Annotated in this window: 57 protein-coding genes (1 of these 57 running past the window's edge); 21 read left to right on the top strand and 36 right to left on the bottom strand. The window is 50.9% G+C overall.

All coding sequences use genetic code 11. The annotated features are described in order from the left end of the window. From atpF to mioC, 9 genes are all read right to left on the bottom strand, one after another. Positions 1 to 319 carry the 5' portion of a F0F1 ATP synthase subunit B gene (atpF, locus tag ACF8D4_RS18535; RefSeq protein WP_028780952.1) on the bottom strand. The gene continues 152 nt to the left of window position 1, outside the view, so the window shows 319 of its 471 coding nt (coding positions 1–319); its start codon is at positions 317 to 319; its stop codon lies off the left edge, out of view. A 37-nt stretch (positions 320 to 356) separates the two neighbouring features. After that, the gene (atpE, locus tag ACF8D4_RS18530; protein WP_025011729.1) at positions 357 to 608 is read right to left on the bottom strand and encodes a F0F1 ATP synthase subunit C; all 252 of its coding nucleotides are present in this window, start codon (positions 606 to 608) and stop codon (positions 357 to 359) included. Between the two features lie 65 nt (positions 609 to 673). Beyond that, positions 674 to 1,468 carry a F0F1 ATP synthase subunit A gene (gene atpB / locus ACF8D4_RS18525; protein ID WP_025011728.1) on the bottom strand — a complete coding sequence of 265 codons (795 nt, stop codon included), beginning with the start codon at positions 1,466 to 1,468 and terminating at the stop codon, positions 674 to 676. A 12-nt stretch (positions 1,469 to 1,480) separates the two neighbouring features. Then, positions 1,481 to 1,864 (bottom strand): ATP synthase subunit I, encoded by a 384-nt coding sequence (locus ACF8D4_RS18520; protein WP_028780951.1) that lies wholly within the window; start codon positions 1,862 to 1,864, stop codon positions 1,481 to 1,483. 225 nt (positions 1,865 to 2,089) lie between these two features. Beyond that, positions 2,090 to 2,971 carry a ParB/RepB/Spo0J family partition protein gene (locus ACF8D4_RS18515; protein WP_025889677.1) on the bottom strand — a complete coding sequence of 294 codons (882 nt, stop codon included), beginning with the start codon at positions 2,969 to 2,971 and terminating at the stop codon, positions 2,090 to 2,092. 10 nt (positions 2,972 to 2,981) lie between these two features. Continuing rightward, the gene (locus tag ACF8D4_RS18510; RefSeq protein ID WP_208137696.1) at positions 2,982 to 3,770 is read right to left on the bottom strand and encodes a ParA family protein; all 789 of its coding nucleotides are present in this window, start codon (positions 3,768 to 3,770) and stop codon (positions 2,982 to 2,984) included. Positions 3,771 to 3,856: 86 nt separating this feature from the next. Then, on the bottom strand, positions 3,857 to 4,480 hold the full coding sequence (gene rsmG, locus ACF8D4_RS18505) for a 16S rRNA (guanine(527)-N(7))-methyltransferase RsmG (RefSeq protein WP_025889675.1): 624 nt from the start codon (positions 4,478 to 4,480) through the stop codon (positions 3,857 to 3,859). A 100-nt stretch (positions 4,481 to 4,580) separates the two neighbouring features. Beyond that, a complete protein-coding gene (gene mnmG / locus ACF8D4_RS18500) occupies positions 4,581 to 6,470 on the bottom strand; it encodes a tRNA uridine-5-carboxymethylaminomethyl(34) synthesis enzyme MnmG (protein WP_144135745.1) in 1,890 nt (629 codons plus the stop codon). 450 nt (positions 6,471 to 6,920) lie between these two features. Continuing rightward, a complete protein-coding gene (gene mioC / locus ACF8D4_RS18495) occupies positions 6,921 to 7,361 on the bottom strand; it encodes an FMN-binding protein MioC (protein WP_028780948.1) in 441 nt (146 codons plus the stop codon). A 148-nt stretch (positions 7,362 to 7,509) separates the two neighbouring features. Here mioC and ACF8D4_RS18490 point away from each other — a divergent pair, with 148 nt between their 5' ends. After that, positions 7,510 to 8,361 (top strand): endonuclease/exonuclease/phosphatase family protein, encoded by an 852-nt coding sequence (locus ACF8D4_RS18490; RefSeq protein ID WP_208137697.1) that lies wholly within the window; start codon positions 7,510 to 7,512, stop codon positions 8,359 to 8,361. Here the strand turns inward: ACF8D4_RS18490 and ACF8D4_RS18485 are convergent. From ACF8D4_RS18485 to rpmH, 10 genes are all read right to left on the bottom strand, one after another. Then, complete coding sequence (locus ACF8D4_RS18485) at positions 8,358 to 8,642, bottom strand: hypothetical protein (RefSeq protein ID WP_175472242.1); 285 nt, start codon at positions 8,640 to 8,642, stop codon at positions 8,358 to 8,360. The two genes, ACF8D4_RS18490 and ACF8D4_RS18485, sit on opposite strands and share 4 nt — an antisense overlap. After that, positions 8,536 to 8,823, bottom strand: a complete 288-nt coding sequence (locus ACF8D4_RS18480; protein ID WP_175472244.1) for an ATP-binding cassette domain-containing protein — start codon at positions 8,821 to 8,823, stop codon at positions 8,536 to 8,538. The genes ACF8D4_RS18485 and ACF8D4_RS18480 overlap by 107 nt, the downstream gene beginning before the upstream one ends. 33 nt (positions 8,824 to 8,856) lie before the next feature. Further along, positions 8,857 to 9,600, bottom strand: coding sequence for a zeta toxin family protein (locus tag ACF8D4_RS18475; protein ID WP_208142321.1), 744 nt, complete (start codon positions 9,598 to 9,600; stop codon positions 8,857 to 8,859). Between the two features lie 81 nt (positions 9,601 to 9,681). After that, positions 9,682 to 10,182 carry a hypothetical protein gene (locus ACF8D4_RS18470; protein ID WP_392468914.1) on the bottom strand — a complete coding sequence of 167 codons (501 nt, stop codon included), beginning with the start codon at positions 10,180 to 10,182 and terminating at the stop codon, positions 9,682 to 9,684. A gap of 487 nt (positions 10,183 to 10,669) precedes the next feature. Then, positions 10,670 to 10,735: a hypothetical protein gene (locus ACF8D4_RS18465; RefSeq protein WP_367889502.1), complete on the bottom strand. Its 66-nt coding sequence runs from the start codon at positions 10,733 to 10,735 to the stop codon at positions 10,670 to 10,672. Between the two features lie 326 nt (positions 10,736 to 11,061). After that, on the bottom strand, positions 11,062 to 12,423 hold the full coding sequence (gene mnmE / locus ACF8D4_RS18460) for a tRNA uridine-5-carboxymethylaminomethyl(34) synthesis GTPase MnmE (RefSeq protein WP_392466144.1): 1,362 nt from the start codon (positions 12,421 to 12,423) through the stop codon (positions 11,062 to 11,064). A gap of 80 nt (positions 12,424 to 12,503) precedes the next feature. Continuing rightward, positions 12,504 to 14,129, bottom strand: a complete 1,626-nt coding sequence (gene yidC, locus ACF8D4_RS18455) for a membrane protein insertase YidC (RefSeq protein WP_071237020.1) — start codon at positions 14,127 to 14,129, stop codon at positions 12,504 to 12,506. Positions 14,130 to 14,132: 3 nt separating this feature from the next. Further along, positions 14,133 to 14,387, bottom strand: coding sequence for a membrane protein insertion efficiency factor YidD (gene yidD / locus ACF8D4_RS18450; protein ID WP_081737191.1), 255 nt, complete (start codon positions 14,385 to 14,387; stop codon positions 14,133 to 14,135). Beyond that, positions 14,354 to 14,710, bottom strand: a complete 357-nt coding sequence (rnpA, locus tag ACF8D4_RS18445) for a ribonuclease P protein component (RefSeq protein WP_025889662.1) — start codon at positions 14,708 to 14,710, stop codon at positions 14,354 to 14,356. The genes yidD and rnpA overlap by 34 nt, the downstream gene beginning before the upstream one ends. Positions 14,711 to 14,728: 18 nt before the next feature. Then, on the bottom strand, positions 14,729 to 14,866 hold the full coding sequence (gene rpmH, locus ACF8D4_RS18440) for a 50S ribosomal protein L34 (protein WP_011758135.1): 138 nt from the start codon (positions 14,864 to 14,866) through the stop codon (positions 14,729 to 14,731). 440 nt (positions 14,867 to 15,306) lie between these two features. On the opposite strand from rpmH, the gene dnaA reads away from it, so the two are divergent. From dnaA to ACF8D4_RS18415, 5 genes are all read left to right on the top strand, one after another. Then, positions 15,307 to 16,695, top strand: coding sequence for a chromosomal replication initiator protein DnaA (gene dnaA, locus ACF8D4_RS18435; RefSeq protein WP_025011718.1), 1,389 nt, complete (start codon positions 15,307 to 15,309; stop codon positions 16,693 to 16,695). Between the two features lie 15 nt (positions 16,696 to 16,710). Next, on the top strand, positions 16,711 to 17,811 hold the full coding sequence (dnaN, locus tag ACF8D4_RS18430; protein WP_107111426.1) for a DNA polymerase III subunit beta: 1,101 nt from the start codon (positions 16,711 to 16,713) through the stop codon (positions 17,809 to 17,811). A 19-nt stretch (positions 17,812 to 17,830) separates the two neighbouring features. Next, positions 17,831 to 18,913 carry a DNA replication/repair protein RecF gene (gene recF, locus ACF8D4_RS18425; RefSeq protein WP_062793861.1) on the top strand — a complete coding sequence of 361 codons (1,083 nt, stop codon included), beginning with the start codon at positions 17,831 to 17,833 and terminating at the stop codon, positions 18,911 to 18,913. A 16-nt stretch (positions 18,914 to 18,929) separates the two neighbouring features. After that, on the top strand, positions 18,930 to 21,347 hold the full coding sequence (gyrB, locus tag ACF8D4_RS18420) for a DNA topoisomerase (ATP-hydrolyzing) subunit B (protein WP_025011716.1): 2,418 nt from the start codon (positions 18,930 to 18,932) through the stop codon (positions 21,345 to 21,347). A gap of 130 nt (positions 21,348 to 21,477) precedes the next feature. Then, complete coding sequence (locus ACF8D4_RS18415; RefSeq protein WP_372584257.1) at positions 21,478 to 22,524, top strand: HDOD domain-containing protein; 1,047 nt, start codon at positions 21,478 to 21,480, stop codon at positions 22,522 to 22,524. 54 nt (positions 22,525 to 22,578) lie between these two features. On the opposite strand, the gene glyS is transcribed toward ACF8D4_RS18415, so the two are convergent. Together glyS and glyQ are read right to left on the bottom strand one after the other, a co-directional pair. Then, positions 22,579 to 24,648 carry a glycine--tRNA ligase subunit beta gene (gene glyS, locus ACF8D4_RS18410; protein WP_392466138.1) on the bottom strand — a complete coding sequence of 690 codons (2,070 nt, stop codon included), beginning with the start codon at positions 24,646 to 24,648 and terminating at the stop codon, positions 22,579 to 22,581. Positions 24,649 to 24,658: 10 nt separating this feature from the next. Continuing rightward, complete coding sequence (gene glyQ, locus ACF8D4_RS18405; protein WP_028780936.1) at positions 24,659 to 25,564, bottom strand: glycine--tRNA ligase subunit alpha; 906 nt, start codon at positions 25,562 to 25,564, stop codon at positions 24,659 to 24,661. Between the two features lie 109 nt (positions 25,565 to 25,673). Here glyQ and ACF8D4_RS18400 point away from each other — a divergent pair, with 109 nt between their 5' ends. Then, entirely contained in the window at positions 25,674 to 26,237 is a 564-nt protein-coding gene (locus tag ACF8D4_RS18400; protein ID WP_025011835.1) for a DNA-3-methyladenine glycosylase I, read from the top strand. A gap of 402 nt (positions 26,238 to 26,639) precedes the next feature. Here ACF8D4_RS18400 and ACF8D4_RS18395 read toward each other — a convergent pair whose 3' ends face one another. The 6 genes from ACF8D4_RS18395 to fadB form a co-directional block, all read right to left on the bottom strand. Next, positions 26,640 to 29,816: an amidohydrolase family protein gene (locus tag ACF8D4_RS18395; RefSeq protein ID WP_392466135.1), complete on the bottom strand. Its 3,177-nt coding sequence runs from the start codon at positions 29,814 to 29,816 to the stop codon at positions 26,640 to 26,642. A 100-nt stretch (positions 29,817 to 29,916) separates the two neighbouring features. Next, positions 29,917 to 30,387, bottom strand: a complete 471-nt coding sequence (locus ACF8D4_RS18390; protein WP_342200258.1) for an MOSC domain-containing protein — start codon at positions 30,385 to 30,387, stop codon at positions 29,917 to 29,919. Between the two features lie 23 nt (positions 30,388 to 30,410). Further along, positions 30,411 to 30,656, bottom strand: coding sequence for a sulfurtransferase TusA (tusA, locus tag ACF8D4_RS18385; protein WP_392466133.1), 246 nt, complete (start codon positions 30,654 to 30,656; stop codon positions 30,411 to 30,413). Positions 30,657 to 30,778: 122 nt separating this feature from the next. Continuing rightward, positions 30,779 to 31,906 carry a diguanylate cyclase domain-containing protein gene (locus ACF8D4_RS18380; protein ID WP_025011831.1) on the bottom strand — a complete coding sequence of 376 codons (1,128 nt, stop codon included), beginning with the start codon at positions 31,904 to 31,906 and terminating at the stop codon, positions 30,779 to 30,781. Between the two features lie 197 nt (positions 31,907 to 32,103). Next, positions 32,104 to 33,267, bottom strand: a complete 1,164-nt coding sequence (gene fadA, locus ACF8D4_RS18375; protein WP_044735608.1) for an acetyl-CoA C-acyltransferase FadA — start codon at positions 33,265 to 33,267, stop codon at positions 32,104 to 32,106. Between the two features lie 21 nt (positions 33,268 to 33,288). Continuing rightward, entirely contained in the window at positions 33,289 to 35,439 is a 2,151-nt protein-coding gene (fadB, locus tag ACF8D4_RS18370; RefSeq protein ID WP_392466131.1) for a fatty acid oxidation complex subunit alpha FadB, read from the bottom strand. 236 nt (positions 35,440 to 35,675) lie between these two features. Between fadB and pepQ the strand changes: the two genes are divergently transcribed. The 4 genes from pepQ to hemG (ACF8D4_RS18350) all read left to right on the top strand — a co-directional run bounded on the left by pepQ (position 35,676) and on the right by hemG (ACF8D4_RS18350) (position 39,654). Beyond that, positions 35,676 to 36,998: a Xaa-Pro dipeptidase gene (gene pepQ / locus ACF8D4_RS18365; protein ID WP_208184312.1), complete on the top strand. Its 1,323-nt coding sequence runs from the start codon at positions 35,676 to 35,678 to the stop codon at positions 36,996 to 36,998. Beyond that, a complete protein-coding gene (locus tag ACF8D4_RS18360; protein ID WP_144191694.1) occupies positions 36,991 to 37,605 on the top strand; it encodes a YigZ family protein in 615 nt (204 codons plus the stop codon). The genes pepQ and ACF8D4_RS18360 overlap by 8 nt, the downstream gene beginning before the upstream one ends. A 64-nt stretch (positions 37,606 to 37,669) precedes the next feature. After that, the gene (locus tag ACF8D4_RS18355) at positions 37,670 to 39,127 is read left to right on the top strand and encodes a TrkH family potassium uptake protein (RefSeq protein WP_025011829.1); all 1,458 of its coding nucleotides are present in this window, start codon (positions 37,670 to 37,672) and stop codon (positions 39,125 to 39,127) included. Beyond that, on the top strand, positions 39,127 to 39,654 hold the full coding sequence (gene hemG / locus ACF8D4_RS18350; RefSeq protein ID WP_028780927.1) for a menaquinone-dependent protoporphyrinogen IX dehydrogenase: 528 nt from the start codon (positions 39,127 to 39,129) through the stop codon (positions 39,652 to 39,654). Before ACF8D4_RS18355 ends, hemG (ACF8D4_RS18350) begins: the two co-directional genes overlap by 1 nt. A 3-nt stretch (positions 39,655 to 39,657) precedes the next feature. Here hemG (ACF8D4_RS18350) and ACF8D4_RS18345 read toward each other — a convergent pair whose 3' ends face one another. Continuing rightward, positions 39,658 to 39,963, bottom strand: coding sequence for a metalloregulator ArsR/SmtB family transcription factor (locus ACF8D4_RS18345; protein WP_025011827.1), 306 nt, complete (start codon positions 39,961 to 39,963; stop codon positions 39,658 to 39,660). A 228-nt stretch (positions 39,964 to 40,191) separates the two neighbouring features. Here ACF8D4_RS18345 and hemG (ACF8D4_RS18340) point away from each other — a divergent pair, with 228 nt between their 5' ends. After that, complete coding sequence (gene hemG / locus ACF8D4_RS18340) at positions 40,192 to 40,731, top strand: menaquinone-dependent protoporphyrinogen IX dehydrogenase (RefSeq protein WP_054745270.1); 540 nt, start codon at positions 40,192 to 40,194, stop codon at positions 40,729 to 40,731. Positions 40,732 to 40,879: 148 nt separating this feature from the next. Further along, positions 40,880 to 41,413: a spermidine N1-acetyltransferase gene (gene speG, locus ACF8D4_RS18335; RefSeq protein ID WP_392466127.1), complete on the top strand. Its 534-nt coding sequence runs from the start codon at positions 40,880 to 40,882 to the stop codon at positions 41,411 to 41,413. 6 nt (positions 41,414 to 41,419) lie between these two features. On the opposite strand, the gene ACF8D4_RS18330 is transcribed toward speG, so the two are convergent. From ACF8D4_RS18330 to def, 5 genes are read right to left on the bottom strand one after another with little or no spacing between them, the layout of a single operon-like run. Beyond that, complete coding sequence (locus ACF8D4_RS18330; protein WP_144221429.1) at positions 41,420 to 42,862, bottom strand: TrkH family potassium uptake protein; 1,443 nt, start codon at positions 42,860 to 42,862, stop codon at positions 41,420 to 41,422. Positions 42,863 to 42,872: 10 nt separating this feature from the next. Continuing rightward, a complete protein-coding gene (gene trkA, locus ACF8D4_RS18325) occupies positions 42,873 to 44,282 on the bottom strand; it encodes a Trk system potassium transporter TrkA (protein WP_025011823.1) in 1,410 nt (469 codons plus the stop codon). Positions 44,283 to 44,291: 9 nt separating this feature from the next. After that, a complete protein-coding gene (gene rsmB / locus ACF8D4_RS18320) occupies positions 44,292 to 45,590 on the bottom strand; it encodes a 16S rRNA (cytosine(967)-C(5))-methyltransferase RsmB (protein ID WP_345871357.1) in 1,299 nt (432 codons plus the stop codon). Continuing rightward, positions 45,587 to 46,540, bottom strand: coding sequence for a methionyl-tRNA formyltransferase (gene fmt, locus ACF8D4_RS18315; protein WP_144133293.1), 954 nt, complete (start codon positions 46,538 to 46,540; stop codon positions 45,587 to 45,589). The genes rsmB and fmt overlap by 4 nt, the downstream gene beginning before the upstream one ends. Positions 46,541 to 46,567: 27 nt before the next feature. Continuing rightward, positions 46,568 to 47,077, bottom strand: a complete 510-nt coding sequence (gene def, locus ACF8D4_RS18310) for a peptide deformylase (RefSeq protein WP_025011820.1) — start codon at positions 47,075 to 47,077, stop codon at positions 46,568 to 46,570. A 126-nt stretch (positions 47,078 to 47,203) separates the two neighbouring features. On the opposite strand from def, the gene ACF8D4_RS18305 reads away from it, so the two are divergent. The 3 genes from ACF8D4_RS18305 to ACF8D4_RS18295 all read left to right on the top strand — a co-directional run bounded on the left by ACF8D4_RS18305 (position 47,204) and on the right by ACF8D4_RS18295 (position 49,883). After that, positions 47,204 to 48,304 carry a LysM peptidoglycan-binding domain-containing protein gene (locus ACF8D4_RS18305; RefSeq protein ID WP_025889800.1) on the top strand — a complete coding sequence of 367 codons (1,101 nt, stop codon included), beginning with the start codon at positions 47,204 to 47,206 and terminating at the stop codon, positions 48,302 to 48,304. An 83-nt stretch (positions 48,305 to 48,387) separates the two neighbouring features. Continuing rightward, positions 48,388 to 49,404, top strand: coding sequence for a DNA-processing protein DprA (dprA, locus tag ACF8D4_RS18300; protein WP_025889801.1), 1,017 nt, complete (start codon positions 48,388 to 48,390; stop codon positions 49,402 to 49,404). Between the two features lie 2 nt (positions 49,405 to 49,406). Continuing rightward, the gene (locus tag ACF8D4_RS18295; protein WP_025889803.1) at positions 49,407 to 49,883 is read left to right on the top strand and encodes a DUF494 family protein; all 477 of its coding nucleotides are present in this window, start codon (positions 49,407 to 49,409) and stop codon (positions 49,881 to 49,883) included. 205 nt (positions 49,884 to 50,088) lie between these two features. Here the strand turns inward: ACF8D4_RS18295 and ACF8D4_RS18290 are convergent, their stop codons facing one another. Further along, the gene (locus ACF8D4_RS18290; protein WP_392466121.1) at positions 50,089 to 51,846 is read right to left on the bottom strand and encodes a collagenase; all 1,758 of its coding nucleotides are present in this window, start codon (positions 51,844 to 51,846) and stop codon (positions 50,089 to 50,091) included. A gap of 162 nt (positions 51,847 to 52,008) precedes the next feature. Between ACF8D4_RS18290 and ACF8D4_RS18285 the strand changes: the two genes are divergently transcribed. From ACF8D4_RS18285 to hemF, 3 genes are all read left to right on the top strand, one after another. Continuing rightward, on the top strand, positions 52,009 to 52,572 hold the full coding sequence (locus ACF8D4_RS18285; protein WP_025011817.1) for a type I DNA topoisomerase: 564 nt from the start codon (positions 52,009 to 52,011) through the stop codon (positions 52,570 to 52,572). Positions 52,573 to 52,654: 82 nt separating this feature from the next. Continuing rightward, positions 52,655 to 53,218: an L-threonylcarbamoyladenylate synthase gene (locus tag ACF8D4_RS18280; protein WP_335918832.1), complete on the top strand. Its 564-nt coding sequence runs from the start codon at positions 52,655 to 52,657 to the stop codon at positions 53,216 to 53,218. 25 nt (positions 53,219 to 53,243) lie between these two features. Then, the gene (hemF, locus tag ACF8D4_RS18275; protein WP_392466118.1) at positions 53,244 to 54,158 is read left to right on the top strand and encodes an oxygen-dependent coproporphyrinogen oxidase; all 915 of its coding nucleotides are present in this window, start codon (positions 53,244 to 53,246) and stop codon (positions 54,156 to 54,158) included. Positions 54,159 to 54,191: 33 nt separating this feature from the next. On the opposite strand, the gene ACF8D4_RS18270 is transcribed toward hemF, so the two are convergent. Next, positions 54,192 to 54,623, bottom strand: coding sequence for a group II truncated hemoglobin (locus tag ACF8D4_RS18270; RefSeq protein WP_025011814.1), 432 nt, complete (start codon positions 54,621 to 54,623; stop codon positions 54,192 to 54,194). Between the two features lie 125 nt (positions 54,624 to 54,748). Between ACF8D4_RS18270 and aroE the strand changes: the two genes are divergently transcribed. Further along, on the top strand, positions 54,749 to 55,570 hold the full coding sequence (aroE, locus tag ACF8D4_RS18265; RefSeq protein WP_044735619.1) for a shikimate dehydrogenase: 822 nt from the start codon (positions 54,749 to 54,751) through the stop codon (positions 55,568 to 55,570). Then, entirely contained in the window at positions 55,567 to 55,830 is a 264-nt protein-coding gene (locus ACF8D4_RS18260) for a DUF1488 domain-containing protein (RefSeq protein WP_028780916.1), read from the top strand. Before aroE ends, ACF8D4_RS18260 begins: the two co-directional genes overlap by 4 nt. Here ACF8D4_RS18260 and ACF8D4_RS18255 read toward each other — a convergent pair. Beyond that, positions 55,827 to 56,378, bottom strand: coding sequence for a gamma carbonic anhydrase family protein (locus tag ACF8D4_RS18255; RefSeq protein ID WP_096142795.1), 552 nt, complete (start codon positions 56,376 to 56,378; stop codon positions 55,827 to 55,829). The two genes, ACF8D4_RS18260 and ACF8D4_RS18255, sit on opposite strands and share 4 nt — an antisense overlap. Positions 56,379 to 56,816: the final 438 nt, after the last annotated feature.

Raw genomic sequence — 56,816 nt, 5'->3', positions numbered from 1 at the left:
CTTTACCCTGAGCAATGATTTTCGCACGCTCAGCGTCTGCTTCAGCTTTGGCTTCGTCAATAATCTGAGCCTTGCGCTTGTTGGCAGACTCAATGATTTCGTTGGCTGTAGCCTTGGCGTCTTTCAGTTGGTCAGTCGCTTTCGCTTGAGCCAACTCCAGGTCTTTTGCTGCACGGTCAGCGTCAGCAAGACCATCAGCAATCCTTTTCTGGCGCGCTTCGATGGCATTCATCAAAGGGGGCCATACAAACTTCATGCAGAACCACACGAAGATAATAAAGGCGACCGTCTGACCGATTAGGGTAGCGTTGATATTCACAACAGCCTCCTATTTAGAGTTAAGACAGAAGCGTTTATTACAGCATTGCACCCAGTGGGTTAGTAAACAGCATGTAAAGTGCAATACCTACACCGATCATGGTTACGGCGTCGAGCAGACCCGCTACGATGAACATCTTAACTTGCAGCATAGGAGCCATTTCTGGTTGACGCGCAGCGCCTTCCAGGAACTTACCACCCAAAAGGCCGAAACCGATAGCGGTACCCAGTGCACCCAAACCAATGAGCAGAGCAACAGCAATTGCAGTAAAGCCCAGAATCGTTTCCATCTGTATCTCCAGTATCTAAATCTATGTTAGTTGATGATTTAGTTAAAAAATTTCTTCAGCAGTCCTTAATGATCTTCATGAGCCATGCTTAGGTAAACGATAGTCAGCATCATGAAAATAAACGCTTGCAGCGTGATAACCAGAATATGGAAGATCAGCCAGCCCAGTTGCAGAGTCACACCCAGAGCGGCAATCGCCAAGTTGGCACCATACATCAGCGCAATAAGGATGAAGATCAACTCACCTGCATACAAGTTACCAAAAAGACGTAGCCCCAATGAAATGGGCTTAGCTATCAAGGTAACTATTTCGAGCAGGAAGTTGACGGGTATCATTGCCCAATGGTTGAAGGGCTGTAGCGTCAGTTCTTTCGCAAAACCTGACACACCTTTGACCTTGATGCTGTAGTAAATAATCAGCACAAACACGCCCAACGCGAGGCTGAAAGTGATGTTAAGGTCAGTAGTCGGTACTATTTTCAGATAAGGCACACCAGCCAGAGAGGCCGCATGTGGTACCCAGTCAACGGGCACCATATCCATGAGATTCATCATGAATACCCACATGAAAATAGTCAGAGCAAGAGGTGCTATCAAGGCATTGCGACCATGGAATGTATCTTTAACGCTGTTGTCGACAAACTCGACGATCATTTCGATAAAGCATTGAAGCTTACCGGGAACGCCAGAAGTTGCCTTTTTGCCAACGCTGCGGAACAACCACAGAAACAGCACGCCAAGACCAACCGAAAAGAGCAATGAATCAACGTGCCATGTCCAGAAACCTTCACCAACGGTAAGGTTGGTAAGGTGATGCTGGATATAGCCCTGCGGTGTTAATGCTTCACCAGATGCAGCCATGATTCATCCCACTTAACTTTGCTTGAAGTACAAAGGAGCTGCCCAATGCACTACCAACGCCAGTACATAGCAAACAAAAAGGGGCATAAATGCGACCTTTAAATTGATAAATACCAGCGAAAACAATGCTATTGTTAACAGCAACTTTACCGCTTCCCCCCAGTAAAAGCCTTTGAGAACTTTACCGGCAGCGCTTGCTCCCATATGGGAAAAAGCCAGGGTCGCGAATACAAAATTAGGGAGCACAGCTATGGCAGTTCCTGCCAAAGCAGAATAGCCAAACTGGGCTCCCCACACGGCGAAAAAGATAATTGAAGCACCCCCAGCTATCGCCGCCTGCATCATCACCAACTTATAGGCTGACCAACGGCCACGACGCGCTAAAACCTTACTCAATCATTCTTCTCCGCATTACTACTTTTTGTTTCGATGACCGGACTACAAATATCCGTATGGAGTCGAGGTACAAAAAGCTTGCGAAAGTATACCTTTTCAAGTCTTCTTTGCAACTTTGAGATAAGTAAAAACCTCACCTTTTAACGTGATACAGACCCAAATTCGTATAAATGCAATATTAACAAACGTCACAAATTTACACTAAAAAGCGTTAACCACGTTTTTTTAATGGATTTTGGCAAGAATACCGTCTAATTCAGCCAGATTTTGATAGTTAATTACAATTTTTCCCTTTCCCTTACTACCGTGGGAAATGGAAACTTTTGCGCCTAACCTCTCAATTAACTGACTCTCCAGACGGGCAACATCGGTATCTTTTACAGGCTTTTCGGCCTCTTTGGCAGGATTTAAGACCTTATTTACCAATCGTTCGGTTTCACGAACGGTCAATTCCTTCGCCACCACCAATCGGGCAACAGAAGTTTGCTCTTCACCTTGCAAGGCCAGCAAGGCTCGGGCATGACCCATTTCGATATCACCATACTCCAACAACCGCTTTACCGGTTCATTCAGACCATTGAGCCGCAGCAGGTTCGAAACGGTAGCCCGGGATTTTCCCACAGCATCAGCTATTTGTTGGTGAGTGAGATCAAATTCTTCGATCAAGCGGTTAAGCGCAATGGCTTCTTCCATGGCATTGAGGTCTTCCCGCTGAATATTTTCAATCAGGGCAATAGCCACGGCAGCCTCATCGGCAACCTGTTTGACTATGCAGGGCACCTTGTCCAGCTTGGCAATTTGCGCCGCGCGCCAGCGACGTTCACCGGCGATGATTTCGTATTTGTCATCGCTGATCTTACGCACCACAATGGGCTGAATGACTCCCTGAGCCTTGATGGATTCGGCCAGCTCTTCCAGAGCCTCGGGCGACATGTCTTTACGGGGTTGATACTTGCCGGGCTGCAGCAGATCCACATCCAGGGTAAGCAGAGTTTCGCCGGCATCAACCTTGGATTGCTCGGCATCATCTCGCTTCTTGCTCGCCGCATGGCTGGTACTCAAAAGTGCGTCCAGGCCCTTGCCCAGACCCCGTTTTTTCGGTGTCATGCTCATTCCTTTATGCCTGTTTCGCTTGCGGGTTCTGTTCGGAGCGGCGAATAATTTCGCCGGCTAAAGCCAAATAAGCCTTGGCGCCGGCGCTGCTCTTGTCATAGTACATCGCCGGTGCGCCAAAACTCGGCGCCTCGGCCAAGCGAATATTTCTTGGGATAACAGTGCGGTAAACCTTGTCACCGAAATGCTGTTTCAGCTGATCGGAAACATCGTTGGCCAGACGGTTTCGGGGATCGTACATGGTTCTCAGTATCCCCTCGATCCCGAGTTTGGGATTGACCATGGCCGCCAGCTTGGAAATAGTATCCATCAGGGCGGTCAAGCCTTCCAGGGCATAGTACTCACACTGCATGGGAACCAGTACTGAGTCGGCCGCCGACATGGCGTTTACTGTCAACATATTCAGCGAAGGAGGGCAGTCGATAAAGATGAAGTCGTACTCATCCTGTACTTTTGCCAAGGCATTGCGCAAGCGAATCTCTCTGGCAAAGAACTCCATCAATTTGATTTCGGCGGCAGTCACATCACCGTTGGCGGCAACGAGATCGTATTTCCCGGCTGTGTTACGCACAACGACTTCGTCAAAACTCTTTTCTTCCACCAGCAACTCGTAGGCGGTGTTTTCAACTTCGTACTTGTCGACACCACTCCCCATGGTGGCATTGCCCTGGGGATCCAGATCGATCAATAGCACCCGCCGCTTGGTTGCCGCCAAAGAGGCTGCCAAATTAACACAAGTTGTTGTTTTTCCAACGCCACCTTTCTGGTTGGCTACGGCAATAATTCTCGCCACACTGTCACCTTGTCTGTCAATTTTGTTATTGATGCCCGGTTCCGTTTGCATCAAGTTGCTTGATACGCCAGCCAATTGCAAGGCATTCAAACCTGGGGAGCTATGATCAGCAGATGTCTCTGTTCATCCAATTTAGGAACCTTGAGTTCGATGGATTCCCTGATGCTGTATCCCTCAGGGATCCCGGTCAACTCATCAGGGTTCAACTGCCCTTTAAGGGCATAGAATACCCCATTTTGCGCCGGCAAATGCTGACACCAGCTTAACATGTCTGCCACTGAGGCAAAGGCGCGACTGAGCACCCCATCAAACCCTTGTGGATCCTGAAAGGCTTCCACCCGGCTCTCAACCGACTGTATATTTTTTAATTTGAGTTCAATCTGAACCTGTTTTTGAAAACGGATCCGCTTGCCCAGGCTATCGAGCAGCACAAATTCTTTATCCGGATTCAAAATCGCCAGCGGAATACCTGGTAACCCAGGGCCAGTACCCACATCAATAAAACGCTGCCCCTTGAGATGAGGGGAGACGACCAGGCTATCCATGATATGCCGGATAAGCATCTGCTCAGGATCGCGCACCGAGGTCAGGTTATAGGCCTTGTTCCATTTGTTGAGCATGGCAACAAAACCGAGCAGTTGTTGCTGCTGTTCATCCGATACATTGAGGCCAGTCTCTGCCAGATATGTTTTTAACTGTGCTGCAAGCACGGGTATTCTCCCCAGAAAAATACTGCGGGGCTATTATGCGGCCCCAAAACGGCCAAGGGAAGCATCCACTGCTTCCCCGGCTCTGGAATAGTTCACGGTATCAGGCCGAGCGGCGCAGTAATCCCCGTTTTTTCAGATGCACCAGCAAAATGGAGATGGCTGCCGGAGTTACCCCCGAGATCCTGGAAGCCTGGCCTATGGTTTCCGGTTTATGGGCATTGAGTTTGGCGATCACTTCATTGGACAAGCCCGGCACTTCGTTGTAATCGAGCTCCAGCGGCAGGCCGGTATTTTCGTTGCGCTGCGCTTTGGCGATCTCTTCCTGCTGGCGCTGAATATAACCGGCATATTTAACCTGGATCTGCACCTGTTCAGCGGCTTGACGATCCTCAAGACCCGGTCCAAAGCCTTCGATCCCCATAAGCTTGTCATAATCCAACTCAGGACGACGCAACAGCTCTTCAAACGAGGCTTCGCGAGATATTGGCGTATTGAGATGCGGATTCAGCGCTTCAACCAGAGGTGAATTCACATGGATCCATTGACTGCGCAGGCGTTGCAGCTCAGATTCAATCGCCTCAACCTTGGCAGAGAACTTGGCCCAGCGTTGATCGTCAACCAAGCCCAACTCACGACCTTTCTCGGTCAGGCGCAGATCAGCATTGTCTTCACGCAGCAGCAAGCGGTATTCGGCGCGACTGGTGAACATGCGATAGGGCTCTTTGGTGCCCAGAGTCGAGAGGTCGTCCACCAACACACCGAGATAAGCCTGATCACGTCTAGGTGCCCAGGCGTCTTTGCCTTGTACCTGCAAAGCTGCATTCATGCCCGCCAGCAAACCTTGAGCTCCGGCTTCTTCATAACCTGTGGTCCCGTTGATCTGACCGGCAAAGAACAGCCCATCTATAGTTTTGGTTTCCAGCGAATTTTTCAGATCTCGGGGATCAAAATAATCATATTCGATGGCATAGCCTGGACGCATGATCTCGGCATTTTCCATCCCCTTGATCGAGCGAACCAAGGCAATTTGTACATCGAATGGCAAACTGGTGGAGATACCATTGGGGTATAACTCATTGGTATTGAGCCCCTCGGGTTCAATAAAGATCTGGTGAGAACTCTTGTCGGCAAAGCGATGGATCTTGTCTTCAATCGATGGACAGTATCTCGGACCTATACCTTCGATAACCCCTGAATACATGGGACTTCGATCCAAGCCACCACGAATGATTTCATGGGTTTTCTCATTGGTATGAGTGATATAGCAAGAAATTTGCTGTGGATGCTGACTCACATCTCCGATAAAAGACATCACAGGAAGAGGATTATCCCCCTGCTGTTCAGTCATCTGCTGGAAGTTGACGCTGCGGGCATCGATACGCGGTGGTGTACCTGTCTTAAGACGGCCAACCCGAATAGGCAACTCCCTGAGTCTGTGGGCCAGGGCGATCGCCGGAGGATCACCGGCACGACCACCACTGTAGTTTTCCAGACCTATGTGGATCTTGCCACCGAGGAAAGTGCCGGCAGTCAACACCACTGCAGGTGCTTCAAAAGCCAGCCCCATCTGGGTGACAACCCCTATGACTCTGTTGTTTTCAACAACCAGATCGTCAACAGCCTGTTGAAAGATCCTTAAGTTAGGTTGGTTTTGTAATATCTGTTGGATCTTTTGCCGATACAAGGCTCGATCCGCTTGGGCTCTGGTAGCTCTTACCGCTGGACCCTTACTTGAATTCAGGGTTCTGAATTGGATCCCGGCATAGTCAGTTGCTGTTGCCATGGCGCCACCCAAGGCATCTATCTCTTTAACCAAGTGCCCTTTACCTATACCCCCTATAGCCGGGTTACAGGACATCTGACCCAAAGTGTCAATATTGTGGGTCAGGAGTAGGGTATTGACACCCATTCTGGCAGCAGCCAATGCGGCTTCAGTTCCGGCATGACCACCACCTACAACAATTACATCAAACCGTTCATGAAAACGCATAGATTTACCTTTGGCTGGGTAAGGGATGAAAAAGGAATATCAGCCGATCATTTTAGCATCTGTAATGATGCAGGTGAATGCTCTATTTTGTGCTCTTGGATCGCAGGGGATCAGGCTTATAGATCTTAAGATCTTTATATAGATCTTCTTATTGTGTTTACTATTAGGATCGCACTTTGCTGTGGGTAAGGCTTATTGTTTATTTAAAACAACAGCTTAAATTGAAATGATCCTGTGATCTGTTGGCGATCTATCTCCATTAAAGCTGGGGATAGATCGCGATCTTATCCACAAGGCGGATCTGGGCCGTATCGAGGATCTGATTCATACAAAGATTGATCAGATCAAAATAAAGTATTATCCACAGAGTTATGTTTTTTAGACTTAATCTGTGGGTAAGTTAGATCTAAATTGTGAGTACTTGATGCTTTATTCAGGTTGAAAAGCATTTTATAACTCGGGCAGCCAGTCGTCGAGCCATGCCAATGCTGGATCTTCCGGTACGGGATCGTACTGAACATCGATCTGGATCTTATCCACATAGGGCTTGGCTCCCTTGGCGCTCAGTTGCTGTAGCAGCTTTTCCGGGCCTTGGCAGAAAGTGTCGTAACTCGAGTCGCCGATCGCACATAAAGCATACCGACAGTCCTGCAGGTTTTGGTTTGACTGGAGTAATTCCTGATAGAAGGGCTGCAAATTGTCCGGAAGATCGCCGGCCCCGTGGGTGGAGGAAACGATCAACCAAAGGGCTTTGGGATCCAGTTGCCCCAACTGTGGGGTTAAGTACAGGCTTGTCTGGTGGCCGTTTTGTTCAAGCTTATTGATGAGTTCTTCGGCGACATATTCGGCTCCTCCCAAGGTGGTTCCAACTAATACTTCGACTTTCGCCATGATAATCCTCTCTGTATGTAGCGCCTGGCGCCTTGATTTAATCGGCCCATATTAATCCAATTTGCGGTGACAGACAGCCTTGGGTAACCTGAGTTTGGGCACTATTGCATTGATCCTGTTGTAGGCTCTTTCTGCGCTTGAGGCTGATATGAAACTGAAGTGGTTGCTGATCTTCCCGTTGCTTTCTTTGCTGGTGATACTAGGGGGATGGCATTGGTTGTTTACCGTACCGGCAGATGTTCAACTGCAATCTGATGGGGTTGATTCCAATACCGGCGCGGCCTGTATCCAAACGCCAACGGCAAAGGCGCTGGATAAGAATGGTGAGTTTGGCGTGTTGATCTGGAATATTCAGAAGCAGCAAAACGGCCTGTGGCGTTCTCGTCTCGATGATTTTACAACAGGCAGGCAGTTGGTGCTGCTGCAGGAAGCCAGTCTGGATCCCGGCATGTACCTTTATTTGAGTGCTGCGCAGTGGTTTTGGCGTTTCGCCAACGCTTTCAGTGTATTGGATACCCCGGCCGGAGTGATGAATCTGTCACGCAGCGCTCCCTTGAGCAGTTGTGGCTACCGCACTCTTGAGCCCTGGTTGCGTTTGCCCAAGACGGCCTTGGTCGCTGAATATCCTTTGTCTGATGGTACATTATTGACTGTGGTAAATGTCCATGGAATTAACTTCAGTGTCGGTATCGAGGAATATCGGCAGCAACTTAAGTCTTTGACTGAAGCCCTGGCTGAGGAAAGAGTAGTGGGGCCTATTATTCTGGCGGGTGATTTCAATACCTGGAGTGAGGAACGCAGTATGTTGCTGGCCGCCTTCGCTTCCTCTTTGGGATTGAATGAGGCTCATTTTGGCGAGGATAACAGGGTAAGAGTTCTGGGGTATCCTTTGGATCATCTCTTTTATCGAGGATTGAAACCCAAAGAGCTGTATGTGCCGGAAACAGATGTGTCGGATCACAATCCTATGGTCGCCAGCTTTGTGATTGCCGAGCGCTAGGCCCTAAGTAACTCATGTTTCCCTGACATCTGTTCCTCCAAAAAAGGGCCTGTGACCGAAGTAGCGGAAGTCAGCATTCCTAACGGAGGGCCCTGATAGATTATCTTTCCGCCATGTTTTCCGGCTCCCGGGCCCATTTCTATTACGTGGTCGGCATTGGCTATCATCTCAAGATTATGCTCGACGATTATCACTGTTTTTCCTTGATCTGCGAGTAAGGTAAACAGCTCGAGCAGGCGCTCGACATCGGCCATATGCAGACCTGGGTTCATCAAAGACATAAATGCCTCCGCTTCGTTCCAGTTCTGCTGCCAGTTTGAGTCTCTGCCTTTCACCTCCGGATAAAGTGGACAGCCGCTGACCTATCTGTATGTAGCCGAGTCCTACCTGAATCAGGCGTGTCAGTGCATTTACTATTTTCGTCTGGTGCTTGAATACCTGCAGAACCTCTTGCGGGCGCATGTTCATTATCTGAACGATAGATTTTCCAGCGACTCAAATGGTGCCGGCTTCCCCGCTGTATCCCGAACCTTGGCAGGTTTCACACATAGACTCAATAGTTTCAAGAAACGCAAGATCTGTGCGTACAACACCTCGTCCTTTACATGCAGGGCAAGCCCCGGCTGCATTGTTACTGAATAGACCGACAGCTTTGCCACTCTGCCTGGCGAAATGGCGACGTATATCATCCAGGATACCGAGATAGCTGGCAGGGGTTGAACGGGAGGATGCGCGAAGATCATCTTGATCAATCACCACCACGTCTGCATAAAGGCGGGGCAATATCCTATTGGCTAACATCGATTTCCCCGAGCCTGCGACACCGGCAACCACGGTTACGACCCCGAGGGGAATATCGACCGACAGATCATGAACATTGAACATAGACTGATGCTCAAGCTTGAGCCAACCTGAGTTTTTACGCTGTGATACTCTTGGAGAACTTTTTCGGCGCAAGCCTTGGCCTGTCATGGTATCTGCTTGTTTGAGCCCTATAAAAGGGCCTTGATAAACTACCTGACCACCCGCTTCTCCGGCCCCAGGGCCCATATCGATAACATGATCGGCAATGGCAATTACATCTGGGTCATGTTCAACTATGAGGACACTATTTCCCTTATTCCGCAGGCGAGTGAGTAAATTGGCGAGTTGACGGACATCGCGGGCATGCAGCCCGACGCTGGGTTCATCAAAGATATATGCAATATCGCTGAGACTACTGCCAAGGTGGCGGATCATCTTGATCCGTGAGACTCACCACCTGACAGACCTGATGTCTCTATTCAAATTAAATTTGTTGTTTGGGTGTGGGTACGTCTGCTACTGATATTCTGCCTTCCACAAAGTCAGAGGTTCGGCAGAGCACCATTGCCAGAATTTCTTCTCCACCAAGTCACTTGCCGCGGCAGCATCCCGCCCCTCAAACAAGCGCCAGTTTTCCTCTGCAGATTTCAGGGCATACTGTCTCAAGTGACCGGTGACCCTCTCGAAATCGGATGGCTCGAGAAGAAATATGCTGCCATCCCTGTAAGACTCCCAAGGTACCTGATCTTTAGGTTGTCGTTGATGATTCTGGAAGAACGCCTCGCTGTAGATGCTGGCCGAACCACCCGCAGACACACAGTCGCCCCAACGTTGGCAGCGAAAGAAAAACTCGTCCTCTGCCTCGGCAGTGCCTGTTAGCTCTCTATAGGGGCAAGCTGTTTCCCAAGGCTTATTGATATTGGCCTCGGCCACACCTTGGCGCGCAAACTCTATCTCATGGGGCTTGGGGAACCTGTCCATCAGTAATTGCGCTGGTTCGCCACTCTCGTCTGCCATCAAAATGGAGGTAGTTCCCAAAAGGAACACACCGAGCGCGACGCGGGTGAAAGTTGACTTTGAAAACGATGGCATCAAGCGAAATGACATTCTACAACCCTCTGAAGGACTAAGTTATTTATCCAGAAACAGGAATAGGCCGTTTATAACTATGGCCTTTATCCTTACTTGTGCTGGTTACTTACGAGTACTGCCCTTTGAAGCAGTCTCGTTGTAAGCGTTCAAGCCACCAGCCTTGGCAGTGCTCCGCCTCAGGGTTTGTTGATTTGGCTGTAATGGCAATTAGAGCAACAATTTCGATATACCAAGTCGTACCGTGACCGTGAAATTTTCGTGGTATATAGCTTCAACCCCTTGAAGCAATTGATAGTCATTTAGCGGTTATTATTAGAGCAATCCTTCGATGACTCAATTGCCCTTGGGAATAAAAATTACTCAGGCATACACCCTGAAGGATTAATTCATTAGTATGATGACATCATATTAATCAATTCTTTAAGGTTATTTTTCGATAAATATGTAGGAGATGCATTTTCACTGTGTTCGGTGAAATTTTCAGTTTGGCGATTTAGGTGAAAGTAATCAATGAAGCTAGCTGAACGCTTGGTTCGATTCTCAAATCTATGCTTCTGAGATTGCCACTCAACCAGTCGTTTTCGGCGAGAAGCATATGTTCTTTATTGTGTTGGCGCTGGGTAGGTTTTTGGGGGGCGTCGTGATTTTTTATATTTAGACTCCACTTGGGCCCCAATCAGTGCGAGTAGCATGTCATGGAGCCCAAATGGGGACTAGATTTGGCAACAAACGGAAAATGACGAACTAATAAAATCAGTGGGTTATCTGCTATCGTTTGCTGTTGTTTTCCGTTATTTGCCCACTTTATTTCCCAATACAGAAACTGGAAAAAATTCTTCCCAGTAAATCATCAGAGGTAAATTGGCCTGTGATCTCGGCCAGAGCCTGTTGAGTCATGCGCAGTTCTTCGGCCAGCAGCTCACCTGCCTGATAGACTTCCAGCTGTACTTTGCCCTGCTGCAGATGTTCACCGGCGACTTCCAGGGCTTCCAGGTGACGGCGACGGGCGATAAAACCGCCTTCCAGGTTACTTTGATAGCCCATCAGGTTCTTGAGGTGCTGTTTCAGCGCATCGACCCCGAGTCCGGTTTTGGCTGAGATCCTAAAGACGTCATAGCCTTTCTCTTCGCAGGGGCTCAGTGACTCACCGGTCAAATCCGCCTTATTACGTACCACAGTGACGCCGAGGTTTTCCGGCAGGCGATCAATAAAGTCCGGCCAGATTTCATGGGGATCAATCGCTTGGGTTTCTGTGCCATCTACCATAAACAGCACTCTGTCGGCGGTGGCGATTTCGGCCCAGGCTCTTTCTATCCCTATCTGTTCCACTGTGTCAGTGGTGTCGCGCAGGCCAGCTGTGTCTATGACATGCAGTGGCATGCCATCCAAGTGGATATGCTCCCGCAATACATCCCTTGTGGTGCCGGCTATTTCGGTGACAATCGCCGACTCTTTTCCCGCCAGGGCGTTGAGCAGACTGGACTTACCGGCGTTGGGGCGGCCGGCTATCACTACTTTCATCCCTTCGCGGATGATAGCGCCCTGTTTGGCACTGGCCTGTACCAAGTCCAGTTTATCTATGATGCGATAAAGGGCATTGGCAATCTTACCGTCGGAGAGGAAATCCACCTCTTCATCGGGAAAGTCGATGGCGGCCTCGACATAAAGACGCAGATTGGTAACCTGTTCCACCAACTCATGCACTTCGCGGGAAAACTCGCCTTGGAGTGATTGCAGTGCGCTCTTGGCGGCCTGTTCACTGGTGGCATCGATAAGATCGGCAATCGCTTCTGCCTGGGTCAGATCCAGCTTGTCATTCATAAAGGCCTGTTCGCTGAACTCCCCAGGGCGTGCCAAGCGGATCCCCTCGACTTCGAGGACTCGCTTAATCAGCATGTCCATGACGATTTGGCCTCCATGGCCCTGAAGTTCCAGTACGTCTTCACCGGTAAAGGAATTCGGGCCTTTGAAGAACAGGGCGATCCCCTGATCCAGCACTTCTCCATGACTTCCCTTGAAATCACAGTAATCGGCATATCTTGGCTTGGGCTGGTGGCCCAGCAATGCCTGTGCAACGGCTTGGGCCTTGGGCCCCGAGACTCTGACTATGCCTACACCACCGCGGCCTGGAGCGGTGGCCTGTGCCACGATAGTATCTGTTGTCACTGCATTAACCCTTGAAAACGTATTTATAAAAGCAAAAGGCGACCCTTAGGCCGCCTTTGATCATTTGACCCAAAATCGGCTTATTTTAAGCCTTTTTTCTCCAGGCCGGCATAGATAATCTTCTGCTGGATAATGGCAACTATGTTACCCACCAACCAGTAGAGTACCAGACCGGATGGGAACCAGAGGAAGAACACAGTAAAGATTACCGGCATCCATTGCATCATCTTCTGCTGCATAGGATCCATGGTCGGTGCCATTGGCTGCATTTTTTGCATCAGGAACATGGAAACACCCATCAGCAGCGGCAGAATGTAGTAAGGATCCTGTACCGACAGATCGTCAATCCACAGCATGAACGGCGCATGACGCAGTTCAACACCTTCCATCAGTACCCAGTAAAGGGCAATAAAGATAGGCATTTGCAGCAAGATAGGCAGACAGCCACCCATAGGGTTCACTTTTTCCTTCTTGTACAACTCCATCATAGCCTGGCCCATCTTCTGGCGATCATCACCGAATTTGTCCTTCAGCTCCTGCAGTTTTGGTTGCAGGTTACGCATCTTGGCCATGGAGGTGTATTGCGCCTTGGTCAGCGGGAACAGAATACCGCGCACCGTCAGGGTGATCAGTATGATGGCCAAGCCCCAGTTACCCACTATTGACTGGAAGAACATCAGCAGCTTGTAGATAGGTACAGCCAGCCACCAGAGGAAGCCATAATCTACAACCAGGTTAAGGGTATCAGACAGCTCGGACAGGGCGGCTTGATCCTTTGGACCTACGTAGAAGTCGGCGCTCAGGGTCATTTCAGTGCCCGGGGCTACTGTCTTTGGCTCACCCAGGTAGCCAATGTTGGCGGTTCCTGAGCTCTCTCTGGTGAATATGGTGTTGGTTTCATTCTTTGGTGGAACCCAGGCTGACACAAAGTAGTGTTGCAGCATGGCGGCCCAGCCACCTTTGGTTTCCTTCTCCAGATCCTTTTCCTGGATATCGTCAAACTTGTACTTCTCGTAGCGGATATCGGCAGTTGAGAAGGCGGCACCACGATAGGTAGGCATCATCATGCTGCTGTCTGAAGGTTTGATGGTCTGTTTAATCTGACCGTACATCTGAACCTGCAGCGGCTCAGAAGTGGTGTTGTCAATTTTGTATTCAACTCCCACGGCAAACTGGCCTTTGTGGAAGGTGTAGATCTTGGTGTACTTGGCGCCGTTTGCTGCGGTGTAACTCAAAGGAACCGACAGTGTATCCTGGCCATCGGCAAGGGTGAATTCCTTGGCACTGGCAGAATAGGTGGCACGGCTATTGACACTGTCAGTACCGCCGGTGCCCATCAGGCCACTCTGGGCTATGTAAACAAAACCGGGTTTCTGTTCCAACAGGACAAACGGTTCATCTTTGTTCAGTTCCAGTTTGTGAGAAACCAGAGCAGCATGCACTATGTCACCACCGACAGGGTTGATCAGTACATCCAGTTGATCTGTGGTGACCCTGATAAGATCTTTGGACGCCACGGCCGTTTCTCCTGGCATGCCTGATTTGGCAACCGGAACGTCAGCGCTGTGAGTTGTCTCTTGAACGGAAGTGGCAACTGTATTTTCAGTTACAGCGGGTTTGGGTGCTTTATCGGTTTGCCACTGTTGCCACAGCAAGAAGCTGACAAACAGCAGGCCGATAAGCAGTAAATTGCGTTGAGATTCCATAGCCTATTTATTACACCTGTCATTTTTAGGGGGGACGGGATCACTGCCGCCCGGATGTAAAGGGTGACATTTTAATATGCGTTTGATTGCAAACCAACTCCCTTTAATCGTTCCGTGCACTCGCACAGCTTCTATGGCGTAGTGAGAGCAGGTTGGATTAAAGCGACAGCGAGGCCCCAGCAGTGGGCTGATAAGGAGTTGATAGGCTCTGATAGCCTTGATTATCAGCCATTGAAACGGCGACTGAGTTTGCGCCATAACTTTTCTACCAGCTTTCTGAGCTGTTCATTATCCATATCCAGCACACCGCCGCGAACCAGCACCACTATGTCCAGTGGAGGTAAATCATGTTGATTAAGGCGGAAGCTATCTCGGATCACCCGCTTGATGCGATTGCGTTGATTGGCTCTCTTTACATGGCGTTTGGCCACAGTAAGTCCAAGACGCGGATGTTGCATCTCATTGGGTACAGCAAGCAGGGTTATTTCAGCTGAGGAGGCTTTAATGGGGTTGGTAAATACAGTTTTGAATTGCGCGGGAGTTAGCAAGCGTAACTCCCGCGTAAAGGTGTAACGAGTCACCTAGTTGTCTACTCGCAATTAAGCAGACAGACGAGCGCGACCTTTGGCACGGCGACGAGCCAGTACCTTACGGCCGTTCGCTGTAGCCATACGAGCGCGGAAGCCGTGAGAACGCTTGCGCTTCAGGTTGCTAGGTTGAAAAGTACGTTTACTCATGATGGCAATCCGTCTTTGTTAGTGAATTTACCTTATCTCTCGTACGAGGTAAGGGCAAAAAAGAGGCCGAATTGTAATCACTTTAGTCAGAGCAGTCAACACGCGCAGCCCTTCTCAAGGTAATTTATCTCGGCATTTTCGCGATCTGTAGAGCAGAGTTCACCACAGGATGTGGATAACTCTGTGTACGGACACTACATCTTGTGGATCCATTGATCTCTTGGCAGATCGGCGGTCGCTGATTATAGATCAGGGTGGATCGCTTTATAAAGCGGGATTTTAACCGTTTCACCAAATAGTGGATCTTGGTGGATCGATCCGGATCCGGTGGATCTGATGATTGGGATCCGGCTGGGGATAATTACACTTAAAGGATAGCGATTATTCAGATCTCACTATAGAATACCCTCCTTTCGAGGCGATCTTTTGGGGATAAGTAAGTGGCGGTTTCACTTTGGCAACAATGTATCGGACGACTGCAAGATGAGCTTTCTGCTCAACAATTCAGTATGTGGATCAGACCGTTACAGGCCGAAATGGATGGGGATACCCTGGTGATCTATGCACCAAACCGGTTCGTGCTTGATTGGGTTCGGGATAAATATCTCAACATTATCAATCAGTTTTTTACTGAGCATTTGGGCAATGATGCGCCAAAACTCAGGTTTGATATCGGTAGTCGTCCGTCGGCCAAGCCCCAGGTTCAGACCCCAACTGCGACCAAGGCCTCTGTCAGTGCTCCCAAGAGTGCGGCCGGTAAAGGTGCAACCTTTAATACTGCCGCTGAACCAGCCGTAAACCACAGCTATCGCAGCAATATTAACCCCACTTACCAATTCGACAACTTTGTTGAAGGTAAGTCCAACCAACTGGGTAAGGCGGCCGCATTGCAGGTGGCTGAAAACCCGGGTGGTGCCTATAACCCTCTGTTTCTATATGGCGGTACCGGTTTGGGTAAGACTCACCTACTGCACGCCGTAGGCAACGGCATTATCAAGAATAATCCTAACGCCAAAGTGGTTTATATGCACTCAGAGCGTTTTGTGCAGGACATGGTCAAGGCGTTGCAAAACAATGCCATCGAAGACTTCAAGCGTTACTATCGCAGTGTTGATGCCCTGTTTATCGATGACATTCAGTTTTTTGCCAATAAAGACAGATCCCAGGAAGAGTTTTTCCACACCTTTAATGCCTTGCTTGAAGGCAATCACCAGATCATTTTGACATCGGATCGGTATCCGAAAGAGATCGACGGTGTGGAAGATCGGCTCAAGTCGCGCTTTGGCTGGGGTCTTACCGTGGCCATCGAGCCGCCTGAGCTGGAAACCCGGGTCGCCATTTTGATGCGCAAGGCGCAGGAGAGTGGGATCAACTTGCCGGATGAAGTGGCCTTCTTCATCGCCAAGCGTTTACGCTCCAACGTGCGTGAACTGGAAGGGGCATTGAACCGGGTTATCGCCAATGCCAACTTTACCGGTCGGCCAATAACCATTGATTTTGTGCGCGAAGCCTTGCGTGACCTCTTGGCTCTGCAGGAAAAATTAGTCACTATAGACAACATTCAGAAAACAGTGGCTGAATACTACAAGATCAAGATGGCCGATATGCTGTCCAAGCGCCGTTCCCGCAGTGTGGCGAGACCGAGGCAGATGGCCATGGCGTTATCTAAAGAATTAACCAATCAGAGCTTACCTGAGATAGGTGATGCTTTTGGTGGTCGTGACCATACAACTGTGTTGCATGCCTGCCGCAAGATTGCACAGCTGCGGGAAGAGAGTCACGACATTAAGGAAGATTATGCCAACTTGATTAGAACCTTATCTTCTTAATCAGGGAACAGGACCATGAAATTTTCGATCGATAGGGATGCCCTATTAAAGCCGCTCCAGTTGGTCAGTGGCGCGGTGGAAAGACGCCATAACTTGCCCATTCTGGCAAACCTCCTGGTGGAAGTAAGTAATCACTCACTCAAGATGACGGGTACAGATCTTGAGGTGGAATTGGTCGGCAGTGCCGAGGTCAGTGGCGAAGTGCAGGAAGGTCGCACCACAGTGCCGGCCAAGAAACTGCTCGATATTGTCAAGTCACTGCCTGAGCAGAGCGAAATCAAGATCGAGCAGCAGGAAAACAAGTGGCTGCTTCGCAGCGGTCGCAGCCGTTTCTCGTTGGCGACGCTACCGGCGGAAGAATACCCCAATGTCGAGAGTTTCCAGCCCGCCATCGAATTTAACCTCAAGCAGGGCACACTCAAGTCACTGATAGATGCTACTCAGTTTTCCATGGCCAACCAGGATGTGCGTTACTATCTCAACGGTTTGCTGCTGGAAACCGAGGGTAATGTACTGCGCGCCATTGCAACAGACGGCCACCGCTTGGCTCTGAGTCACAGAGAAATAGCAGCCTCTTTGCCGGAAAATCAGGTGATCGTGCCTCGTAAAGGGGTGATGGAGCTGGCTCGCTTGCTGGACAGTGAAGAGCAGGATATCCATATTGCCATTGGTGATAACGCCATTCGTGCTACCACAGCCAGCGCCGTGTTCACCAGTAAGCTGGTGGATGGTCGCTTCCCGGATTATCGCCGGGTATTGCCCAAAGGCGGCGACAAGATAGTGCTGGCCAGTCGCAATCAGCTTAAGCAAGCACTATTGCGGGCTTCTATCCTGTCCAATGAGAAATTCCGTGGTGTCAGGGTGCAGCTGGAAAATGCGCTGCTCAAGATCACCGCCAATAACCCGGAGCAGGAAGAAGCCGAAGAGATAATCGATGTGGATTACGCCGGTCAGCCGCTCGAAATCGGCTTCAACGTCTCTTATCTGCTGGATGTGCTCAATGGTCTCAAGGCCGATGAAGTGAGGATCACCCTCAGTGACGGTAACTCCAGTGCCTTGATTGAAAACCACGTCGAGGAAGACTCCATGTACGTGGTGATGCCGATGCGCCTCTAGGGGCGACTTTGGGCCATAAATGAGTCTAACTCGTCTCAATATCCAAGCTTTTCGTAATATCGATTCAGCCCAACTGCTCCCCGGCACTGGGCTGAATCTTATTTACGGCCAAAATGGCAGTGGCAAAACCAGTGTCCTGGAGGCGATTTACTTTCTGGGGATGGGCCGCTCGTTTCGCAGTCATCTGTCTCAGAGGGTGATCAATAACCAACAGGATCAGTTGACCCTGTTTGCCAATTTGAGCCTGCCCTCCGGTGATAGTAAGTTGGGGCTACGGCGGTTTCGCAGCGGCGAAACCGAGGTCAGAATGGATGGCGAGAAGATAAAGCGCCTGTCTGTGCTGGCCGACACCTTGCCTATTCAGGTAATCACCCCAGAGAGCTTTTCGCTATTGTTTGAAGGCCCCAAGGCCAGGCGCCAGTTTATCGATTGGGGCGCGTTTCATTGCGATCCCCAGTTTTATCAGGCCTGGGTCAATGTAAGGCGGATCCTCAAGCAACGTAATCAATTACTTAAGGATGGTGCAGCCTACCAGCAAATCGCATACTGGGACCGGGATTTTATCCGTTATACCGAGTTGGTCACCGAGATACGAAAGGCATATGTAGACTCGTTAAATGAGCTACTTAAGGGTATAATCGGGGAGTTTTTACCACAGGTTGATATCAAGGTTTCCTTTACCCGTGGTTGGGATAGTAAAACTGAGTTTTCGACCCTGTTACAGGCGTCTTATTCCCGGGATCTATCCATGGGGCACACCGTCAGTGGCCCCCATAAAGCCGACTTGAGACTCAGAGTGGGTAATCTACCCGCTCAGGATGCTTTGTCCCGTGGTCAGCTGAAGTTGTTGGTGTGTGCACTGCGAATAGCACAAGGAAAGTTGCTTAAACAACAAATAGATAAGAATAGTATCTATCTGGTCGACGATCTGCCGTCAGAGTTGGATGCGAAACACAGGAAGTTATTGCTGCGGCAGTTGAGCGAAACCGGGGCGCAAGTGTTTGTCACTGCGATTGACCCGGCAGCAATATCAGATTCATTAAGCACGCCCCCAAGCCGGATTTTTCAGGTGGAACAGGGGCGGGTAACGGTCATTGAATAACCGATGAGAGAATAATATGTCAGAGAACAGTTACGATTCTTCGAGTATCAAGGTCCTTAAGGGCCTTGATGCGGTACGTAAAAGACCTGGGATGTATATTGGTGATACCGACGATGGCACGGGTCTGCATCACATGGTATTCGAAGTCGTCGATAACTCTATCGATGAAGCTTTGGCGGGCCACTGCAGTGACATAGTGATCACCATCCATGTTGATGGCTCTGTATCTGTCAAAGATGATGGTCGTGGTATTCCGGTTGCCATTCACCCTGAAGAAGGGGTATCGGCTGCCCAGGTTATTATGACAGTGCTGCACGCCGGCGGTAAGTTCGACGACAACTCCTATAAAGTTTCCGGTGGTTTGCACGGTGTGGGTGTGTCAGTGGTTAACGCCCTGTCGGAAAAGCTGCAGTTGACCATTCGCCGCGATGGCAAGGTTTATGAGCAGTTCTACAAGCATGGTGAGCCGCAAGAGCCTATCAAGGAAATCGGTGAAGCAACCAAGACAGGTACTGAAATTCGTTTCTGGCCCAGCCATGAAACCTTTACTGATACCGAGTTTCATTATGAGCTGTTGGCCAAACGTATTCGCGAGCTTTCATTCCTGAACTCAGGCGTGGGTATCCGTCTTATTGACGAGCGCGACAACAAAGATGAGTTTTTCCACTATGAGGGCGGTATCAAGGCCTTCGTAGAGTACCTGAACCGTAACAAGACTCCGGTGAATAAGGATGTATTCCACTTCTCCCAAGAGCGGGATGATGGCATCACTGTTGAAGTGGCCATGCAGTGGAACGACGGTTTCCAGGAAAGCATTTTCTGTTTTACCAACAACATTCCCCAGCGTGATGGTGGTACTCACCTGGCAGGTTTCCGGGCGGCATTGACCCGTAACCTGAACAACTACATGGAGAATGAGGGTTTCAACAAGAAGGGCAAGACCAACGCCACAGGTGATGATGCCCGTGAAGGCCTGACCGCAGTGGTTTCTGTGAAGGTTCCTGACCCCAAGTTCAGCTCCCAAACCAAAGACAAGCTGGTTTCCAGTGAGGTCAAAGGCGCCGTGGAACAGACCATGGGTGAGAAGCTGAATGACTATCTGCTGGAAAACCCAGCCGATGCCAAGATGATTGTTGGCAAGATTATTGACGCTGCCCGCGCCCGTGAAGCGGCCCGTAAGGCCCGCGAGATGACCCGTCGTAAAGGTGCTCTGGATTTGGGTGGTTTGCCGGGTAAATTGGCTGACTGTCAGGAAAAAGACCCAGGTCTTTCTGAAATCTACATAGTGGAGGGTGATTCGGCCGGCGGTAGTGCCAAACAGGGCCGAAACAGAAAGAACCAGGCTATTTTGCCACTCAAGGGTAAAATTCTTAACGTAGAGAAGGCTCGCTTCGACAAGATGCTGTCTTCTCAGGAAGTGGCGACTCTTATCACTGCCCTTGGCTGCGGTATCGGCCGTGATGAATATGATCCGGAAAAAACCCGTTACCACTACATCATCATCATGACGGATGCTGACGTCGACGGCTCGCACATTCGTACGCTGCTGTTGACCTTCTTCTTCCGTCAGATGCCTGAGCTGATCGAGCGTGGCTTTGTTTATATTGCCCAGCCTCCTTTGTTCAAAGTGAAGAAAGGCAAGCAGGAGCAGTATCTGAAAGATGAGCCGGCATTGACTGAATACTTGACCACTCAGGCTTTGGATGGCGGCTGCATCTATCCGTCCAAGGATGCACCGGCCATGTCTGGTGAAGGCTTGGAGCGTCTGGTTAATCAGTATCGCGAAGTGGAAGCCATCATTGAGCGCTTGGAAAAGCGTTACCCAACCAATGTGACCAACCGCATGCTGTATCGTCCACGGGTGACCGCCGAAATGCTGGCCGATGAGGCCGCTATGACCACTTGGTGCAAAGGCCTGCTGCAGGATCTTGAAGATGAAGAGAATGGCGGCGTTATCTACAAGATGGAAACTGTGCTGGACCCAGAGCGTAAGGTGTATCTGCCGCAGCTCATTGTGCGCAAACACGGTATAGATACCCATTATCTGTTTGGTTATGACTTCTTCCATTCCAGCGATTATGAGCGTATCGCCAAGCTGGGTGAGCAGATCTGTGATCTGATTGAAGACGGCGGCTATGTTAAACGCGGTGAGCGGGTCAAAGAGGTCAGCAGTTTTGTTGAAGCACTTGACTGGCTGATTGCTGAGTCCAAGCGCGGTCTCTATATCCAGCGCTATAAAGGACTGGGTGAAATGAACCCAGAGCAGCTATGGGAAACCACCATGGATCCCGAGAGCCGCCGCATGTTGCAGGTCACTATTGAAGATGCGATAGCGGCCGATCAGCTGTTTACCACTCTGATGGGCGATCAGGTTGAGCCAAGACGCGACTTTATCGAAGCCAACGCCCTCAACGTGGCTAACCTCGACGTTTAATCAAACAGCTTGTTATCTTTAAAAGGAAGGCCTCAGGCCTTCCTTTTTTATTGGGTGTTTACCGCGTTAACTTTAGGAAATAGCGATTATACTGAACCATCTGGGGTGGAATAATTGCGCAGGAAATCAAGTGATAGGAATCTTCAGGAAACTGTTTAATGTCAGGGAAAACGTTGAAGTAGAGCGACCAAAAAGCTTCAACGAAGCCCCGCCCAATATCCAGCATGAGCAGCAAGCATTGAGCCGCTCGCGGGAGACTGAGGCTGACGAACTGGTGGCTGCCGTCGATGCTACTGCACTGTTTTACAGTTTACTGTTCTCCGTCAGCAGCCAGAATAGCGGTGGCGTTGCCAATAAACTCGAAAAGCGAGTCATGAGCGACATTGAGCAGGCACTGGCCTCACCGCAGCAGATTGCCGATTCTGTACTGCAGATCCCTGGTCGTATACTGGAGCTGGACAACAAACTCAGCGATCCAGAATTTGATAGTCAGGATATAGTGGTACTGATTCAGCAAGATCCCGTATTGAGTGCCGAGGTGATCCGCATCTGTAACTCGGCGGCTTTTCGCCGCAGCGAGCGGCAGATAACCAGTCTCCAGCAGGCTCTGGTTCAACTGGGCAGCAACAGACTAAGACGGATAGTGACTACCTGCATGATGAAAGAGATGATAGATATCAAACCCATCTACTTTCGCCGTTTTGGGGCCCATTTGTGGCGCCATTCACTACAGGTGGCTTTCCTGGCCGGAGAACTGGAAACCGAAGAACCGGATACAGCTTTTATGGTGGGGCTGCTGCACGATGTTGGCAAGATAGCCATCTTCAAGCTGTTGCTCGATGCTTTCAATCAGGCCGACCCTGGCGAGCAGCCCAAGTCCTGGCTGTTCCGTCAGGTGATGACGGCGCGCTCCTTGTCATTGAGTAGCCTGCTGGTGAGTTGCTGGCAGTTACCCAAGGCATTTGAGATTGTACTGCAACCTCTGGCCAATGTCGGTGCCAAGCCGGAAAATCGTTTAAGCCAGCTGATTTGGCAAGCCAATCTGATCAGTGAATGCTCTATGCTGGTGGAAGAGGATAAGTTGCCCCCGGAATTGCTGGATGCCTTGTTGAAGGAAGCCAATGTCAGCCGGGAAATGTTTGAACAGTGGCATCAGAAACTGCTTGAAATAAAATGAAAAAACGCGCCTTTCGGCGCGTTTTTTAGCTGTTTGGCATCACTGCAACTGCCATCACTGCAACAGTGATATATCGGCCACTCGCAGGAACTGATTCCGCAGCTGGTTCAGCAGTGCCAGACGATTGCGGCGCAGCGCCTCATCGTCGGCCATTACCATCACATCTTCAAAGAAGGTATCTACCGGCTCTTTCAGCGTCGATAGCAGGGTCAATCCTTGTTGATATTCCCCTTTGGCAAACAAGGGCTCAAGTTGTGGCTGAAGTGAGCTCAGAACTTGATTCAGGGCCTTCTCGGCATCTTCCTGCAGCAGGGCAGTATCGACTTCGCTTGGTAATTCACCTTCAACCTTGGCGAGAATATTGGAAACCCGCTTGTTGGCTGCGGCCAGAGAGGCGGCTTGCTCCAGGCTGCGGAAATGGCTGACGGCCTGGATACGGCTGTCAAAGTCGGCCGGACGAGTCGGCCGACGGGCCAGAACCGCCAGAATCACATCGGTACTGATGCCTTTATCCTGATACCAGGCGCGGAAACGGCCCATCAGGAATTCCAGCACCTCTTCGGCGCAGTGCTGATTGCTGAGGTTGCTGCCGTGAGCCTTGATGGCACAGCCAATCAGTTCGACCAGATCCAGTGGCAGTTTGTTCTCAACAATGATCCTCAGTACACCTATGGCCGCGCGGCGCAGGGCAAAGGGGTCGGCAGCGCCTTTAGGAGCCTGGCCGATACCGAATATCCCGGTCAGGGTATCCAGCTTCTCTGCCAGTGCAACGGCGCAGGATACCGGCGCTGTAGGCACAGTATCACCGGAGAACTTGGGCTTGTACTGTTCTTCCAATGCCAGTGCAACGGCTTCGGTTTCCCCTTCGAGGCGCGCGTAATGCATACCCATGGTGCCTTGGGTGTCGGTAAATTCCATAACCATATTGGTCATCAAATCGGCCTTGGACAACAGACCGGCCCGCTTGGCATCGGCTTGGTTGGCATCGATTTTGGCCGCAATGGCTGCGGCCACACAGGAGATGCGCTCCACTCTGTCTTTAAGGGTGCCCAATTGCTTCTGGAATACCACGGTTTCCAGGCTGGCAATGCGTGACTCGAGTGATTGCTTTTTATCTGTGTTAAAGAAGAATTCGGCATCGGCCAGGCGAGGGCGGACAACTTTCTCATTTCCGGCAATGATTTGCGCCGGATCTTTGGACTCAATATTGGTCACAAAGATGAAGTTGGGCATCAGCTTATTGTTGCCATCAAATACCGGGAAGTATTTCTGATCGCCTTTCATTGTGTAGACCAGAGCCTCGGCGGGCACCTGCAAAAACTTCTCTTCGAAAGCCGCTGTCAGTACCACAGGCCATTCAACCAAGGAGGCGACTTCTTCAAGCAGTTCGTCGGCGATATCGGCACGGCCACCCAACTCGGCAGCGGCTTTTTCGGCGTCTGTCTTGATGATATCCATTCTGGCCTGATAGTCGGCAATCACCTTGCCGCGCTCTTTCAAGCTGCTGAGGTAGTTGTCGGCATGATCCAGCTCGAAGCTGGCTTCGCCCATAAAGCGGTGACCACGAATGGTACGTGCGGAGGTGATACCCAACAGCTCACCGGCAACCAGCTTGTCACCCAACAACATGGTAACTGTATGCACGGGGCGAATAAATTGAGTCTTGTTGCTGCCCCAGCGCATAGGCTTGGGGATAGGCAGCTTATCCAGGGCGCGCTGGGCCATGGCCGGGATCAGGCTTTCAGTGGTCACACCTTCAACCTTGGCGCGGTGCAGCAGCCATTCCCCCTTGTCTGTCACCAGACGCTCGGCTTCGGCAACGCTGATACCATTGCCGCGGGCCCAGCCTTCGGCGGCCTTGGTTGGCTTGCCGTCGGCATCAAAGGCCGAGCTGACCGCTGGGCCTCTTTTCTCAACCACTTTATCCTGTTGTGCCAGGGCCAGTTGCTCTATGTAGAGCGCCAAACGGCGCGGAGCGGCATACCAGTGTGCCTTGCTATAGCTGAGTTCGGCCTTGTCCAGCTCTTCGCAGAAGTTGTTTACAAAAGACTCTGCCAGAGTGCGCAAAGCTTTTGGTGGCAGCTCTTCGGTACCTATCTCTATGAGTAAGTTGTCAAAATTCATTAGTTCTACCTCATTTGCACATTGGGAAGCCCAGGGCTTCACGCGCCTGGTAATAAGCTTCGGCTACCGCCTTGGCCATGGTGCGCACCCGCAGGATGTAGCGCTGACGCTCGGTCACAGAGATGGCGTGACGGGCATCGAGCAGATTGAAGGCGTGTGAGGCCTTCATCACTTGCTCATAAGCGGGCAGAGGCAGAGGTTTTTCCAGTGAAAGCAGGTGCTGACAGGTTTTTTCGCACTGATCGAACAGACCGAACAGGAAGTCGACATCGGCATGTTCAAAGTTGTAGGTCGACTGCTCCACTTCGTTTTGGTGGAACACGTCACCATAGGTGATCCTTCCCATTGGGCCGTCAGTCCAAACCAGATCATAGACGCTGTCTACGCCTTGAATATACATGGCAAGACGTTCTAGACCATAGGTGATTTCGCCGGTTACCGGGCTACATTCGAGGCCACCAACCTGTTGGAAATAGGTGAACTGGCTGACTTCCATACCGTTGAGCCAAACTTCCCAGCCCAGGCCCCAAGCACCCAGGGTAGGTGATTCCCAGTTGTCTTCAACGAAACGGATATCATGGATACTTGGGTCTACACCCAGGGCTTGCAGTGAGCCTAGGTACAACTCCTGAATATTATCCGGTGAAGGTTTCAATACGACCTGAAACTGATAGTAGTGCTGAAGACGGTTGGGGTTTTCACCATAGCGGCCATCGGTAGGGCGGCGCGATGGTTGGACATACGCGCTGCTCATCGGCTCTGGGCCCAATGAACGCAAAAAGGTTTGTGGATGGAAGGTGCCGGCACCGACCTCCATGTCCAGGGGTTGAACTATGGCGCAACCTTGCTGCGCCCAGTATTCTTGCAGGGTTAAGATAAAACCCTGGAATGTCTTCACGTCGTGTTTCGTCGTCATATCTACTGCTGTCAGCTATTAATAGAAAATGGTTTCGATTATACCTTGTCGATATAGGCTTATGTAGGTTATTTTTTATCGGATTTAACGATTTAAGGGATTTTGAGTAATGGATATAGTTCGTTGTGGCTGGGTGACTGATGATCCTCTCTATCAGGAATATCACGACAAGGTATGGGGAAGGCCGGTTTACGATGCCAAAGAACTGTTTGCCAAGCTCTGTCTCGATGGTCAGCAGGCTGGTTTGTCGTGGCTGACCATTCTCAAAAAGCAGGCCAACTATGAACGCGCCTTTGCCGGGTTTGATCCCCAAGTCATTGCCGGGTTCGACCAAGCCAAGATAGAGGAATTGCTACAAGACCCAGGGATAGTGCGCAATCGAGCTAAGGTGAATTCCATAGTTCGAAACGCCAAGGCATATCTGGCATTTGTGGAACAAGGTAATGATTTTTCAGAATTTCTTTGGGGTTTTGTCGGCGGGGTACCCAAAGTGAATCGCTTTGAAACCCTGACTCAGGTTCCGGCTCAAACACCAGAGTCGGAGGCTATGTCCAAGGCGCTGAAAAAACTGGGGTTTAACTTCTGTGGCCCGACAATTTGCTATGCCTTTATGCAGGCTGTAGGCATGGTCAACGATCATCTGTTGGATTGCTGTTGTTATCCCCATGATTAAATTTTCCCGGCGTCGCCGTTTTTTGCTGCTACTGTTCAGTTCTGGTCCGGGGCCAGGGCCCTTTGCGACGATAATCTATCTGCCATTGTGCATGTTATTCTGGATGTTTATCGCATTTGCCTTGGGTCGATTATTGACGCTTAGTGATGGCGTTAGTGTGTTTATTGGAGCGCTATTTACATTGCCAACTCTGGCGCTGGTGAACTTGTGGGCCGTTCGGGTGGGTGATACTTTACTGCGACTCAGCTTTGGCAAACAAGCCATCATGCCTACACTCATCCGTTTCCTGTTGCCGGCGCTTGTGAGCTACCTACTGTTATCTTTGGCACTGCTACTGCTTATAAAATAAAAGGATGTTCCACGTGGAACATCCTTCCGTATTTACGTCGGGCGTAATCTTTTTTAAATCTCTTCAAAGAAGAAGGGCTGGCGCTGCTTCTTATCACCATTGAGTTGATTCATGGTTTCGGCATCATAGAGTTTGCCATTGACCATAGTATGAGTGACCCTGTCTGTGACCCTAATATCCTCTAGCGGGTTACCGTCGATAACAATAAGGTCGGCTAATTTGCCCGGCGTTATCGAACCAAGTTGATGGTCCATAGCGAAGGTCTTGGCGGGATAAAGCGTTGCCGTCTTCAGCACTTCCATATTGCTCATACCGCCCTGGGCAAACATCCACATCTCCCAATGAGCAGCCAAGCCTTCGCGCTGACCATGGGCACCAATGTTGGGATGAATCCCCAATTGATTCACCTCATTGGCGACTCTGGCCACATTGAAGTGGTTGTAATGTTCATCCGGTGCGGTAGGCCTTCTCATGGAGCGAGCCCGCAACAGATCGGCTGGAACATATTTTGACAATCGTGGATGAGCCCAGACATCAGTCTTGTCGTACCAATAGTTTTCACCCGAAATGCCACCATAGGCCACTACCAGGGTGGGGGTGTAACCCACTTGGGTTTGGCTCCAGAACTGCTTAATGTCGTCGTAGATTGCTGCAGCCGGCAGGGAGTGTTCCACTGTGGTGTGGCCATCGGCAATCATGGTGAGATTATGCTGCAGCAGGCTTCCTCCCTCTGGAACCACCATCATCTCCAGTTCTCTGGCCGCAGCTATGACTTGTTGACGCTGATTGCGTCTGGGTTGGTTATAGCTCTTGACGCTGAAAGCGCCGACTTTTTTAAGTCGTTCGAGGTGGAATTTGGCATCATCCAATGAGTCTATGTGGCTGGTGTAGCCAGGTAAGTTGGCACCATAGAGTATGGTGCCGGTAGAGAAGATCCGCGGACCAACAATCTTTCCGGCTTTTTGTTGCTCGCTAGCAGCAAAAATTTCTGTAGTGTCATTGGAGGGATCATGGATGCTGGTAACCCCCAAGGCCAAGCCGGCATATAGCTGCCAGTTCTGCTGGGGGATGATTTCGTTTTCTCCTTGAGCGCCATGGGCATGGGCGTCAAACAGACCCGGCATTAGTGTCTTACCTGAGATATCCACTAGCATGGCATCATCCGGAATAGCCATGCCGGCTTCACCCACGGCTTGGATATGGTTATCTTTCACCAACACCACACCCTTATCTATGACCCTATCATTGTCCATTGTGATGATCTTACCGCCGACGAAAGCGATTGTTCCACGTGGAACATCCATCTCTGTCTGAAAACCAATCTCAGTAACTTGGACCTTGTCCTTAGCATTCTTCTCTCGATAGTCGTTATCCAGGCTCACTTGATAGAGTTCTGGGCCAAGGGTCCAATAGAGTTGATCGCTGTTGGCGCCCCAACTGATACTCTCTCCGGCGCGGGTACTGAGCTGTGTCACCGGTAAATTAGTCGCCTTAGGCCCGATATCAACGGTTTCACCATGCTTGGCGAATGGGGTGACCCAAACCCGGAAACGTTCGGCAAACGCGAGCTGTTTACCATCGGGAGATACCCTGAATTCGGTGGCGTGTTTGCTGGTGTAGTGTACCCGCTTATCGAAACCACTAAGTGATATCGAGGCTAGCTGCGGCGTTTCACCACTCTCTATAAAGTAAACTCTGTCATTGTCGGCACCAAACTGTGGTTGGAAGCCTTGAGCAGAGAGTTTCTTTAGTTCTTTACCATTGCTGTCAACCAAGTAGAGCCCGGGATCCTGACTCCAGGTTTTTGGGGTAATATAGCCGCCGGCAATTTTACGAAACACCACCTGTTTGCCATCGGGAGAGAAGGTTGGCTCGATATATTTCCCCGGCTCTTGGGTAAGTGTTGTGGTTTTTCCTCCTCGGGCACTGATGGTTCTAACGCTGCCTTGTTGCTGATCATTCCATGTGGTAAACACCACTCGCTTACCGTCACGGGACCATTGAGGGAATAACTCTTCCAACTGTTCATCCAAACGGGTCAGGCGTTTCGGTTTGCCGTCCGGCAGCTGTTTTATCCAGATTTTTCCCAGAGCTTCGTAGATGACTTTGGTTCCATCTGGCGACACCTGAGCCATGCGCAGCATTTTGACATCCAGTTGTTGCTGATCTATATCCTGCTTAAAGCGCACCGCCGGTTGCACTGCAAGCTCTGTGGTGACATTGAATGGGATCTCTGCCGTTTGCTTGGAAGCCAATTCGAGTTTGTGGATTTTGCCTTTTGCCCAGAAATAGATCTCTGCACTATCTGGACTCCAGGCCATAGTGGGATAGACACCGTGTATCGCCCAGGTTTCCTGCATGTCTCTGTCAAGGTTGCCATAGAGCTTTTGCTCTTTACCGGAAGCCAGATCCAACAGGTATAAGGTTGACTGAAAACCGTCGCGTTTGATATAGGCCAACTGTTTACCATCCGGGCTCGGAGTAGGCCTGATAGCACCACCTGTGCCTTCGATAAGCACTTCGATATCCCCGGTTTGGGTATCGTAGCGCTTTATCTTGTATATGCCTTTGACCGAGTCTTTGGAGTAGTGAAAGGTCTTGCCTGGGGTGGCATCTTGGCTGAAGTAGATATATCGGCCGTCAGGGGAATAGGCGGGTTCACCCAAATCTTTCTGATCATTTGGCCGCTCGGTGAGTTTAACTCCTTCGCCACCGGCAATATGATAAAGCCAGACTTCCCCGGCTCCTAGACTGCGACTGGCTGTGAAGTGCTTTCGCGCCACCAGATACTGGGAGTCTGGGCTCCAGGCCGGGCTGTTGAGCAGGCGGAATGTTTCATTGGTTACCGGACGCGGATTACTGCCGTCAGCATTCATTACCCAGATGTTGTCGCCGCCATCCTGATCCGACGTAAAGGCAATGTATTTGCCATCTGGGCTATAGACGGGTTGCATCTGCCAGGCTATGCCTTGTGCCAGAGGTTTGGCTTCGCCGCCCTGAGCGGGAATTCTGTAGATGTCACCCAGCAGATCAAAAACCAGATATTTGCCATCCGGGCTCAGGCTCAGATTCATCCAGGTACCTTCAGATACCTGAATTTTGGCTTGTTCAAGAGGAGCATTCAGAGGGGCATTGACATCCCACTTGGGGGCTTGATCGTCACTGAATGCCGAAGCTGAAAAGAGCAATGAAACAGCTGTGTACAGAGGGGTTAGTTTAGGTCTCAACATGACAGCGGCCTTATTTTAGTTATCGGTTACCGACTGTCTGTTATCTCACAAATTTGTTAACAGTAAAACCTCAATACTGTATCAATTGGTTTTCCATGTTTTATAAGTCTAAGTTGCGATTTGGCCAGCTATCGAGTAACTGAACCGGGTCCTGAGGTTTGATTTTTCCCGGATTGATCACTTTGGCGGTACAGCCACCACGCCAACCAGGCGTTAATGCTGCTTCCAACCCCGGGTGTGCTCGCTCCATTTTGCCGCAAGGGTCTGTTTCTCCGGTAAGTTCAAGAACCAGTTGTTCACCAATCTTCAGGTATTTACCCACCAACTCAGGTGCAAACTCAAGACCATCCAGCAGCAAGTTGGCTCTGCGGCTCGTCCAGGGAAGCTCTGTCTGCAATTGAGCACAGGCTTGTTGCCACTGCTGTTGGGACAACAGCGTCACCTGACGCTTTCCCGGTTTACCGAATACGTCGCCCTCTACACCCTGGGCCAAACTGACTTCGGCATGAGGCAATAAATCCATCGGGGCGTTTCTTTGCTTTTTATGAGCGATAGCGAGCAGGGTAATCATAGGTTCCTTCCTGATGGAGTTAATTAGAGACCCTTCTTAATCAAATATTGATAAGGCAGGTTATCCGTTTGACTGGCCACCAAGGTGTGGTCCATAAACTGGCAAAAGCTGGGAATATCTCTGGTGGTAGCCGGATCATCGGCGATGATGAGTAGCGTTTCTCCTTCGGCCATATGACGGACTTTTTTACGAATCATCATGACAGGTTCCGGACACCTCAAACCTAAAGCATCCAGTTGATGTTGGGCACTGGCGAAGACCTGACTCATATAACCTCTTACAACGAGAACAACAGAAGTGGCTAATATTACTCCAAGGCAGCGGTCAAACCAAGTTGGCAGCTATTTTTTGTGCTCTACCGCATTGTTCCACGTGGAACATAGTTCTGTGCTTAATCCAACTCTGAGCTCTTAACTGTATCTTCGGTCTCCGGATCTCCGCCGGTTTCTGCTGTCGTATTCTGCTTACGGGAACGTTTATAGGCATACATGCGCTCGTCGGCCAGATGGATTAATGCCATGGGCTCCATATATTCATAGGGACCGGTTTCGGCAATACCGACACTAAGAGAAACCTCTTTGAGTGATTGTTGTAGATACTGCCTGAGTCGGTCGATAAATACTTCTCTGGCCTGATCTTCGCGGCAGTTGGGCAGTATGATACAGAACTCATCTCCGCCATAACGGAAGCAGCAGTCCTCCAATCTGGCTGTATTTTTTATCGCATTGGCGACAGTGCAGAGAACTTCATCCCCTAGTCTATGGCCTTGGGTGTCATTGAAGTTTTTGAAGTCATCTATATCCATATAGATGGCGGAGACCGGCTCGGCTCTCCTTTGTGCCGCTCGGAGGATTCTAGTGGCTATTTCTTGCAGATGGCGGACGTTTAGTAGCCCCGTTAGGGGATCGGTTCGCGAAAGCTCCTCCAACTGTTGTGTTCTCTGCTTTACCTTGGTCTCCATGCTGAGAGCGTATTGCTCCGCCTTGTACTTGGCATTCTCTATTTCGGAAACCAAGCTGCGAATGTAGGTATCGAATACCAGGGTCACATCAAACAACATTAACTTGTCCAGGGCGACTCTCGCTTCCTGAAACTCTTGCTCCTTAGTCATGGATGTAGCCAATACTTCGTAGAGCAGCGACTTTAGAGTATGAACCGCCGACAAGTAGAGTTTGGGCTCCACACCGATACGTTTATGTACCAAACCGATACGCAGACGGTTGTTAACATACTCAAGGTCATAAACACCACTAAATAAATCAATAACATACCTTCTTTGTGCCGTACGCAACCGAGCGAGAGTGTCTGAGTCGCCAATTAGAAGGGCTATTTCGGAAACACTGGTCTGTAATTGATAAAAACTGTCTACGACCCTGTCTATGTTGTGTTCGATAATGGGTTTGCAGGAAAGCAGAGCCTTGATGTCCTGACTGCCGAGATTAAAAAGGGATTTGCGGAAGTCAATTTCCAGCTCAGTGATCCGCATCTGCTCGAACAGTGTCTGTTCAGTCTGGAGCATGATGTTCTCTTCACCGTTATTAGTTACTGAAAGTAAAGATGAAGAATGGACTAAGAGCAAACTATCACGAGGGGAATCTTGAGTATTTGACGGCAATAAAAAACCGCCGCTTGGCTTTAACTGACCAGGCAGCGGTTTTCGTTTGAGTTCGCTTGAAAGGGGCTGCTTTATACGCCCTCAGCCTTGGCGATATTTACTCAGACACGCTCAAACACAGTGGCAATACCTTGGCCGAGACCAATACACATGGTTGCCAGACCCAAAGTCGCGTCTTTACTCTCCATCAGATTGATCAAAGTGGTAGAGATTCGGGCTCCCGAGCAACCCAGAGGGTGACCCAAAGCGATGGCTCCACCGTTGAGGTTAACCTTCTCATCGACCAACTCCATAAGACCTAGGTCTTTCACACAAGGCAGAGATTGCGCGGCAAAGGCTTCATTCAGCTCAACCAGATCGATATCCGCTATGCTGAGGCCTGCGCGAGTCAACGCCTTTTGTGTGGCTGGAACCGGGCCATAGCCCATGATTGATGGGTCACAACCGGCAACCGCCATCGACTTGATACGAGCTCTGATAGGCAGTCCCAGCGCCTTGGCTTTCTCTTCTTCCATCACCAGCATGGCCGATGCGCCATCGGACAGGGCCGAAGAGGTACCAGCGGTAACAGTGCCGTTGGCCGGGTCAAACACGGGACGCAGGCCCGCCAGTGATTCCATACTGGTTTCAGGGCGGATCACTTCGTCATAATCAATTTTGATCAAGGCACCATTGGCATCATGGCCTTCGATAGCCTGGATCTCTCTGGCAAAACGGCCTTCAACTGTGGCTGCATGCGCACGTTTGTGCGAGCGCACGGCAAACTCATCCTGCATTTCACGGCTGATACCGTGCATGCGACCGAGCATTTCCGCCGTCAGTCCCATCATACCGGCTGCTTTGGCAACCCGGGTTGCCAGGCCAGGGTGGAAGTCGACCCCATGACTCATGGGAACATGACCCATATGTTCAACACCACCAATGATGAAGGTGTCACCCATGCCAGTCATGATGGCCCTTGCAGCCTGGTGAATGGCTTCCATGGAGGAGCCACAGAGACGGTTTACGGTAACTGCGCCAACCTGCTTGGGGATACCCGCGAGCAGAGAGGCATTACGGGCGATATTGAAACCTTGCTCCAGAGTCTGCTGCACACAGCCCCAGATAACGTCTTCTATGGTGCCGGGATCCAACTGGGGATTACGTACCAGCAGGGCTTTCATCAACTCGGCAGAGAGTGTCTCTGCACGAACATTTCTAAATACACCGGCCTTGGAACGGCCCATGGGTGTACGAATGCAATCTACGATAACTGCTTGTTTCATGGTTAAAATCCTTTCCGCAAATTAGGCCTGATAGTAAGAACCGTTGTTGGCTGCCAGTTCACGCATGCCATCGGTCACCTGGTAGAGTCCCCCCAAGTGGGCGTATTTGTCAGCCAGGGCGACAAAGTTGGCAACGCCCATGGTATCCAGATAACGGAACACACCGCCTCTGAATGGTGGGAAGCCAAGACCATATACCAGACCCATGTCGGCTTCGGCCGGGGTGGCTACTATGCCTTCTTCCAGGCAGCGTACGGTTTCAATAATCATGGGGATCATGGTGCGGGCGATGATTTCATCGCTGCTGAACTCTTTGAGTTCACCGAATTCGGTCTGCAGTAATTCGTAGCTGACAGGATCCTTGTCTTTCTTCGGCTTACCACGCTTATCCACAGAATACTGGTAGAAACCTTTACCGTTCTTCTGCCCCAGGCGCTCATGGCCAAACATGATATCTATGGCGTCTTTACCTGTTTTGCCCATACGGTCCGGGAAGCCTTCGGCCATGACGGCCTGGGCGTGATGGCCGGTATCCAAACCGACTACATCCAGCAGATAAGCCGGGCCCATAGGCCAACCAAACTGTTTCTCCATCACCTTGTCGACGGCGATAAAGTCTGCACCATCGGCCAGCAGGCCGTTAAAACCGGCGAAATAGGGGAAGAGTACCCGGTTAACGAAGAAGCCGGGGCAGTCGTTGACCACTATCGGCGTCTTACCCATCTTGCTGGCATAGGCCACTACAGAGGAGATGGTTTCTTCCGAGCTATGTTCGCCACGGATCACTTCCACCAGTGGCATCTTGTGCACGGGGTTGAAGAAGTGCATACCGCAGAAGCGGGAAGGGTCTTTCAGACTCTTGGCAAGCAGGTTAATCGAGATGGTTGAGGTGTTGGACGCTATGATGGCATCGGCAGCCAGCTGCTGCTCGACTTCGGCCAGCACAGTCGCCTTAACCTTGGGATGTTCTACTACCGCTTCTACTACTATGTTGGCGTCTTTGACGGCGCTGTAGTCGAGCGATGGGGTGATGTTGTTGAGCACTTTGGCCATCTTGGCCGGGGTGGAGCGACCACGCTCTACCTGGGCCGTCAGTAGCTTGGCCGCTTCGTTAAGGCCGAGATCCAGCGCCTTCTGCGCTATGTCCTTCATCACAATCGGCGTACCCTTGCTGGCACTTTGGTAGGCGATACCGCCGCCCATAATGCCTGCGCCCAATACTGCAGCTTGTTCAATGTTTTTGGCTTGTTTGGCGGCCTTCTTGGCTTTGCCTTTGACCAGTTGGTCATTGAGGAAGATGCCGATCAGCGCCTTGGCCACATCAGTTTTGGCCAGTTGAATAAAGGCTTGATGCTCTACCAATAAGGCTTCTTCGCGCCCCAGACCGGCTGCCTTTTCCACAACGTTAACCGCCGCCATTGGTGCCGGATAGTGCTTGCCGGCAACGGAAAACACCATGCCCTTGGCTGTGGTGAACGACATCATGGCTTCCTGCTTGGGCAGTGTCAGTGGCGACTGTTTACGTTGACGGCGGCTCTGCCAGTCAAGTTTGCCAGCCAGCGCGTCCTGTAGCATCTGTAGTGCTGCGGCCTGGAGCTGCTCTGGAGCCACTACTGCGTCTACAGCGCCGACTTTGAGAGCGGCTTCCGGGCGTTGGTCTTTGCCTGTAGTGATCCACTCCAGTGCATTGTCTGCACCTATCACTCTGGGTAGGCGCACTGTGCCACCGAATCCCGGGATGATCCCCAGCTTGGTTTCCGGCAGGCCGATTCGGGCACTGGTGTCGGCAATGCGGAAGTCTGTGGCCAAAATGGTTTCGCAACCACCGCCCAGGGCAAAACCATTGATAGCAGAAGCAGTTGGGAAAGGCATGTCTTCCAGCTTGTTGAATATCGCATTGGCTTGCTGCAACCATGATACGAGTACTTCATCTTCCTGGGCGAACAACCCAAGGAACTCAGTAATGTCGGCACCGACAATAAAGGCATCTTTGGCCGATGTCAGCAGCAGTGCCTTAACGCTGGATTCTGCTTTGATGGCGTCCAGTGCCTCATCCAGAGAGGTCAGGGTGGCGCGGTCGAATTTGTTTACCGATCCTTCGGCATTGAAGCAAAGGCGGGCGATATTATTCTCGAGTAACTCAACCTGAATCATCGAATTTTGGTAGATCATTGCTTGCATCCTTATTGCTTAGGAGTAGGGCAGCTCAGGCCATCATTTGACCAGTTGTTGCTCAGTGTGCTTCGAAAAAAGGAAAAATACAACACCCAATTTAAACGATCGTTTAATTGCTTACCGGTTAGCTGCAAATTTCAGCTTTGTGATACACTGCACACTGGCTTTTGTTGTAACTGTGAACAGCTTCCAATAGCAAGGGGAACCTTGATTTCAGATAACAGGGACGGCTTATTATGCAACTGGCTCAGCATTATCAATCACATATAAACACTCTTAATCAAAGGGTTGCCGAGATTTGTGCCCGTGAGGGACTGTCTGGATTGGCAATTCATTCGGGTCAACCACACAGGCAGTTTCTGGACGATATCGATTACCCCTTCAAGGTGAATCCCCATTTCAAGGCCTGGGTGCCTTTACTGGAAACACCTCACTGTTGGCTGCTGGTCAATGGTCGTGACAAGCCTGTACTGATCTTCTACCGTCCCGAAGACTTCTGGCATAAGGTGACAGATCTGCCGCAAAGTTTTTGGTGTGACAGTTTTGATATCCGTATTTTGACCAAGGCCGATAAGGTGGCGGACCTCCTGCCTGTGGCCGAAGGTCGCTGGGCCTATGTAGGTGAACACCTGGAAGTGGCTTCTGTGCTCGGGTTTAACAACTGTAATCCCGAAGCCGTAATGAGTTACATGCACTTTTATCGTGCCTGTAAGACCGATTACGAGTTGGAATGTATGCGTCAGGCTAACCGCATTGCGGTCAAGGGCCATCGCGCGGCCAAGAACGCCTTCTACAGTGGTGCCAGTGAGTTTGAAATCCAGCAGCAATATCTAAGTGCCATAGCACAAGGGGAGAATCAGGTTCCTTATGGCAACATCATAGCCCTCAACCAAAATGCTGCCATTTTGCATTACACTGCGTTGGAGCATGAAAGCCCACAGCAGAGGTTGTCTTTTCTGATCGATGCAGGTGCTTCTTTCCACGGCTATGCCGCCGATATCAGCCGTACCTATGCTTTTGAAAAAAATCGGTTCCACGATCTTATCCAGGCGATGAATCAACTGCAGCTTCAACTGATTGAGCACTTGCGACCCGGCAAACGTTATACCGAGCTGCATCTGCTGGCTCATCAACAGCTGGCGACTCTGTTACTTGAAGCCGGCCTGGCCAAAGGCTCACAAGAGACGCTGCTGGAGCAGGGCATTACCCGGGCGTTTTTCCCTCACGGGCTGGGGCATATGTTGGGATTGCAGGTGCATGATGTAGGTGGTTTCTTCAATGACGAACGCGGCACTCATGTGGCCCCTCCGGAAGAGCACCCGTTTCTGCGCTGCACCAGGACTATGGCGCCCGGGCATGTAGTAACCATAGAACCCGGGCTCTACTTCATCGACAGCCTGTTGGCGCCACTCAAACAAGATGGCCGCAAGGCGTTAGTGGATTGGGACATGGTCGCCAGTTTGCGCCCGTTTGGTGGGATCCGCATCGAAGACAATGTCATAATTCACGCCCATGGCAACGAAAACATGACTCGAGAGTCTGGTCTCATTGATTGAAAGTTATCCCATTGCGGCCGAGGAGTTGGAATATGAAGAGGAGATAAAGCACAGCCGCTTTATCTCTCTGGTATTTCCCTGTCATTCGCCGGAAGAGTTTAAACAGCAACTACAACAGATAAAGCAGCGTTATCCCGGTGCCAGTCATTATTGCCAGGCATTTATTTGTGGTGCACCCATGGGGCAGTCGGCCATGGGTTCGAGTGATGATGGCGAGCCGGGCGGTAGTGCCGGTCGCCCCATGTTGGCGGTATTGCAGGGGGCTGGCATAGGCGAGATTGGCGCGGTTGTAGTGCGTTACTATGGTGGCACCAAGTTGGGTGTGGGTGGGCTGGTTCGTGCCTACAGTAGTGGGCTCAAGCAGATGTTGCCCAGGCTGGCGACCAAGACCAAAATGCTTAGGGAAAAAGGCAGTCTGGTTTGCCGTTACGACCAATTGGCCGATGTCGAACATCTGCTGCAGAGGCTCGATGTGTTGATAGAGGGGCGGGAGTTTTCAGAGCTGATTCGGCTGACACTGGCTGTGCCCTTATCTGTTACCGGAAGCATCAATAAGGAGCTGGCTCCCATGAGCCAAGGCCAGTTAAAGATAGATTTTTCACAGTGAACACTCTGATAACTTGTGCGACAATGCTGGGTTTTATTGGCCAATGGACTGATTGAAAAACGGCATGCATTACCGAACAATTACCCGTATTACTGGGTTACTGATAGGGCTCTTCTCCATCACTATGCTGCCTCCGGCATTGGTGGCCCTTATCTATGAAGACGGCGGTGGTACAGCCTTTATCAAGGCCTTCTTTATCAGTCTATTTATCGGCTTCTGGCTCTGGTATCCCAATCGCCACCATAAGGCAGAACTCAAGACCCGAGAGGGTTTTTTGATTGTTGTGCTGTTCTGGACCGTACTTGGTGCCATAGGTACCTTGCCCTTTTTGCTATCGAAACAGCCGGACTTGTCGCTGGCCGACAGTATTTTTGAATCTTTTTCGGCACTGACAACCACAGGGGCCACTGTGATTGTCGGCTTGGATAACCTGCCAAAGGCGATACTCTTTTATCGTCACTTGCTGCAATGGCTTGGTGGCATGGGAATCATTGTGCTGGCGGTGGCTATTCTGCCGGTCTTGGGGATCGGGGGGATGCAGCTTTACCGGGCCGAGATCCCCGGGCCCGTAAAAGATTCCAAGATGACCCCCAGGATTGCCGAAACGGCCAAGACGCTCTGGTATATCTATCTGATGTTGACCCTGGCCTGTGCCGGCGCTTACTGGCTCGCCGGTATGAGTGCCTTCGATGCCATCAGCCATTCATTTTCTACTATCGCCATCGGCGGCTTCTCCACCCATGATGCCAGCATGGGCTACTTTCAAAGCCCGACCATCAATTTAATTTGTGTGGTATTTCTACTGATTGCGGCCGTGAACTTCAGCCTGCACTTTGCGGCATTTTCCCGACGGGGGATCAACTTCAAGGTTTACTTTCGTGATGCCGAATTCAAGGCGCTTATCGGTATTCAGTTACTGCTGACCGCTATCTGTTTCGCCACCTTGTATCACTCGGGTATCTACGACTCACCGGAACAAACTCTGGATCATGCGCTGTTTCAGGCGGTATCCATTTCCACCACTGCCGGTTTTGGTACCGAGAGCTTCCATGTTTGGCCGCTGTTTCTGCCTATTCTGTTGATGTTTTCCAGCTTTATCGGCGGCAGCGGTGGTTCTACTGCCGGCGGGATCAAGGTTATCCGCGTGGTGCTACTGTTACTGCAGGGCTCGCGCGAGCTTAAGCGTCTAATTCATCCCAGGGCCATGTTCTCCATTCGTATCGGTTCCAAGGCGTTGCCGGATAGGGTGATAGACGCTGTTTGGGGCTTCTTCTCCGCCTATGCTCTGGTGTTTGTCATCTGTATGCTGGTTCTGATGGCCATGGGGATGGATGCTATTACGGCCTTCAGCGCCACCGCAGCTTGCCTCAACAACCTGGGGCCAGGCCTTGGCGAAGTTGCCAGCAACTACGCCAGCATAGGTGACGGAGCCAAATACGTGCTTGTGGTTGCCATGTTGTTTGGGCGCTTGGAAATCTTTACCTTATTGGTGTTGTTTACCCCGACTTTCTGGAAGAACTGATGAGCAAGACTCTGATTATTTACTCGACCGTTGATGGCCAAACCAAGGCAATATGCCAGACCATGGCCGATGAATTGAGCCAAGCGGGTGAGATAGTCTCTATGGTATCGCTGGCTGAGGTGGAAACCGATACGTTACCGACATTCGATAAAATCTTGGTGGGTGCCAGCATACGTTATGGTAAGCATAGGCCTGAGCTGTATCGTTTCGTCAATAACCATCATGCGCTGCTGAACGCCAAGAAGAACGCCTTCTTTACCGTGAATGTTGTGGCCCGCAAGCCGGAAAAGAATACACCGGAAACCAACCCTTATATGCAGAAGTTCTTGCAGTTATCCCTGTGGCAGCCACAGTTGCAAGGCGTGTTTGCCGGCAAGATAGCTTATCCCAACTACGGTTTATTTGACCGTAGCATGATTCGGCTGATTATGTGGATAACCAAGGGGCCAACAGATACCAGCGGTACTTATGAATTCACCGATTGGCAGCGGGTGAAGGCATTTGCTGCCGAGTTTGCCGAGCTTTAAGACCTAAGCGCAGTACTTGCGGTGCAGAATAGAGATGACCTCTGTGACCTGCTGGTTCTTGAGCGAGTAGTAAACAACCTGCGAACTCTTGCGGGTCGCCACCAGATCTTCAGCACGCAGTACCGCCAGATGTTGTGACAGAGCGGACTGGCTCAGGGGCACGGTTTCATTCAACTGAGTGACGCTCAACTCTTGATCCAGCAGAAGGCAGAGGATCATCAGGCGGTAAGGGTTGGCGATGGCCTTGAGCCATTTGGCAGCGTTTTCCGCATTGGAAAGCATGGCTGCGACATCAATATCTTTTTGCATCAGCTTGGAACCTCTTCGCCTTTTGATTAGGTTATTCTAATTGAATGGGGAGATGAGCACAATCATCAGTCTTTTATCTGGATCGCAATTCTAGCCTGAAAAATACCGATACAGCGCAATTTGCGGCAATATTCTCACGGGTTGAAGCCGATTATGTGATCTTTCAACTTGTTCAATCCGGGCGATAAGCCACACAATTTAAGTTACAGACACTCAATAGGCGAACTTATGAAATCCATTCTTGTGCTCTACTTCTCCCGTGGTGGCCACACTGCCAAGATCAGTCGCTGTATTGCCGAAAGGCTACAGCAGTTGGGCCATGAGTGTGACAGCATGGATTTGGCTGCGGCGGAGGCGGAAAACATCGACTGGCAAAAATATGATGTCGTGGTCCTCGGTGCTTGTGTGCTTTATGGTACCTACGACAAGAGCGTGTTCGCTTTTTGCAGCAAACACCAACAGGTGCTGGCAGAGAAAGGACTCAGTTTCTTTTCCGTCAATGTGGTGGCTCGCAAGCCGGAGAAACGGATCCCGGAAAACAACAAGTATCTGCAGAAGTTTATTGCCCTGTCGGATTGGAAGCCCAAGGATGTGAAGATTATCGCCGGTAAGGTGGATTACCCCTCTTGGGGCTGGCTGGACAGCTTTATGATCCGGCTGATCATGAAGATGACGGGGGGGCCAACCGATCCCAAGACGGTTATCGACTACACGGACTGGGAAGACGTAAAGCACTATGCCGAGTACCTGAGTGACTTGGCTTCCTGATAGAGGCAATGTTTTCAAAGCGCAGTCCTGATACTGCGCTTTTTTGTATGTGTGGAAAAGGGTGGCAAGGTAAATTAACTTTCACTATCTGTGTGCCTGTTGTCCGCTTAATATGGCTGGCTTTATTGGCACGACTTTAGGAGGTGTCATGAATGACGGTGAGATTCGCCTACGGGCGCTGGAAAGAACAGACCTGAGGTTTATTCATCAGCTGAATAACAACCGCATCATTATGGCTTACTGGTTTGAAGAGCCCTATGAATCGTTCGATGAGCTTGAAGAGCTCTACAACAAGCATATCCACGATAAGACAGAGCGGCGCTTTATCGCAGAAAATGCTCAGCAGCAGACCATAGGTCTGGTTGAGCTGGTGGAGATCAATGACATTCATCGCAATGCCGAGTTTCAGATAATCATAGCGCCTGAGTTTCAGGGGCGAGGCTACGCCAGGGCCATGGTTAACAAGGCGCTCAACTACGCCTTTACCATACTGAACCTATACAAGGTTTATCTGCATGTGGCCTTGGAGAATGACAAGGCGTTACAACTCTATCAGAAGTGCGGCTTTAAAGAGGAAGGCCATCTGGTACAGGAGATCTTTATCAACGGCCAATACTCGGATGTCAAACGCATGTATGTCCTGCAGATCGATTATCTACAGCTGAATAAAATTCACCCATAGATAATATCAGTATTTCCAGAAGCTGGGATGGAACAAGACGGCGACAGTCAGGATCTCCAAGCGGCCCAGTAACATGCCTATCGACAGCGCCCATTTGGCCAAGTCCGGCAGGCTGGAAAAGTTGCCTGCTGGGCCGATAACAGGGCCAAGCCCTGGGCCGACGTTGGTCACTGCCGTGACTGCGCCGGACAGGCTGGTGACAGGGTCAAGACCACAAAGCACCAACACCAGCGTCAGCATCACGATAACCAGCATAAACAGCAGTGCGAAGGTCACCAGGGAACGCACAATCTCTTCATTGATAGGTCGGTTGTTGTAGCGTTCGCGGAAAATGCCGTTGGGATGAAACTGCTGCTTCAATTGTTCGCGCATGATGGCGCCGGCGATCTGGAAGCGGAATATCTTGATTCCGCCGGAGGTTGAACCTGAACAGCTGCCGACAAACATCAGGAACAGAAAAGCGATATTTGCCAGCGCCCCCCAACTGCCATAGTCGGTCAGGCCATAGCCTGTGGTAGTGACCACGGAAACCACGTTGAAACTCGAGAGCCGCAGGGCGTCAATAAAGGCTATTTCACGCGAATTGTAGAGCCAATAAGCCAGAGAGAAAGACACCAGCAGCAGAAAAAGAATAAAGCCTTTCACTTGGGCATCATTCCAGACCTTGATACTACGTTGCTGCAGACTCTGAACAAACATCAGCAGCGGCAGGCCACCGGCCGCCATAAATACCACCCCGACCCAGTGCGCCGCCTTGGGAAAGGCTGCCATGGAACTGTCCGAAGTCGAGTAGCCCCCAGTGGAGAGCGTGGTCATGGCATGGTTGAGCGCTTGAAACCAGTTCATCCCCGCCAGGTGATATGCTAAACCGCAGCATACTGTCAGCCCCAAATACACCAGAAACAGGTATTTGGCCAGGCTCTGGGTGCGGGGGATGGCCTTTTCGGACCAATCTGAGGATTCTGTTCTGAACAGCCGCATCCCCCCTACGTTGAGAAACGGCAGAATGGCCACTGCCATCACAATAAAGCCTATGCCACCGAGCCACTGCAACAGCGAACGCCAGACAAGAATGCTGTGATCCATGCTGTCCAGCCCGGATAGTACAGTGGAGCCTGTGGTGGTGATCCCCGACATGGTTTCAAAGAAGGCATCGGTGTAGCCAATACCGTGATACAGGGTAAAGGGCATGGCGGCGAACAAGCTGACAATAAACCAGGTGAGACTGGTCAGCAGGAACATGTCGCGGATATTCAGATTAAGCTGCTGCCCTTGGCCCCTGTGCATACAGATACTGGAGACAGTACCTGTGACCAGCGCCGATGCCATGAAGGCTGCCACTGTTTCTTCGCCGTAAAACAGGGCGAAGAAGAGTGGAATAAACATAAAGGCCGTCAGCATGGACAAAAACAGGCCTAGGATGAATAGTAGCGGGCGAAAATTCAGCATGGCCAGAGCCTTAGAAGAAGAAAGCGCTCGGCTGGAACAGTTTTTCCACTTCGCCGATAAACTTCTTGTTCACCAGGAAGAGAATGACATGGTCTCCCTGTTCGATAACTGTCTTATCGTGGGCCATCAAGACTTCATCATCGCGGACTATGGCGCCTATGGTGGTACCCGGTGGTAGCTTGATTTCGCCTATCTGTTTGCCGACGACTTTGCTGGTGCTGGAATCTCCGTGGGCTATGGCTTCAATCGCCTCGGCAGCACCTCGGCGCAGTGAATATACGTTGCAGATATCACCTTGGCGGATATGGGTCAACAAGGCCGAGATGGTGGCTTGTTGCGGCGAAATGGCGATATCGATATTAGCTTCCTGAACGATATCGACATAGGCTTCACGCTGAATAAGCACCATCACTTTCTTGGCACCCATACGTTTGGCCAACAGCGCCGACATGATATTGGCCTCGTCGTCGTTGGTGACGGCGATAAACACATCGGTTTGATCTATGTGCTCTTCCATCAGGAGTTCCTGATCGGAAGCATCACCGCAGAATACCGTAGTATTTTCCAGCTTTTCCGACAGCGCCTCGGCTCTGTCCTGACGATGTTCTATCAACTTGACCGAGTGATTACGCTGTAGCTTCTTGGCCAGTCCCAAACCTATGTTACCGCCACCGGCGATCATGATATTGCGGTAACTGTTATCCAGCTTCTGCATCTCACTCATTACTGCCCGCACATGGCGACTATCGGCGACAAAGAACACTTCATCATCGGCTTCTATGATAGTGGTTCCCCTGGGCATAATCGGCCGTCCCTGACGGAAAATCGCCGCTACCCGGGTATCAATATTCGGCATGTGTTCGCGCAGTGCAGCCAGCGCGTTGCCCACCAATGGGCCGCCATAATAGGCGCGAACAGCCACCAGGCTCAGTTTTCCTTCGGCGAACTCCAGAACCTGTAAAGCCCCTGGGTAATCTACCAGGCGTTGTATGTAAGCGGTTACTAACTGTTCGGGGGCAATCAGCTCATCTATGATGAAACCACCCCGGGTACGAGGCTCATTACTCTTGGTTTCACTGTCGATAAACAGCTTATCCTGCATCCCCAAGTACTGCTCTGAGCGAATACGGGCTATCTTGGTTGGTGTGCCAAACAGGGTATAGGCAATTTGACAGGCGGCCATGTTGCATTCGTCGCTGTTGGTTACAGCGATCAGCATATCGGCATCTTCGGCGCCGGCTTCTTTCAAGACGCCTGGGTGGGCTCCGTGACCGACAACCACCCGCAAGTCATATTTGTCTTGCAGTGCCCTAAGGCGATTTCTGTCACTGTCGACTATGGTGATATCGTTGTTTTCACCCACCAGGTTTTCTGCAAGGGTGCCACCGACCTGACCTGCGCCCAAGATGATTATTTTCATGGCCTCGTCTTATCCCTGAAGTTTCGACTTAACGATTCGCGCGTAATAAAACCCGTCCATATTGTCCTGTCCGGGCAAGATTTGCCAGCCTATCGCATCTGGCTGGTCTGCCTGAGTGATAGCTTCCAGCCGGGCATCCGGCGTACGCTCCAGGAAGGCGACAACTTGATCGCGGTTTTCCTGTGGCAGGATAGAGCAGGTGGCGTATAACAGTACACCGCCTGGCTTCAACCATTGCCAGCAGTGATCCAATATCTGTTGCTGCACCTTGGCCAACTCCTCAATATCCTGTGGCTTACGCAGCCACATGATATCCGGATGGCGCCGAATAACGCCGGTAGCCGAGCAGGGGGCATCCAGTAATATGCGATCAAACTTGCTACCCTGCCACCATGAAGCAATATTTGCGGCATCGCCGTGCACCAACTTGGCATTCAGTTGCAACCTTTGCAGGTTCTCGGCAACTCTCTGCAGCCGTTTGTTGTCGTTGTCGACCGCCACCAGTTCTATGTCAGGACACAGCTCCAGCAGATGGCAACTCTTGCCTCCCGGAGCGGCGCAGGCATCGAGAATGGTTTCGCCCGCTTGCGGTGCCAGCAGGGCGGCGGCCCATTGAGCAGCACCATCCTGCACAGACACTGAGCCTTCGCCAAAGCCGGGCAGAGTGGTGACATCGCAGGCTTGCTCAAGCAATATACTGTCTTCCCCCTGACCTGGAGTGGCGGCAATTTCGGCTTCAGCCAAGTGTTGCAGATATTGCTCACGACTTTGGGATAAACGGTTGTTGCGCAGCCACAGTGGCGGCCGCTGGTGACTCTGCTGCACAACTTGTTGCCAGTTTTCCGGATAGGCGGCAGTGAGCGCCTTGAGGATCCAGTTGGGCGTATTGTGTTCCAGCACAGGGTTATCTGTGGCCAGTGGACTATTGTCTCGCTGGATATTGCGTAAAACGCCGTTGACTACCTTGACCAGGTTTTCAAACTTCAGCTGACGACAGGCTTCGGCAGTTTCCGAAATGGCTGCATGGGCCGGTATCCGGGTGAAATACAATTGGTAACACCCCACAAGAAGCAGCTGGTGGACGATACGCTGTTTCCCTTTGAACTGTTTACTGAGGCAGTCGCTGACTCTCTTATCCAGCTGTGGCAGGGTGCGTATTACGCCGTAGCAAAGTTCGGCCAAAAGCGCCTTGTCTTTGCCGCTGTGAAGCTGCTGCTGTTGTTCGGGCAGGGCAACCGAGAGGGACATGCCACGCTCCAGCACCTGAAAGATGGCCTTGGCGGCAAGGGCTCTGAGATTCTGCCTCATGATGCTTGAGCCAAATTTTTTCCGGGCTGGAACCATTCGCCCCTGGCGTTGAGAATATCGGCGATATCCAGCGGTTTTTTCCCTGGCAGTTGCGCCTTTTTCAACACCAATAAGCCATCGGCAGTGGCAATAGCTAACCCTCGCTTGTCGGCGCGCACCACTGTGCCCGGCTCAAACTGCTCGGCTGACTCTTCCACTTCGGCCTGCCAGACCTTGATATTTTGCCCTTGGCATTCAAAGTAGCTCACCGGCCATGGGTTAAAGGCGCGGATCTCCTGCCACAGATTGCGGGCAGCCTTATGCCAGTCGATACGGGCTTCCTCTTTACTGAGTTTTTCGGCGTAGTTGGCCAGTGATTCATCCTGCGGCTCGGCGGTGAGTTTGCCTTCGGCCAGACCTTGCAGAGCTTGGATCAGTGCCACTGGTCCCTGTTGGGCCAGTTTTTCATACAGGGTTGCTGAAGTGTCGTCATCGGCTATCGGCAGCGAGGTCTTGAGCAGCATGTCTCCGGTATCCAAACCGACATCCATCTGCATTATGGTGACCCCGGTTTCTTTGTCCCCGGCCCACAATGCCCTTTGGATAGGCGCCGCACCGCGCCAGCGCGGCAGAATAGAGCCGTGAACATTGATGCATCCCAGGCGGGGAGCCTGCAACACTGCCAATGGCAGGATCAGGCCATAGGCGACCACCACCATGATATCGGCTCCAAGAGCTGCCAGCTCCTGCTGGGCTTCTTCGTGGCGCAGCGACTTGGGTTGATAGACGGGAATATCGTGTTCCAACGCCAGCGCCTTGACCGGGCTTGGGGTTAGCTTGTGGCCTCGTCCGGCGGGCTTGTCCACTCGGGTATAGACGGCAATGACTTGATGCTCTGAGTCCAGCAGCGCCTGCAGGTGGCGCGCTGCAAAGTCCGGAGTACCGGCAAAAATGATCTTCAGTGGTTTCAAAATAGATCCTAATTATTCGGGATTAATTCAGGCTTTAGCTTCCTGACGTGCCGCTTTTTCCAGCTTTTGTCTGATCCGCTGACGTTTCAGTGGTGACAGATAATCAACGAAAAGCTTGCCCTTTAGATGATCCATCTCGTGCTGAATACAGATGGCAAATAAACCGTCTGCTTCAATAGTAAATTCATTGCCATCACGGTCGAGCGCCGTCACGGTAATAAATTCGGCTCTATCCACCTTGGCATAAATACCGGGTACAGACAGACAACCCTCTTCATTACAGAAGTCGCCGCTGGCGCTGATAATTTGAGGGTTGATAAAGACTTTTGGACGTTCGACATCGTCCTGCAAGTCCATCACAATCAATTGCTTATGAAAATCGACTTGAGTTGCCGCCAGACCAATACCCTTTTCTTCGTACATGGTCTCGAACATATTATCGATTTGCGTCTGCAGTGCAGAATCAAATTCTGTCACGGGCTGGGCAATCGTGCGTAATCTCTCGTCTGGGAATCGTAATACTTTTAACAGGGCCATAGATAAACTCTTAACAAGTCTGTCAAATCCGTGCCAGTTGGTTATACTGACTTGTGCTATTGCGTTAATTTTAATCCTTAGCGGCTATCAATAACAGCAAAAGCTCTCACTAATGAGCCAGACAACATGGAAGCCCCCATGAAACGGTTAATTTTACTCGCGTTACTGACATTTAATTGCGCCTTCGTTGCAGCAGATACCCTGACATTAAAACCCGGTCATCCTGATACTTATGTGGTTAAGAAAGGCGATACCCTTTGGGATATATCGGCATTGTTTCTCAAAGACCCATGGCGTTGGCCCAAACTCTGGGGCGCCAATCCCCAGATAGCCAATCCACACCTTATTTATCCCGGCGATCGATTAACACTGGTGTTTATCGACGGTGAACCCCGGCTGGTCAATAAACCTCATGTTCGCAAGAGCCCGGCCGGAAGGGTTCAACCCAAAGGCGGTGCCATTCCCGCGGTCGATTTGGCCTTGATTCAACCCTACCTGGTGCAGAACCGGGTGGTCGACCCAGAGTGGTTCAAGGAACAACCTATGGTGCTGGGGGGAGAAAGAGATTCCCGTCACCATGTGATGGACGACATCATCTATATCCAGGCCAATCTGCCACAAGGCGATAAAGTCGGGATGTATCAGCCCGGGCGCGAATTTACCAATAAGGAAACCGGTGAGTTGCTGGGGCAGGAAGTGATCCTCAGTGCCAGCGGCCGAGTGGTGGAGTCGGGTGAGGTTTCCAAGGTGAAGCTGCTCAACAATTTCCGCGAAACCAAAGCCGGTTTCAGAGTGTTGGCGATAGAAGACGACTCCTTGTTGTCTGCCTACTTTATTCCCAAGGCCAGCGATACCGAGGGCGCCAAGGTGTTGGCATCTGAACGTAAAATTCGCGCCATGGGTAAACTGGATGTGTTTTATCTGGATCGAGGCAGCCGTGAGGGCGTAGAGCCTGGCGATGTATTCTCTATCTACAAGGACGGTGCCGAAGTGGTGATCAACGGCGATGGTATCCCCGTACCGCCGACCGAACGCTCTGCTTACGACAACCTGATGGCCAAGATGGGCTCAGACAATGCCGTTAAACTGCCCGACCTCTATCGCGGTCAGGTAATGGTGTTCAAGGTATTCGACAAGACAGCTCTCGGGCTCATCATGGTGAACGAGAGCCCTGTCAGGGTTGATGACCTTTTGGTCAAGCCTGACATATTACTGAAAGGTGAATGACGCATAATAGTCTGGTTGATTGGCTGGTTGTCGCTGCGGTATCTGGACTGGGACCCCTCCGGATAAGGCAATTACTCTTGCACATGGATGTGGCTGAGTTGAGACAGAGGCTGGAACATGAACCCCAGTCTTTGCCAATAAACCAGACACAGCTCCAACGCTTGGAGTTGGCTCCTGAAAAAGTTGACCAAGCCTTGCAATGGCAGCAGGGTGCAGAGGGCAGATATCTAATCTGCCCCGACGATCCCTTTTACCCGCCATTGTTGAAACATATCCCAGATTTTCCTCCGATTTTGTTCGTCAAAGGACAGGTTGAAACCCTGCTGCAACCCGCGCTGGCCATGGTCGGTAGCCGCGATGCCAGCCGCGCCGGTTTGTCGCTCGCCTGGCAGTGGGGCGCCGAACTGGATGCCTTGAACATCAGCGTATGCAGTGGTATGGCTGCCGGCATAGATGGCGCTGCTCACCGGGGAGCCTTATCGTCAACCGGCAAGACTATTGCAGTACTGGGAACCGGAATTGACGAAATTTACCCTCGAAGGCATAGAGCCCTTTATGATGATATTCAAGTACATGGCGCTGTTATCAGTGAACTTTGGCCTTCTGTCGGTGTATTTTCCGGGAATTTCCCCAAACGAAACCGTATAATCAGCGGCCTTGCAATGGGAACCTTGGTGGTAGAAGCTCGTCGGCGCAGTGGTTCACTGATCAGCGCTCGTTTGGCGGCAGAACAAGGCAGAGAAGTCTTTGCGGTTCCGGGTTCCGTTATGGGCGATGAACACCAGGGATGCCACGATTTAATTCGCAATGGGGCAAAACTTGTGGAGTCTGTGGCCGATATAGTGGAAGAGTTGGCGCCTTTATGTAGCTGCCACCTTGAAGACTTGCACAAGAGTCACCATATAAAACCAAGTGATAACTCTGAGTTGCCATTTAAAACGCTGTTAGCTAGTGTAGATTATGAGACCACACCTTTGGATGTTGTGGTTGAGCATAGTGGAATAACGTTGGATCTGGTGTTGGAACAATTGCTTGAACTTGAGTTGCAAGGTTGGGTTGCCGCAGTACCCGGTGGTTACGTTAGACTTAAGAGGAAATAGCCATGTTTGATATCCTCATGTATCTGTTTGAAAACTATGTTCATAGTGAAGTTGAAATGTTGGTCGACGAAGATGAGTTGACCAAAGAACTCACCCGTGCCGGTTTCCATCAGTCCGAAATCATCAAGGCGCTTTCCTGGCTTGAGCGGTTGGCCGAACTGCAGGAGAGTGATACTCCCTACCTTAGAGGGCATACTCAACATTCCTTCCGCATCTACACCAAAGATGAAATGGAGAAACTGGACGTCGAGTGCCGTGGTTTCCTGTTGTTCCTGGAGCAGATTCGGGTGCTGAATGTGCAAACCCGGGAGATGGTTATCGATCGGGTGATGGAATTGGACGAGCCAGCCATGGTGTTGGAAGACCTCAAGTGGGTGATTCTGATGGTATTGTTCAATGCGCCCGGTAATGAGTCTGCCTATGAGCAGATGGAAGATCTTATCTTCGAGCAACCCGAAGAAGGTCGATTACACTCCTGATCTGTTTTAGCTATGCCGCAGCAGCTTAATTTCCGGATTTAGCTGCCCGGTTTGGCTTTCATTAAGCGACCCTTTTTATTTCTACCATTCCGCAACTAAGCCGGTTTTTGTTCATATTCTTATGTTTTGGAAATACAGGCGCCAGACTTGCCGGCACCTTCCCAAACTCTTTCTTATCTGAATCAAGCATCCGATTACGACATTGTCAGTAGTGTTGATGACGGCCGCTGCTGCTCAAGTGTGCCGGCTGCAGGTAGTCACGATAGCTGTACCTATTGAGCTTGCGTATTGATGGGGCAGTATCCGCGTCATTGTTTTTGGCTGTTTGGGCCAGTTGTTGCAGCCATTGCTGGAAAGCTGGCTCCTTTGATGTTAAGGCCGTCAATTCCTGCTCATAACCGGCAAAATAATCCATTTTCAAGGCTTGGCTCAGGCGAACGAGTGCCAGAGGTTCTTGCTCTGCCAGGAAGCGGATAGCCAAGTAGCTCCAGCGGTAAGTACGATCTTGGCCGTCCTGGTACTCGGTGGCAAAAATACTCGCCAAGTCCAAAGCCTTTTTCTGTTCCAGGGCTTCAGTAGCTAAATCAATAGCCTTGGGGTTGGTTTCTCCCTTGGAGATATACTCCGCCAAGCCTTCGGCCCACCACACCATTTTGTCTGGAAAATGGCCAAAGCCACCATATTTGACGAAACGTCCGTCCAGATAGTGGACGTACTCATGGTTCAGGTTCCAAATGGCGAACTCGGGAGCGATCCAGAATTGGCGAAAGGCAAAGAAGCTGGCTTGGTTGCCCGGTTGCTGTGGTGTACCTTCTATATACATGCCGCCGTTGTCTGTACCTATATCAAACAGCAACTGCCCATAGGCGTTGTACTGGCTCCAGTTTTTGAAAGCTACGACTTGCAGCGCCTGGTTGTGATCGTTGGTTGTAGGTTGTTGCTCTGTTTTGAGCAAAGAGTGGAAATGGCTTTCCTGGGACGTTAGTCGCTGGCAGCTCTCGGTAAATTCAGCCGTGCTGAGATCCTGGGCGACGATAAATAGAGACTCTGAACATTCATGTCTTTGCGGTAGTACAGAGAGTAAGTCCGGTATGCGGCAAAGCTGAGTCTTCTCTTGGCAACTCAGTTGACCACCAAAGTGGTTTACATGGTATCCCAAGGTGTAGCTGTCTTTACCCGCATCACCTCTGATGGCAATATCTTTGAGTGCCAGGACTTCGAGCTGTTTATCCAGAACCAGTTGTTCTGGAGTCGGGGTATCGTCAGCTTGTTTGCCCTTGCTGGGGGTCAGTGCCAGGCGGTACATGGCCAGGGCCCAATATGCGTTTTCCCGCTCCCATGCTGATCTGTTGCCAGCTACAAAACCCAAAAGATCTGCGTCGAGGTGCTGTTGCAACAGCAGCTTATTCAACTGGCCATCGAGCCGCTGTCGGCTCTGGTTAAGTAGAAATCCATAGGCTCGAATTGTCTCCCATAATGCATAATCTCTGGCTTCACTGGCAGTTTGTTTACCCAATCGAGACAGCTGGTGGGCGAGCCTCGGCAGTAGTGGTGCAAGTTTTCCGGCTTGCTGGTCGCTGGTGAAATAGAGATAGAGGGTTACGGCAAACTGCTCATCCATAGAAAAGTTTGCCTGTTGCGGCAACCTTGTCAACGCGTCGGCTATGGCCTGAAAATCTGTGTCGGTCAATTTATCGAAGGGACCGAAATAACTGTATCCCCTCAAATAAAACAGCCCTTGCTGCCACTGCGTCATATCCGTTGTGTTTTGTAGTGACGCGAGCACATGCTGCAATTGCACTGGGTTATAGAGGGCATCCGAGTGTTGCAGTAATTGTTCATGGGAAGCTGTCGCTATGGCGGGGGACAGATTCGTGGTCTGTGTGTGGCCAGCGCAGGCGCTGATCATTAGCGTCATCAGTATGGAAGCGAGAGATTTTCCTGGAGTTGTGAGCAGAGGCATAGAGAGGGTCCTTTTTGTTATTTTGGATACAATATATCTTCATCCGTGCTGAGATCCCAGCCCCATTTGCCTTTGCTGTTTGATGACTCCAGTTGCAGGCTCCCTTTATCCGTGTGGCGCTGGTAAAATGTTCGCCTAACTCTTTTAATAGCGAGATGTGTCATGGCCAAGATAGACCAGCAGTTGTTCAATGCTCGGGCGCACGCGCTCGAAAAAGAATATGAACTTTGTCCCAAGTGCGGCAGTGAGCTCTCCGTGCGTCACAGTAAGCATGGTGGCTTCATTGGCTGTAATAATTATCCAGCGTGCGATTACACCCGGCCTTTGGTGCAGCACGAATCCATCGACTCTCAGCCTATTCCCGGCTCCGAGTGTCCCCAGTGCGGCCACGAGTTAGCGGTCAAGTCGGGGCGCTTTGGTATTTTTATTGGTTGTACCCAGTATCCACAATGCACTCATATCGAGCGACACGATCAGCAGGAAGAGGCTGAAAAAGTGGCTTGTCCTCAGTGTAATAGCGGAGTGCTTGAGCATAGGACCAGCAAGTTCGGCAAGAGCTTTTATGCTTGCAGCAACTACCCCAAGTGCAAGTTTCTGGTGAACTTTCCTCCTCGGGCAGAAGCTTGTCCTGAATGCGGTTTCGGTATTCTGGTAGAACGTAAGGGCGCTGCAGGCGACAGACTGGAATGTCCCCGTAAGGAATGTAAGTACAAGCGAACTCTGTGATCCGGCTAAATATGTGACTATAATCACCTCCGCTGTCGCCGAGGGCGCTCAGCCGTCTTTGTCTCTATAAAAGGTACTCTCAATGCTGCACTTGCTCGCCGCCAGGAGTAAGCAACTGCTTCTGGATGGAGGGGTCATAGCGTATCCCACCGAAGCTGTTTATGGTTTGGGATGCGATCCCGATAATGAAGCCGCCGTTTCCCGAATTCTCAACATCAAACAGCGTCCTTGGCACAAGGGGCTTATCATGGTCGCCAGTGACTATCGGCAGTTGCAACCCTATCTGGACGAGTCTCAACTGAGTGATGAGCAACTGCAGCAGGCTTTTGCCAAATGGCCCGGACCTTTTACTTTTGTCATGCCGGTGCGTCAGGGAATGAGCCAACTGCTTTGTGGCCATTTTGACTCTATAGCCGTCAGGGTGTCGGCCCATCCGGTTGTCAGGGAGTTGTGTGATACCTTGGGTAAGCCGCTGGTATCCACCAGTGCCAACTTGGCGGGTGAGCCGCCGGCACTGACTGTGAATGATATTGAAACAACTTTTGCCGGGCAGATAGATGCCCTTATCGAAGGGGAGTTGGGGCAGCAGCGCCAGCCTTCCACCATCATAGATATTCGCAGCGGCCAGATCCTGCGTAATGGCTAATAATTCCAAGCAAGAAGGAGCGAGCATGACGGCACCTGATTCCCACCAGGTAAAAGCATTCTTGATGCAACTGCAACAACAGATTTGTGAAGGACTGGAACGACTGGATGGCAAAGCTGAGTTTGCTACCGATTCCTGGAAACGGGCCGAGGGCGGTGGCGGGATCAGTAAGGTACTTAACGGCGGTGGCGTGTTTGAACAGGCCGGGGTGAACTTCTCCCATGTAGAAGGCGCAGCCATGCCGGCCTCGGCTACGGCACACAGGCCTGAGCTGGCCGGACGAAGCTTTGAAGCTATGGGGGTTTCACTGGTTATCCACCCGCTTAATCCCTATACCCCAACCACCCATGCCAATGTGCGCTTCTTTATCGCCCGTAAAGAAGGTGCCGATCCCGTCTGGTGGTTTGGTGGTGGCTTCGACCTGACCCCCTATTACCCTTTCCTCGAGGATGTGCGCGAATGGCATCAGCAAGCCAAAGCTATTTGTGAGCCCTTCGGCGAAGCGGTTTATCCCGAGTACAAAAAATGGTGCGATGAGTATTTCTTCCTGCCACACAGAAACGAAACCCGAGGTGTCGGCGGCCTTTTCTTCGATGACCTCAATGAAGGTGGCTTTGAGCACTGCTTTGCTTTCATGCAAGCTGTCGGAAATGGCTTCTTACCTGCCTATGCCCCCATTGTTGAGCGGCGTAAGGATACCGAATATGGCGAGCGTGAGCGCGAGTTCCAACTGTATCGCCGAGGTCGCTATGTAGAGTTCAACCTGGTCTATGACAGAGGAACGCTGTTTGGGCTGCAAACCGGCGGCCGAACCGAGTCAATACTCATGTCGATGCCGCCCTTGGTTCGCTGGCAATATGCCTATGAACCTGAAGCCGGCTCTGCCGAAGCCAAGCTATACAGTGACTTTTTGCACCCCAGGGATTGGCTCACTGAATAGTTAGTGAGCGTAACCAATAAGCCCTTCTTTGGCTTATTGGTTACGCATATGGTCAGCTAACTGAGCGATAGCATTGAAAATCACCTTCCTGTGTTCAGGATCCTTCAGATTGGCCTCCAGCGAGGCCCTCATGCATAACAGCCACTGATCGCGCATTCTTTCATCAACGGCAAACGGCATGTGTCTGGCTCTCAGCGCCGGGTGGCCATATTTGGCTTGATACAGCTGAGGCCCTCCCAACCAACCACTGAGAAATTCATATAGTTTCTGTTCCGATTGTGCCAGCGGAGCCTGATGTATGGACAGGAGTTCCTGAGTATCCGGCCGCGTTTGCATTTGCTGATAAAAGCTCTTGGCTATGGCGCGTATCGTCTCATCGCCACCAATCAGATCATAGGCGTTGGACTGGGTGGGGTCCCGCTCGGCTTCGGGTTTGCGATTGATAATTTTCTTTAGCCAGTTCATTTTCGTGTTGAATCTTGTTGTCGATTTTGGCGCCAGTATACACTGAAAGCCCCATAGGTCGGCAGCCTTGCCTGGCCTTGGGCCGCTGAGTAGACTGATACCTCTTCCATTGCTCTGGAGCACAGATGACCGACAGCTATGCCGTCTTTGGCAATCCCATTCATCACAGTAAATCACCCGCTATCCATGCAGCCTTTGCCGCTCAGACCGGGCAAACCCTAAGCTATCAAGCGATTCTGGCACCAATCGATGACTTCAGCGGCAGTGTCACGGCTTTTTTTGCTGCCGGGGGGATGGGCGCCAATGTCACTGTGCCTTTCAAGGAACAAGCCTTTCAACTCTGTGATGAGTTGAGCCAGGAAGCCGAAACCGCCGCCGCGGTGAATACCCTGATTAAACTGGATGATGGCAGAATTCGGGGTGACAATACTGATGGCTACGGCTTGGTGGCCGATCTTAGTTGTTACCTGACGCTGAAAGATAAAAAGGTCTTGCTGCTCGGCGCTGGTGGGGCTGCCAGAGGTTGTCTGCTTTCTCTACTGGCGGCCGGTGTCGGCCATATTGATATCTACAACAGAACATACAGTAAGGCCGAGGTGTTGGCGGCTATTGCGCCACAGCAATTGCAGGCGTTGAGGCGAAATGAACTCCATGAGGGCTATGACCTCATAATTAATTCCACCTCAGCCAGTTTGCATGGTGAGCTGCCGGATATTCCCGTAACCGTGGTTGCCAATCATAGCTATTGCTACGACATGATGTATTCGGCACATACAACCGCGTTCAATCGCTGGGCTGCCGAGCAAGGGGCGGCAAAAATACTGGATGGCTTAGGAATGTTGGTGGGGCAGGCGGCTAGAAGTTTCTATTTATGGCGAGGTGTCATGCCCAAAGTTGAGCCTGTACTCGAGAGTCTGCGGCAAGAATTGAAAGGAGAGGCCTCATGAATCAGGGGATCATCTTCAGCGACTTGTGTCAGTGGCAAGCCGAATCAAACAGGCTCATGTTTATGGCCCAGCAGCAAGGGGTCAGTATTCCTTGCTATGTTGGTTTACAACGTATGCAGCAACTAAGTGGCAAGGTTTTTCTCGAAGAACAAGAGATCCTGAGCCTGTTTGAACAGTGGCGCTTCGACTTCGAAGATGAAGCCGAGGCGCTGATTGAGCAGGAGTGCTTCAATGGAGCCGGTGAGATAGAGTTACCTTAGTCAGTACTACTTTGCTCGGCCAGGTACTCATCTTTAAGGCGGACATAGTTGTCTGCCGATTGTGGCAGAAATTGGCGTTCGGCTTCGGTCAAGGGGCGAGCCTGCTTGGCCGGGCTGCCTATATAGAGAAAGCCACTCTTTAGCACTTTGCCGGGAGGCACCAAAGAACCTGCACCTAAAATCACATCGTCTTCGATGATGACGCCATCCAAAATAATGGCTCCCATGCCAACCAATACACGATTACCTACCTTGCAACCATGAAGCATGGCTTTGTGCCCTATGGTGACATCATCGCCGATGAGCAGCGGGTGTCCCTCGGGATTGGTCACCGACTTACGGGTAACATGCAGGACAGTGCCATCCTGAACACTACTGCGTTTGCCTATGTGAATATGATTGACGTCACCCCGGGCAGCCACCATAGGCCAAACGCTGGCGTCCTGATCCAAAAAGATGTCACCTACCAGAACCGCAGCTTCATCAACATAGACGCCTTCGGCCAACTTTGGCTTGGTACCTTGGTAAGATCTGAGAGAATTGGCCATAAAAAGTCCTTATATGAATGGTTTTCGCCATTATAAAGATTAAAAAGTGGCAGGTCAGGACAAATTCTCGGCAAATAAGCCAAAAACAGCAGTTTTCTTATAAAAAGCCCTTGCACAAAAGTTTTGGCTCCCTATAATGCGCTCCCACTGACACGGCGCAGCGGCAACGCGAAAGACGTGACAGGGTCGAAGAAAAACGGCTCTCGAGTCCTTTCAACGACAGGCGAAAAAAGATGGTAAATACCTCTTGACGCCGCAGCAGGAAAGCGTAGAATACGCAGCCCTGACCCGATGGCCGCAGCGCCTAAGGGATTGCTCTTTAACAAGATAAACAAGCAAATCTGTGTGGACACTCACAGGCATTGAGAAATCGACAAAACGATTTAACTCGATGAAGAGTGTTCATACGAACAGAATTCATTGAGTCGATTCTTCGGA

The organism is Shewanella sp. YQ_9 (genome assembly GCF_043103185.1).
GTDB classification, from domain to species: domain Bacteria; phylum Pseudomonadota; class Gammaproteobacteria; order Enterobacterales; family Shewanellaceae; genus Shewanella; species Shewanella algae.
This window is presented reverse-complemented; position numbering and strand designations above follow the sequence as displayed.

Excerpts from the sequence above, each read along its gene's own strand:
- hemG (WP_028780927.1), top strand. The coding sequence starts at position 39,127 with ATGAGCAAGACTCTGATTATTTACTCGACCGTTGATGGCCAAACCAAG.
- ACF8D4_RS18470 (WP_392468914.1), bottom strand. The coding sequence starts at position 10,182 with ATGGCAGACGAGAGTGGCGAACCAGCGCAATTACTGATGGACAGGTTC.
- ACF8D4_RS18305 (WP_025889800.1), top strand. The coding sequence starts at position 47,204 with ATGGAAGCCCCCATGAAACGGTTAATTTTACTCGCGTTACTGACATTT.
- ACF8D4_RS18400 (WP_025011835.1), top strand. The coding sequence starts at position 25,674 with ATGGATATAGTTCGTTGTGGCTGGGTGACTGATGATCCTCTCTATCAG.
- ACF8D4_RS18355 (WP_025011829.1), top strand. The coding sequence starts at position 37,670 with ATGCATTACCGAACAATTACCCGTATTACTGGGTTACTGATAGGGCTC.
- gyrB (WP_025011716.1), top strand. The coding sequence starts at position 18,930 with ATGTCAGAGAACAGTTACGATTCTTCGAGTATCAAGGTCCTTAAGGGC.
- ACF8D4_RS18515 (WP_025889677.1), bottom strand. The coding sequence starts at position 2,971 with ATGACACCGAAAAAACGGGGTCTGGGCAAGGGCCTGGACGCACTTTTG.
- ACF8D4_RS18485 (WP_175472242.1), bottom strand. The coding sequence starts at position 8,642 with ATGTCTTTGATGAACCCAGGTCTGCATATGGCCGATGTCGAGCGCCTG.
- hemF (WP_392466118.1), top strand. The coding sequence starts at position 53,244 with ATGACGGCACCTGATTCCCACCAGGTAAAAGCATTCTTGATGCAACTG.
- ACF8D4_RS18345 (WP_025011827.1), bottom strand. The coding sequence starts at position 39,963 with ATGCAAAAAGATATTGATGTCGCAGCCATGCTTTCCAATGCGGAAAAC.
- ACF8D4_RS18330 (WP_144221429.1), bottom strand. The coding sequence starts at position 42,862 with ATGCTGAATTTTCGCCCGCTACTATTCATCCTAGGCCTGTTTTTGTCC.
- dnaN (WP_107111426.1), top strand. The coding sequence starts at position 16,711 with ATGAAATTTTCGATCGATAGGGATGCCCTATTAAAGCCGCTCCAGTTG.
- fadB (WP_392466131.1), bottom strand. The coding sequence starts at position 35,439 with ATGATCTACCAAAATTCGATGATTCAGGTTGAGTTACTCGAGAATAAT.
- def (WP_025011820.1), bottom strand. The coding sequence starts at position 47,077 with ATGGCCCTGTTAAAAGTATTACGATTCCCAGACGAGAGATTACGCACG.
- ACF8D4_RS18480 (WP_175472244.1), bottom strand. The coding sequence starts at position 8,823 with ATGCGCCCGCAAGAGGTTCTGCAGGTATTCAAGCACCAGACGAAAATA.
- ACF8D4_RS18290 (WP_392466121.1), bottom strand. The coding sequence starts at position 51,846 with ATGCCTCTGCTCACAACTCCAGGAAAATCTCTCGCTTCCATACTGATG.
- ACF8D4_RS18255 (WP_096142795.1), bottom strand. The coding sequence starts at position 56,378 with ATGGCCAATTCTCTCAGATCTTACCAAGGTACCAAGCCAAAGTTGGCC.
- trkA (WP_025011823.1), bottom strand. The coding sequence starts at position 44,282 with ATGAAAATAATCATCTTGGGCGCAGGTCAGGTCGGTGGCACCCTTGCA.
- fadA (WP_044735608.1), bottom strand. The coding sequence starts at position 33,267 with ATGAAACAAGCAGTTATCGTAGATTGCATTCGTACACCCATGGGCCGT.
- ACF8D4_RS18285 (WP_025011817.1), top strand. The coding sequence starts at position 52,009 with ATGGCCAAGATAGACCAGCAGTTGTTCAATGCTCGGGCGCACGCGCTC.
- hemG (WP_054745270.1), top strand. The coding sequence starts at position 40,192 with ATGAAATCCATTCTTGTGCTCTACTTCTCCCGTGGTGGCCACACTGCC.
- aroE (WP_044735619.1), top strand. The coding sequence starts at position 54,749 with ATGACCGACAGCTATGCCGTCTTTGGCAATCCCATTCATCACAGTAAA.
- ACF8D4_RS18490 (WP_208137697.1), top strand. The coding sequence starts at position 7,510 with ATGAAACTGAAGTGGTTGCTGATCTTCCCGTTGCTTTCTTTGCTGGTG.
- yidD (WP_081737191.1), bottom strand. The coding sequence starts at position 14,387 with ATGGCGCAAACTCAGTCGCCGTTTCAATGGCTGATAATCAAGGCTATC.
- atpE (WP_025011729.1), bottom strand. The coding sequence starts at position 608 with ATGGAAACGATTCTGGGCTTTACTGCAATTGCTGTTGCTCTGCTCATT.
- ACF8D4_RS18295 (WP_025889803.1), top strand. The coding sequence starts at position 49,407 with ATGTTTGATATCCTCATGTATCTGTTTGAAAACTATGTTCATAGTGAA.
- glyS (WP_392466138.1), bottom strand. The coding sequence starts at position 24,648 with ATGAATTTTGACAACTTACTCATAGAGATAGGTACCGAAGAGCTGCCA.
- ACF8D4_RS18390 (WP_342200258.1), bottom strand. The coding sequence starts at position 30,387 with ATGATTACCCTGCTCGCTATCGCTCATAAAAAGCAAAGAAACGCCCCG.
- ACF8D4_RS18395 (WP_392466135.1), bottom strand. The coding sequence starts at position 29,816 with ATGTTGAGACCTAAACTAACCCCTCTGTACACAGCTGTTTCATTGCTC.
- glyQ (WP_028780936.1), bottom strand. The coding sequence starts at position 25,564 with ATGACGACGAAACACGACGTGAAGACATTCCAGGGTTTTATCTTAACC.
- mioC (WP_028780948.1), bottom strand. The coding sequence starts at position 7,361 with ATGGCGAAAGTCGAAGTATTAGTTGGAACCACCTTGGGAGGAGCCGAA.
- recF (WP_062793861.1), top strand. The coding sequence starts at position 17,831 with ATGAGTCTAACTCGTCTCAATATCCAAGCTTTTCGTAATATCGATTCA.
- yidC (WP_071237020.1), bottom strand. The coding sequence starts at position 14,129 with ATGGAATCTCAACGCAATTTACTGCTTATCGGCCTGCTGTTTGTCAGC.
- speG (WP_392466127.1), top strand. The coding sequence starts at position 40,880 with ATGAATGACGGTGAGATTCGCCTACGGGCGCTGGAAAGAACAGACCTG.
- ACF8D4_RS18280 (WP_335918832.1), top strand. The coding sequence starts at position 52,655 with ATGCTGCACTTGCTCGCCGCCAGGAGTAAGCAACTGCTTCTGGATGGA.
- dprA (WP_025889801.1), top strand. The coding sequence starts at position 48,388 with ATGGATGTGGCTGAGTTGAGACAGAGGCTGGAACATGAACCCCAGTCT.
- ACF8D4_RS18475 (WP_208142321.1), bottom strand. The coding sequence starts at position 9,600 with ATGATCCGCCACCTTGGCAGTAGTCTCAGCGATATTGCATATATCTTT.
- tusA (WP_392466133.1), bottom strand. The coding sequence starts at position 30,656 with ATGAGTCAGGTCTTCGCCAGTGCCCAACATCAACTGGATGCTTTAGGT.
- ACF8D4_RS18260 (WP_028780916.1), top strand. The coding sequence starts at position 55,567 with ATGAATCAGGGGATCATCTTCAGCGACTTGTGTCAGTGGCAAGCCGAA.
- ACF8D4_RS18380 (WP_025011831.1), bottom strand. The coding sequence starts at position 31,906 with ATGCTCCAGACTGAACAGACACTGTTCGAGCAGATGCGGATCACTGAG.
- ACF8D4_RS18270 (WP_025011814.1), bottom strand. The coding sequence starts at position 54,623 with ATGAACTGGCTAAAGAAAATTATCAATCGCAAACCCGAAGCCGAGCGG.
- rpmH (WP_011758135.1), bottom strand. The coding sequence starts at position 14,866 with ATGAGTAAACGTACTTTTCAACCTAGCAACCTGAAGCGCAAGCGTTCT.
- atpB (WP_025011728.1), bottom strand. The coding sequence starts at position 1,468 with ATGGCTGCATCTGGTGAAGCATTAACACCGCAGGGCTATATCCAGCAT.
- rsmB (WP_345871357.1), bottom strand. The coding sequence starts at position 45,590 with ATGAGGCAGAATCTCAGAGCCCTTGCCGCCAAGGCCATCTTTCAGGTG.
- mnmG (WP_144135745.1), bottom strand. The coding sequence starts at position 6,470 with ATGCGTTTTCATGAACGGTTTGATGTAATTGTTGTAGGTGGTGGTCAT.